The 56,759-nt window shown below is 58.1% G+C and carries 53 protein-coding genes, 2 tRNA genes, 3 pseudogenes and 1 riboswitch; of the genes and pseudogenes, 39 read left to right on the forward strand and 19 right to left on the reverse strand.

What is annotated here, in order from left to right:
• Positions 1-270: 270 nt before the first annotated feature.
• From VVR27_RS02170 to VVR27_RS02200, 7 genes are all read left to right on the forward strand, one after another.
• On the forward strand, positions 271-1,152 hold the full coding sequence (locus VVR27_RS02170; RefSeq protein WP_368546883.1) for a DsbA family protein: 882 nt from the start codon (positions 271-273) through the stop codon (positions 1,150-1,152).
• A gap of 143 nt (positions 1,153-1,295) precedes the next feature.
• Positions 1,296-2,285, forward strand: coding sequence for a nucleoside hydrolase (locus tag VVR27_RS02175; RefSeq protein ID WP_368546884.1), 990 nt, complete (start codon positions 1,296-1,298; stop codon positions 2,283-2,285).
• A gap of 142 nt (positions 2,286-2,427) precedes the next feature.
• On the forward strand, positions 2,428-3,174 hold the full coding sequence (locus tag VVR27_RS02180) for an ECF transporter S component (protein WP_251380563.1): 747 nt from the start codon (positions 2,428-2,430) through the stop codon (positions 3,172-3,174).
• Positions 3,167-3,925: a hypothetical protein gene (locus VVR27_RS02185; protein WP_368546885.1), complete on the forward strand. Its 759-nt coding sequence runs from the start codon at positions 3,167-3,169 to the stop codon at positions 3,923-3,925. The genes VVR27_RS02180 and VVR27_RS02185 overlap by 8 nt, the downstream gene beginning before the upstream one ends.
• The gene (locus VVR27_RS02190; protein WP_368546886.1) at positions 3,922-5,145 is read left to right on the forward strand and encodes an ATP-binding cassette domain-containing protein; all 1,224 of its coding nucleotides are present in this window, start codon (positions 3,922-3,924) and stop codon (positions 5,143-5,145) included. Before VVR27_RS02185 ends, VVR27_RS02190 begins: the two co-directional genes overlap by 4 nt.
• A gap of 50 nt (positions 5,146-5,195) precedes the next feature.
• Positions 5,196-5,269 (forward strand) — tRNA-Thr (locus tag VVR27_RS02195).
• Between the two features lie 483 nt (positions 5,270-5,752).
• Positions 5,753-6,703 carry a hypothetical protein gene (locus VVR27_RS02200; protein WP_368546887.1) on the forward strand — a complete coding sequence of 317 codons (951 nt, stop codon included), beginning with the start codon at positions 5,753-5,755 and terminating at the stop codon, positions 6,701-6,703.
• Positions 6,704-6,963: 260 nt separating this feature from the next.
• Here VVR27_RS02200 and VVR27_RS02205 read toward each other — a convergent pair whose 3' ends face one another.
• Positions 6,964-7,473 carry a hypothetical protein gene (locus tag VVR27_RS02205; protein WP_368546889.1) on the reverse strand — a complete coding sequence of 170 codons (510 nt, stop codon included), beginning with the start codon at positions 7,471-7,473 and terminating at the stop codon, positions 6,964-6,966.
• Positions 7,474-7,721: 248 nt separating this feature from the next.
• Positions 7,722-7,937, reverse strand: coding sequence for an alpha/beta hydrolase (locus tag VVR27_RS02210; protein WP_368546890.1), 216 nt, complete (start codon positions 7,935-7,937; stop codon positions 7,722-7,724).
• A 289-nt stretch (positions 7,938-8,226) separates the two neighbouring features.
• Here VVR27_RS02210 and VVR27_RS02215 point away from each other — a divergent pair, with 289 nt between their 5' ends.
• The 17 genes from VVR27_RS02215 (at position 8,227) to VVR27_RS02295 (ending at position 26,240) form a co-directional block, all read left to right on the forward strand.
• Positions 8,227-10,419, forward strand: coding sequence for an acyltransferase family protein (locus VVR27_RS02215; protein ID WP_368546891.1), 2,193 nt, complete (start codon positions 8,227-8,229; stop codon positions 10,417-10,419).
• Positions 10,420-10,645: 226 nt separating this feature from the next.
• Positions 10,646-11,686: an ABC transporter substrate-binding protein gene (locus VVR27_RS02220; protein ID WP_368546893.1), complete on the forward strand. Its 1,041-nt coding sequence runs from the start codon at positions 10,646-10,648 to the stop codon at positions 11,684-11,686.
• Positions 11,687-11,750: 64 nt separating this feature from the next.
• Positions 11,751-12,791, forward strand: coding sequence for a FecCD family ABC transporter permease (locus VVR27_RS02225; protein ID WP_368546894.1), 1,041 nt, complete (start codon positions 11,751-11,753; stop codon positions 12,789-12,791).
• Positions 12,791-13,837, forward strand: a complete 1,047-nt coding sequence (locus VVR27_RS02230) for a FecCD family ABC transporter permease (protein ID WP_368546895.1) — start codon at positions 12,791-12,793, stop codon at positions 13,835-13,837. The genes VVR27_RS02225 and VVR27_RS02230 overlap by 1 nt, the downstream gene beginning before the upstream one ends.
• A complete protein-coding gene (locus VVR27_RS02235) occupies positions 13,834-14,670 on the forward strand; it encodes an ABC transporter ATP-binding protein (RefSeq protein WP_368546896.1) in 837 nt (278 codons plus the stop codon). The genes VVR27_RS02230 and VVR27_RS02235 overlap by 4 nt, the downstream gene beginning before the upstream one ends.
• On the forward strand, positions 14,654-15,718 hold the full coding sequence (locus VVR27_RS02240; protein WP_368546897.1) for a siderophore-interacting protein: 1,065 nt from the start codon (positions 14,654-14,656) through the stop codon (positions 15,716-15,718). Before VVR27_RS02235 ends, VVR27_RS02240 begins: the two co-directional genes overlap by 17 nt.
• Positions 15,719-15,782: 64 nt before the next feature.
• Entirely contained in the window at positions 15,783-16,595 is an 813-nt protein-coding gene (locus tag VVR27_RS02245; RefSeq protein ID WP_368546898.1) for an SGNH/GDSL hydrolase family protein, read from the forward strand.
• 542 nt (positions 16,596-17,137) lie between these two features.
• Positions 17,138-17,374, forward strand: coding sequence for a 50S ribosomal protein L28 (gene rpmB / locus VVR27_RS02250; RefSeq protein WP_237204168.1), 237 nt, complete (start codon positions 17,138-17,140; stop codon positions 17,372-17,374).
• Positions 17,375-17,376: 2 nt separating this feature from the next.
• The gene (rpmG, locus tag VVR27_RS02255) at positions 17,377-17,547 is read left to right on the forward strand and encodes a 50S ribosomal protein L33 (protein ID WP_185173514.1); all 171 of its coding nucleotides are present in this window, start codon (positions 17,377-17,379) and stop codon (positions 17,545-17,547) included.
• A gap of 2 nt (positions 17,548-17,549) precedes the next feature.
• Positions 17,550-17,855 (forward strand): 30S ribosomal protein S14, encoded by a 306-nt coding sequence (gene rpsN, locus VVR27_RS02260; RefSeq protein ID WP_237204183.1) that lies wholly within the window; start codon positions 17,550-17,552, stop codon positions 17,853-17,855.
• Positions 17,856-17,940: 85 nt separating this feature from the next.
• Positions 17,941-18,228: an HU family DNA-binding protein gene (locus tag VVR27_RS02265; RefSeq protein WP_237204185.1), complete on the forward strand. Its 288-nt coding sequence runs from the start codon at positions 17,941-17,943 to the stop codon at positions 18,226-18,228.
• A 161-nt stretch (positions 18,229-18,389) separates the two neighbouring features.
• The gene (locus tag VVR27_RS02270; RefSeq protein WP_368546900.1) at positions 18,390-18,965 is read left to right on the forward strand and encodes a hypothetical protein; all 576 of its coding nucleotides are present in this window, start codon (positions 18,390-18,392) and stop codon (positions 18,963-18,965) included.
• Positions 18,966-18,996: 31 nt separating this feature from the next.
• A complete protein-coding gene (locus VVR27_RS02275; RefSeq protein ID WP_345447349.1) occupies positions 18,997-19,581 on the forward strand; it encodes a copper resistance CopC family protein in 585 nt (194 codons plus the stop codon).
• 196 nt (positions 19,582-19,777) lie between these two features.
• Positions 19,778-20,437, forward strand: a complete 660-nt coding sequence (locus VVR27_RS02280; RefSeq protein ID WP_368546902.1) for a copper chaperone PCu(A)C — start codon at positions 19,778-19,780, stop codon at positions 20,435-20,437.
• A 136-nt stretch (positions 20,438-20,573) separates the two neighbouring features.
• Complete coding sequence (locus VVR27_RS02285) at positions 20,574-21,881, forward strand: Dyp-type peroxidase (RefSeq protein ID WP_368546903.1); 1,308 nt, start codon at positions 20,574-20,576, stop codon at positions 21,879-21,881.
• A gap of 44 nt (positions 21,882-21,925) precedes the next feature.
• Entirely contained in the window at positions 21,926-24,106 is a 2,181-nt protein-coding gene (locus tag VVR27_RS02290) for a cytochrome c oxidase assembly protein (protein ID WP_368546904.1), read from the forward strand.
• A gap of 208 nt (positions 24,107-24,314) precedes the next feature.
• Positions 24,315-26,240: an NHL domain-containing thioredoxin family protein gene (locus VVR27_RS02295; RefSeq protein WP_368546905.1), complete on the forward strand. Its 1,926-nt coding sequence runs from the start codon at positions 24,315-24,317 to the stop codon at positions 26,238-26,240.
• Here the strand turns inward: VVR27_RS02295 and VVR27_RS02300 are convergent.
• Complete coding sequence (locus tag VVR27_RS02300; protein ID WP_368546906.1) at positions 26,237-27,217, reverse strand: hypothetical protein; 981 nt, start codon at positions 27,215-27,217, stop codon at positions 26,237-26,239. The two genes, VVR27_RS02295 and VVR27_RS02300, sit on opposite strands and share 4 nt — an antisense overlap.
• A 64-nt stretch (positions 27,218-27,281) precedes the next feature.
• Between VVR27_RS02300 and VVR27_RS02305 the strand changes: the two genes are divergently transcribed.
• A complete protein-coding gene (locus VVR27_RS02305) occupies positions 27,282-27,977 on the forward strand; it encodes a hypothetical protein (protein WP_368546907.1) in 696 nt (231 codons plus the stop codon).
• On the opposite strand, the gene VVR27_RS02310 is transcribed toward VVR27_RS02305, so the two are convergent.
• From VVR27_RS02310 to VVR27_RS02320, 3 genes are all read right to left on the reverse strand, one after another.
• Entirely contained in the window at positions 27,974-28,600 is a 627-nt protein-coding gene (locus VVR27_RS02310) for a class I SAM-dependent methyltransferase (RefSeq protein WP_368546908.1), read from the reverse strand. The two genes, VVR27_RS02305 and VVR27_RS02310, sit on opposite strands and share 4 nt — an antisense overlap.
• Positions 28,597-29,691, reverse strand: a complete 1,095-nt coding sequence (locus VVR27_RS02315) for a MauE/DoxX family redox-associated membrane protein (RefSeq protein WP_368546909.1) — start codon at positions 29,689-29,691, stop codon at positions 28,597-28,599. The genes VVR27_RS02310 and VVR27_RS02315 overlap by 4 nt, the downstream gene beginning before the upstream one ends.
• Before the next feature lie 127 nt (positions 29,692-29,818).
• Positions 29,819-29,892: transfer RNA gene (locus tag VVR27_RS02320), tRNA-Gly, on the reverse strand.
• Between the two features lie 95 nt (positions 29,893-29,987).
• Here VVR27_RS02320 and dcd point away from each other — a divergent pair.
• Together dcd and VVR27_RS02330 are read left to right on the forward strand one after the other, a co-directional pair.
• Complete coding sequence (gene dcd, locus VVR27_RS02325; protein WP_346873499.1) at positions 29,988-30,584, forward strand: dCTP deaminase; 597 nt, start codon at positions 29,988-29,990, stop codon at positions 30,582-30,584.
• On the forward strand, positions 30,584-31,753 hold the full coding sequence (locus VVR27_RS02330; protein ID WP_368546910.1) for a hypothetical protein: 1,170 nt from the start codon (positions 30,584-30,586) through the stop codon (positions 31,751-31,753). Before dcd ends, VVR27_RS02330 begins: the two co-directional genes overlap by 1 nt.
• Here VVR27_RS02330 and VVR27_RS02335 read toward each other — a convergent pair.
• Entirely contained in the window at positions 31,750-33,075 is a 1,326-nt protein-coding gene (locus VVR27_RS02335) for an MFS transporter (RefSeq protein ID WP_368546911.1), read from the reverse strand. The two genes, VVR27_RS02330 and VVR27_RS02335, sit on opposite strands and share 4 nt — an antisense overlap.
• Before the next feature lie 124 nt (positions 33,076-33,199).
• On the reverse strand, positions 33,200-33,469 hold the full coding sequence (locus tag VVR27_RS02340) for a DUF4235 domain-containing protein (protein WP_251380586.1): 270 nt from the start codon (positions 33,467-33,469) through the stop codon (positions 33,200-33,202).
• Positions 33,470-33,797: 328 nt separating this feature from the next.
• A riboswitch (TPP riboswitch) is annotated at positions 33,798-33,904 on the forward strand.
• A gap of 56 nt (positions 33,905-33,960) precedes the next feature.
• On the opposite strand from VVR27_RS02340, the gene VVR27_RS02345 reads away from it, so the two are divergent.
• The 4 genes from VVR27_RS02345 to VVR27_RS02360 all read left to right on the forward strand — a co-directional run bounded on the left by VVR27_RS02345 (position 33,961) and on the right by VVR27_RS02360 (position 38,079).
• On the forward strand, positions 33,961-34,569 hold the full coding sequence (locus VVR27_RS02345) for an ECF transporter S component (protein ID WP_346873495.1): 609 nt from the start codon (positions 33,961-33,963) through the stop codon (positions 34,567-34,569).
• Positions 34,569-36,161: an ABC transporter ATP-binding protein gene (locus VVR27_RS02350; RefSeq protein WP_409349919.1), complete on the forward strand. Its 1,593-nt coding sequence runs from the start codon at positions 34,569-34,571 to the stop codon at positions 36,159-36,161. Before VVR27_RS02345 ends, VVR27_RS02350 begins: the two co-directional genes overlap by 1 nt.
• Positions 36,151-36,960 carry an energy-coupling factor transporter transmembrane protein EcfT gene (locus tag VVR27_RS02355; protein ID WP_368546913.1) on the forward strand — a complete coding sequence of 270 codons (810 nt, stop codon included), beginning with the start codon at positions 36,151-36,153 and terminating at the stop codon, positions 36,958-36,960. The genes VVR27_RS02350 and VVR27_RS02355 overlap by 11 nt, the downstream gene beginning before the upstream one ends.
• Positions 36,961-37,194: 234 nt before the next feature.
• Positions 37,195-38,079, forward strand: coding sequence for an aminotransferase class IV (locus tag VVR27_RS02360; RefSeq protein WP_368546914.1), 885 nt, complete (start codon positions 37,195-37,197; stop codon positions 38,077-38,079).
• Here the strand turns inward: VVR27_RS02360 and VVR27_RS02365 are convergent.
• From VVR27_RS02365 to mobF, 6 genes and pseudogenes are all read right to left on the reverse strand, one after another.
• A complete protein-coding gene (locus VVR27_RS02365; protein ID WP_368546915.1) occupies positions 38,076-39,305 on the reverse strand; it encodes a multidrug effflux MFS transporter in 1,230 nt (409 codons plus the stop codon). The two genes, VVR27_RS02360 and VVR27_RS02365, sit on opposite strands and share 4 nt — an antisense overlap.
• 150 nt (positions 39,306-39,455) lie before the next feature.
• Positions 39,456-39,854 (reverse strand): low molecular weight phosphatase family protein, encoded by a 399-nt coding sequence (locus VVR27_RS02370; protein WP_368546916.1) that lies wholly within the window; start codon positions 39,852-39,854, stop codon positions 39,456-39,458.
• Positions 39,855-39,889: 35 nt separating this feature from the next.
• Positions 39,890-40,093, reverse strand: a pseudogene (locus VVR27_RS02375) (arsenic resistance protein); the annotation flags it as partial.
• Positions 40,094-40,171: 78 nt separating this feature from the next.
• Positions 40,172-40,837, reverse strand: a complete 666-nt coding sequence (locus VVR27_RS02380) for a hypothetical protein (protein WP_368546917.1) — start codon at positions 40,835-40,837, stop codon at positions 40,172-40,174.
• Positions 40,834-41,331 carry a hypothetical protein gene (locus tag VVR27_RS02385; RefSeq protein WP_368546918.1) on the reverse strand — a complete coding sequence of 166 codons (498 nt, stop codon included), beginning with the start codon at positions 41,329-41,331 and terminating at the stop codon, positions 40,834-40,836. Before VVR27_RS02385 ends, VVR27_RS02380 begins: the two co-directional genes overlap by 4 nt.
• Positions 41,332-41,383: 52 nt before the next feature.
• Complete coding sequence (mobF, locus tag VVR27_RS02390; protein WP_368546919.1) at positions 41,384-44,839, reverse strand: MobF family relaxase; 3,456 nt, start codon at positions 44,837-44,839, stop codon at positions 41,384-41,386.
• Positions 44,840-44,969: 130 nt separating this feature from the next.
• On the opposite strand from mobF, the gene VVR27_RS02395 reads away from it, so the two are divergent.
• The 4 genes from VVR27_RS02395 to VVR27_RS02410 all read left to right on the forward strand — a co-directional run bounded on the left by VVR27_RS02395 (position 44,970) and on the right by VVR27_RS02410 (position 48,068).
• On the forward strand, positions 44,970-45,557 hold the full coding sequence (locus VVR27_RS02395) for a TetR/AcrR family transcriptional regulator (RefSeq protein ID WP_259877604.1): 588 nt from the start codon (positions 44,970-44,972) through the stop codon (positions 45,555-45,557).
• Positions 45,558-45,659: 102 nt separating this feature from the next.
• The gene (locus VVR27_RS02400) at positions 45,660-46,760 is read left to right on the forward strand and encodes an MFS transporter (protein WP_396121566.1); all 1,101 of its coding nucleotides are present in this window, start codon (positions 45,660-45,662) and stop codon (positions 46,758-46,760) included.
• A gap of 195 nt (positions 46,761-46,955) precedes the next feature.
• The gene (locus tag VVR27_RS02405; protein ID WP_086991892.1) at positions 46,956-47,816 is read left to right on the forward strand and encodes an exopolyphosphatase; all 861 of its coding nucleotides are present in this window, start codon (positions 46,956-46,958) and stop codon (positions 47,814-47,816) included.
• Positions 47,817-47,846: 30 nt separating this feature from the next.
• Complete coding sequence (locus VVR27_RS02410; RefSeq protein WP_368546920.1) at positions 47,847-48,068, forward strand: hypothetical protein; 222 nt, start codon at positions 47,847-47,849, stop codon at positions 48,066-48,068.
• Between the two features lie 39 nt (positions 48,069-48,107).
• Here the strand turns inward: VVR27_RS02410 and VVR27_RS02415 are convergent, their stop codons facing one another.
• The gene (locus VVR27_RS02415; protein WP_368546921.1) at positions 48,108-49,673 is read right to left on the reverse strand and encodes a recombinase family protein; all 1,566 of its coding nucleotides are present in this window, start codon (positions 49,671-49,673) and stop codon (positions 48,108-48,110) included.
• Positions 49,674-49,732: 59 nt separating this feature from the next.
• A pseudogene (gene arsB / locus VVR27_RS02420) lies at positions 49,733-50,614 on the reverse strand (ACR3 family arsenite efflux transporter); the annotation flags it as partial.
• A 106-nt stretch (positions 50,615-50,720) separates the two neighbouring features.
• Between arsB and VVR27_RS02425 the strand changes: the two are divergent.
• Entirely contained in the window at positions 50,721-51,074 is a 354-nt protein-coding gene (locus VVR27_RS02425; RefSeq protein ID WP_368546922.1) for an ArsR/SmtB family transcription factor, read from the forward strand.
• 14 nt (positions 51,075-51,088) lie between these two features.
• Here the strand turns inward: VVR27_RS02425 and VVR27_RS02430 are convergent, their stop codons facing one another.
• Positions 51,089-51,661, reverse strand: a complete 573-nt coding sequence (locus VVR27_RS02430; RefSeq protein WP_368546923.1) for a hypothetical protein — start codon at positions 51,659-51,661, stop codon at positions 51,089-51,091.
• A gap of 136 nt (positions 51,662-51,797) precedes the next feature.
• Here VVR27_RS02430 and VVR27_RS02435 point away from each other — a divergent pair, with 136 nt between their 5' ends.
• Positions 51,798-54,446, forward strand: a complete 2,649-nt coding sequence (locus VVR27_RS02435; protein ID WP_368546924.1) for a DEAD/DEAH box helicase — start codon at positions 51,798-51,800, stop codon at positions 54,444-54,446.
• A 55-nt stretch (positions 54,447-54,501) separates the two neighbouring features.
• Here VVR27_RS02435 and VVR27_RS02440 read toward each other — a convergent pair whose 3' ends face one another.
• Positions 54,502-54,999, reverse strand: coding sequence for a low molecular weight protein-tyrosine-phosphatase (locus VVR27_RS02440; RefSeq protein ID WP_368546925.1), 498 nt, complete (start codon positions 54,997-54,999; stop codon positions 54,502-54,504).
• 624 nt (positions 55,000-55,623) lie between these two features.
• Entirely contained in the window at positions 55,624-55,806 is a 183-nt protein-coding gene (locus VVR27_RS02445; RefSeq protein ID WP_368546926.1) for a hypothetical protein, read from the reverse strand.
• Between the two features lie 192 nt (positions 55,807-55,998).
• Between VVR27_RS02445 and VVR27_RS02450 the strand changes: the two are divergent.
• Both VVR27_RS02450 and VVR27_RS02455 read left to right on the forward strand, forming a co-directional pair.
• Positions 55,999-56,316, forward strand: a pseudogene (locus VVR27_RS02450) (FAD-dependent oxidoreductase); the annotation flags it as partial.
• A 52-nt stretch (positions 56,317-56,368) separates the two neighbouring features.
• On the forward strand, positions 56,369-56,506 hold the full coding sequence (locus VVR27_RS02455) for a hypothetical protein (RefSeq protein ID WP_368547152.1): 138 nt from the start codon (positions 56,369-56,371) through the stop codon (positions 56,504-56,506).
• Positions 56,507-56,759 lie beyond the last annotated feature (253 nt).

A 56,759-nucleotide genomic window follows, 5' to 3' on the forward strand; every position in this document is an offset into this window, starting at 1 on the left:
CGAGGTAGCTCTTGTCCTTTGTGGGCAGGGGCTATTTTGTTTTAAGGGGGTGTGTTTTTGGGGTGTGTGGGTTGTGGGTGGTTTTTTCTTGGTGGGTAACCCCCTTTTTTGTTTTAAGTATGTCTCCTTAGAGACCACAGCAAGCTAGCTGACCCCGAACCCGATACTTTCCTGGGAAAGTAGGGATATGCGCTATTTAGCTCTAACTCTCTGGATAAACCACGGTAGGCTTGTTCTAAACTGTTTTCTTCAAGAAAGTGAGCACCTTTAGTGTCCAAGGGAAGTGTATCCTCAACTGACGCCCGTGAGCGCGCCCGCCAGCTGGCAGCGCAGCAGGCAAAGAAATCATCCAAGTCCTCTACTCGCTGGATTCAGCTAACCGTCCTTGCCGTGGTACTACTTATCGTTGGTATCATCGCGGTAGTAGTCGTTAACGGCAACAAAAACCAGATTGCTGAATCAGGACCCGTACCAGCGTCTGCTAACCAGTACGGTGGTATCGTCCTGACAGCTGATGGCATTAAACAAAACACCAGCACTGAAGAGACCCGCGACGTTAATAACCTAGGCACGTCAGAGAACAAATACACCAACGCAGAAGGCGTTGAAGTTGCTATGCCCCTAGGTGTTGCTACTGCTGAGGAAGCTGAGAATAACGGGGAACCGGTCCGCGTCACCGTCTTCCAGGATTACGACTGCGTGCATTGTGCACAGTTTGAGAGCCAGTACGGTGATGAGATCGAAGAACTGGTGAAGAGCGGAAAAATTACCCTGGAGGTACGCAACTTGACCTTCCTTGACGCCTCTAGCCCCAGCTTCTATTCAGCCCGCGCTAACAATGTTGCCTTTGCCGTAGCTGAGCAGGTCTCTAGTGAACAGTTCCTGGAATTCCAGAAGGAAATCTTTAGCTATCAGGGCACCGGCGGTCTTTCGAATGAAGAGCTCGTGGACATCGCTTCAAAGCACGGTGCTGATGTTCAGGACGCAGTCAATGACAACACCTGGCGTCCCTTCGTTAACGTTGTGACGATGGAATCATCCACTAACGGAATCTCCGGAACTCCCACTATCTTTGCAGATGGTGAGCAGTTCACCGCATCTGATTTCTCCTCCTGGATCAACCAGAAGATTGACGCTAAAGAATCTAACTAAAGCTCCTCACCACTCCCGTATTTGTTCAGGAACACTGGAATAATGCAATAAACTGGGAAACGTACTTGTAGGGACAGCTACAGGGTCGGCTATATGCCGGTCTATAGCTGTCCCTTTTTCTTTACCTTTTCAAGGAGAAGCTCTTGCCCCTTCGCCTTCTGATAGATTGCGACCCAGGTATTGACGATGCTCTAGCTCTTACCTATGCCTTTGCGCACCCAGAGGTAAGTGTAGAAGGCATCGTGGCCACCGGTGGAAATGTAAGCACTGAACAGGTAGGAAGGAATATTCGCGGACTCCTCCATCTGCTGGGCGCACCGCATATCCCCTGGGAGCTAGGGGCCATCAACCCTCTTGCCCAAGCTTTGATAACCACTGAGGAAACCCATGGACCTCTAGGAACCGGGTATGCCCTGCTACCCGGTCAGCAGGAGCCCACCGAAAAAGAACACGGCAGGGGAGCTGAACTGTGGGTAGAGACCGCTGCCCGTTACCCGGGTGAGCTGCACGGGATCGTCCTGGGACCAAGCACCAACCTTGCCCTGGCTCTAGAGCTAGACCCCACCCTGCCCAGCAAACTGGGCAGTCTACACATCATGGGTGGGGCTCTGAACCACCGCGGTAATACCATGCCCACCACAGAGTGGAACGTGCATTCAGACCCCGAAGCCCTCGCCAGCGTGCTGACCGCCTTCGATGGACCAGGTGCCACCTGCTCACCGGTGCTCTGCCCTCTAGACCACACCGAGAACAGCCTCATCACTCCGGAGCGTCGAGCCGCATTGACTGCTGGGGGAGGTGCGTTACTGGAGGCTCTAGACCTGGCTTTGCAGTTCTATATGGAATTTCATGAATCAGACGGGTTAGGCTTCATTGCTCACGTGCATGACCCCTTTGTCACTGCACTTGCCGTCAATACCGCGTTAGATAACGGACTGGTTCTGGCTCAGAGCCTGCCCGTGGCTCTAGACGTTGAGCTGACCGGCACCCTGACCCGCGGTCAGACCGTTGCCGACTGGCTAGGACGCTGGGGCAGAGAACCCAATGCAAAGGCATTGGTCGCTGCGGACGCTGAGACCTTCTTTGAGCACTTCATCGAAACCGTTAGAGCGCGGTACGCGGTGGCAAGTTAGCTAAAACTACCCTACAAAAAGAACGATTATTTATTAGGAAATCATGCACACGACATCTGGACAGAGGTTCTCGTCAGTAAACGCGAACCTCGGTAAAAGAAAGAAACAAGGCGCAACAGAACCCATGACCAAGGGGCAAAAAGTGCTTAGCACATTAGGTGCCTTTGCTATTGTGGCAACCTATCTCTTTGCTGTGCTAACCGCTGGTGGGGGCGCCAACTACACCGGCTACCTAGAAGACACGGCTCAAGCACAAGCAGCGCTATCAATGCCTCTCATGGTGGGCTACACGGCAGGAGTAGTTTTGCTACTCGTCGCAAATCTCTCCCGGTTACCCCTCTCCCTCATCGCTCTCATCCCCTTCGCGGCCGCTTTCAATATTATCCTCGGACAGATTATTGGATTCTCTGGGGTACCCCTTTATCTAGACTCTGTAGCTACCGTTCTCATAGGCCTACTGGCTGGACCGGCTGCGGGCGTCCTGACGGGAATTATCACCAACCTTGCCTGGGGGCTGAGCATCAATCCCACAGCAATCCCTTTTACAGCCGGGGCCGCAACTATTGGTCTTTTAGCTGGCCTAGCAGGGCGCTACGGCCTACACAAGAGACTGTGGGCGTTGCTGGTAGCAGGGCTCCTTACCGGGGTCATCGCCGGCTTGCTCGGTGCACCCATCGCAGCCTTCGTCTTTGGAGGTGGGCAGGGTGTGGGGACCGGATCCATCGTCGCAACTTTACAGGCAGCAGGTCAGTCTCTTCTGGGGGCTACCACTTTGCAGTCTCTCTTATCAGACCCCTTAGATAAAACTATTGCCTTCCTCTTAGCCTGGGTCTTACTCAGAGGACTGCCAGCGCGGGTGCTCCAACAGTTCCAGCGCACTCATGCATAGAACCGCGACCCGGGTGCACCCCAAAACCTGGTTTATTTTTGGGCTGAGCGGGCTGCTGCTTTCCTTTGCGCCCCTGCCCATAGGTGCCCGAGGAGTGCTACTGGTAGCTTTCGTGATGATCTTTGTGTTTGCAGGTGCTTTCACGCAGTTTCTACGCTTTAGCCTGGTGGGCCTGCTACCGGTTGCCCTGGTAGCTTGGACTATCCAAGCGGTTAGCTACAGGGGTCAGACTATCTACACCAGCTGGGAGCCGGTGCCCGGCATCCTTTTTAGCGTTACTGCTGAGGGGCTGGCATTTGGAGGGCAGATGGCATTACAGATTCTCTGCTTTGGAGCTAGTTGCTCCCTACTCTCGCTACTGATCAGCCCTTTAGGTCTTCGTAGTGCGCTGACGTCCTGGCATCTGCCGCCCCGGCTGGTGTACCTGCTGTGTGCATCTCTTAACGCTCCCAGGCAACTGGGGTTTTATGCAGACCTTGCGAAAGAAACGGGGCGGGCGAGGGGCCTGGCTGATTCAAAGCTAACGCACCGAATCTGGCTGCGAATGCGAACGGCCTCTGCGCTTTTTAATCTGGTGCTCCTGGACCAGGAGGTACGGGGAAGAAGCCTGGCTGATAGAGGTCTTGATCAAAAAGGGCCTCGAGTCTATCTAACCACTACCCCGGATAGCACCTGGCAGATTCTTATACGCTGGTCGGTGCTTGGGGCAAGCGCCCTACTCTCCTTAGCCAGTTATGGGGTGGCACTGTGACAGTCTTGTCCAGCAGCGACTTGCTGCACCTCGATAACCCGCGAGTTCGTGCGCTGGTGACCGGGCAGGACGGTAGCGGCAAGAGCCAAGCAGCCCAAGATTATGCTGATGCGCACGGGGGCATCTATATGCCCTGCGCTCCCTACGCGCATATGAGTGGGTTAGCCACCACGGTGGCAGATGAAATTGCCTTGGGGCTAGAACGACGGGTGGGTAGCGTTAACGAGCTAACCGTTGCCGTTCAAGCACTAGCTGCTGACTTAGGGATTGAAGAGCTGCTGGACGCTGACCCGCTCAAGCTATCGGGCGGGCAGACCCAGCTGGTCGCACTAGCCGGTCTCTTGAGTCTGGGTGCTCCTGCACTTGCTATCGATGAGCCCCTCCGCGGATTAGATCAGCGCATGCAGGAACGTGTGCTAAAAACTCTCTGTGCCTATAAAGGGCCGGTGCTGTGGGTGTCAGTTCGTCCCACAGCTCGTGAGAGAGAAAGTGCCAGCCATGTTCTTGACCTCGGCCAAGAAAAGAACAATTATCAGCCTTTGGCCCTGCAGCTTCCTGCGCGGCAGCCCATCACCCTAAGCGCTCAGGAACTGGGGGTTTCCCCTCTTATACCCGTGCGGCGTCGCCGACGAACCAAGCAAACGGCGCCGCCACTACAGCAAAATCTATCTCTTCAACTCAAGAGCGGCGAAACGCTGCTGGTAAGCGGGGCTAACGGTAGCGGTAAGAGCACCCTATTACGAACCCTTGCTGGACTGCAGACCCCAGCGTCCGGGGTGGTGCTAGCCGGTGAGAAAGAACCTGCCACGCTACCTGCTCCCCGGCGGGTGCGGTACGTGCAACTGGTGGCACAGAGCCCAGCCCACCATTTTCTATCCTCCACCGTGGCTGAAGAACTGAAGCTAGGTGCCGGAGCTGACTCATCTCAACAGGTTCGTGAAGGCTTGCTGACTGCTATCGGTCTGCGGGGGCAAGAGAACATACACCCACTTGACCTGCTACCTGCACAGCAGCGGCTACTGACCGTTGCGTCCGCGCTTGCCGGGGCAACGCCCTGCCTTTTACTCGATGAACCTACCGAACAGCTGGACGATCACGGTCTGCAATGCCTAATCAACCTTCTCCAAGCCCACCTGGGGGCTGGAGGTAGCCTCGTTATCGCAACACACGACCCGGCACTCTACACAGCTTTGCACGGTACCCACCTGCACCTTACCTAAACCGCCAAGATGCGAAGCCCCACCCAATCCGCTATGCTAGATAGGCACCCGCCTCCTTAGCTCAGCTGGCCAGAGCACCTGTCTTGTAAACAGGGGGTCACCGGTTCGAATCCGGTAGGGGGCTCTGAACGAAATCCGGTTGTCTCTAGGGTTTTCAAGGTTACTACGGTAATCAGAAGACCGAGAAGCAACCGGATTTTTCTGTCTTGCTAACAGATTTGCTAACAGCAGACACGGGTTCCTCCTTCCGGGATATTGAACATGTGGCTGACGAAACCTAGCATGCAACATATATTAAATCTTAATATAAGTGACTGTCCGCTCTACCACTGGTCATAGCCGGTTAACAACCCTGTTAATTTTTTTCATCACGGTACTCATTTGCTGGACCGGCCTGTGCATAACTGGCGTGAGTAACCCCTTGCCCTATCAGCTAACATCAAAGAATTCGTTGACTGATTATAAAGGAATGCGAGGGGCTTTCGGTTAAGTTGTGGTAATGGTTGATGAGGGTGGCTGTATTACTTACAACTCTGCTTGTCAATTATTTTTTCCTTCTTTCATGTCTTTGGAGATATACATCGTCTACCAACCATAAAATTTGTATATGAGTTTTGCAGCAACAGTTTATAAAGTTCTCATTGCTTCCCCGTCAGATGTCAGGGAGGCCCGAGGTGAAGTTGAGACAGCAATACACCAGTGGAATACGCATAATGCTGAGAATCATTCCGCGATCTTACTTCCATGGAGATGGGAAGACGGAGGCATACCTCTCTTGGGTGATAGTCCGCAGAACATCTTAAATGATCAGGGCGTTAAATCTGCTGACATCGTCATCGCGCTGTTCGGAACTAGACTTGGAGCTCCAACAACGAACTACGATTCAGGAACCGTTGAGGAGATTTTGGAATCACTAAAGAATGATAAGCGCGTGCACGTTTATTTTTCTGATCGATCTGTTGAGCTTAGTCAGATAGATATAAAACAACTCGTTTCTTTGCAGGCCTTCAAGGAGAGGTTGGGGGAGCTTGGGCTTTATGATAGCTTCGATTCACTGGAAAATTTAAACAAAAAAGTATTAAATGCAGTGAATAAAGATGTTTGGGACTTGCGAGAAACCTCAACTCAAAAATCATCTGATAGGAGAGCCCCAGAACAGGAGCCGAATGCTCATTTTTCTTTGGAGGGGGAGGGTGCAAATTTATCTGCAGCAACAAATGGTCTCGATAAAAATCAAGTAGAGTTTAGAGTTCAGCCCCGCAATGAACGAGAATTTAAAGGGACTGATAAGCGAGGGAAAGCGCAATACAGATTACGAAATTGGATCGAAGTAGAAAACATCGGCGGTAGAGATGCTGAGGACGTAACATTTGCGGCTCAAATTGATGAAGGGCGATTCATGAGGTTGATGGTTCCCGAAAATCCGATAACTATTCAGTCAGGAAGTAAAAGGGAGCTCCCTGTCCAGTATTCAGCTGCCGGAAAATCAGGGGCCAAAGTTACAATACAGTGGTCTTGTGATGGACAAATGGAAGAAAAAACTTTCAATGTTGAGTAGTAGATAACTTCATTTCATCTGTGAGAATTTTCTTTACTGATTCAAGGCTCCTCCAGTGCTACCTCGTCTAAACTCCCTAAGTTACCAACGAACATGCAAGGCCCGGGCTTTTGCCCCCTTGATCGTTGCACTCATCCTATACTTTGGCGGGGTAGGGGGAAGGGGATGTAAAAATCTAGCCTCAACGAATATGAAGTGAAGGTATTTTGCGCACTCTGCTTGGTGCCTTTGACTGCTAACTCATCGCATGGTTTAGGTTTTTACTTTTTAATTATTGGAGTGCTCCATGCTCTTTTGCCTTGTAACTCAGCTACATTCCAGTATTTGCCAGGGTGAACTCTAATTTTGTTTTGTACATTTGTTAATAGGGCGTCAGTCTTGCTCCTCGATTTCCGAGGCATCCGAGCAATAAAATCTGCGACAATAACCTGAAAAACCTCGATAGTTCTCAGTCTTCGATAACAGACTGTAATGAAGGTTCCCTCGATTACCGGCTGAACGCGAATCAACTGATGTGAGTTCCTCTGCATCGGCCATGGTATATGTGCAGCATCGTTCAGTACATGAACTTTACCTCCATGAAAGTTGTGTATATTTTCAACCCAAACTGGCCAATAATGGAGTCTCTTTAAGATGAGTGAGCCGTTAGATGCCCACTCCACAGTCCATGGATCTTCCCTGCCAATCTGTAGCCAATCAAGAATAGATATAATAAAGGCGACTAATGCGATGAACAAGGATGTTGCAGCAATGTAGTCAGATGTAGTCATAAACTTAGTCTTCCTTATCCAGAACTAGCTAGAGGTCGAGTAAACATGATTCCCCATGCCGCCACTCATCTAAATCAGTTTGAGCTCCTATCTCTAGCTCAAAAGGGTCTAACTTTTCTTCGTGCAGATACATCATGTCAATGTCGTATCTAGCCGTAGCTTATACCCTGGCTTCCTAGATGCTCATCCGGGCACCTTCAGCGTATTGATTAATTGGTTGCTTCGGTTCAGTGACCAGATTATGCAATCTATCTAGACTCTGCATCGTGTTTGTTGCAGTTGAAGATAACCGACCATTCTGTAGCAGAAATTGTTGACTCAACCTCAGCTATCCACTGCTGCCGATTTACATAGTTCCAATCAGAATGCTCAACTCTTGTAAAGCCTTGGTACGACCTCTCAAGATGAGATTGCCAATGATCTGCTCCAGAGTTCGTGTATCCGGGGCTACCAACATATTTCATACATCTCACTTTACTGAGCCAATTAGCAAGGAGACTATCTAAGGAAGATAATTGGTGGGGCAAAATATGATGGTGGGTTCATGTTTGTGCAAAAGAACGCACCTGCGTACCCGTTATTCCAAAATGCCTGCGTGGTAAACTAAATGCTGACCACGGGGAGGACGCAAGCACCCACCAGGTGCTAACGTGCTTACCCAAACAGCCTGATTTGCTCCAGCGAATCAGGTTTTTTCCATCACGGGATAAAAGTCGTGTTGCGGCTCACCACCCCATGCGGAAGGCAACACACATGTCAAAGCAATCAGTGCTCCACCCTTCAAACGAACGTTTTATTGAGCAACCCCGCTTCCGCCCCGAAATTCAGGGCCTTCGTTCGCTTGCTGTGCTACTGGTCGTTACCTACCACGTCTGGTTCGGACGAGTCTCAGGTGGCGTTGACGTCTTCCTCTTCATCTCAGCCTTCCTGCTTTCACTCTCGTCGCTAAGAAAAATACACGACGGCAAACCACTCCAGGTCATCAAATACTGGCTGCACGTTTTCCAGCGACTTCTACCAGCGGCCCTCACCGTCATCCTAGGCACCCTAGTAGCTGCCTACTTTATCGTTGCGCCCTCGCGCTGGAGCTCGCTACTGGCAGATGCCAAAGCTGCCGTCTTTTACTTCCTTAACTGGCGACTAGCCAACAACGCTGTGGACTACTACGCCCAGGACGCCACCACCAAGACACCCTTCCAGCACTTCTGGTCCCTCTCCATGCAGGGACAGATCTTTATTCTCTGGCCACTCCTCTTCACCCTTGTTGGTTTCTTAGTGTGGTACCTGCGGCTTAAAACAACCGGGGTGGCTCTGCTCATCTTCGGTAGCGTTTTCGTTGCCTCCCTCACCTTCTCCATTAAAGAAACCGCCACCAACCAAGCCTTCGCCTACTTTGACACCCGCACCCGCCTCTGGGAATTTGCTGCCGGTGCTCTTTTGGCGATTCTCCTTCTTAAGTGGCAAGCACCCCGCAAAGCCCGTGTCGTTATGGGTTGGGTAGGCATCGCGGGACTTGTCTCCGCCGGGTGGCTGTTACCTATCGAAACTGGATTCCCCGGTTACCTAGCCCTCTGGCCCCTGCTCTCGGGTGCCATGGTTATCGCTGCCGGGCAGACCGATTCAAAATTTGGGGCAGACCGCTTTCTCTCTGCTGCGCCCCTTCAAAAAATGGGCGCCATTTCCTACTGCCTCTACCTGGTGCACTGGCCAGCGCTAATCCTTTACACCACTGCTGTGGGTAAAGAGCAAGCTGGCTGGATAGACGGCAGCGTCATTATTCTTGGGTCGATTGCGCTGGCCTGGGTGCTGCACACCTGCGTCGAGAAGCCTATGAGAGCACTGGACAAGAAACCTCTCATGAATGCTCGCAAGAAGCAGGCAACTGACGCGCCTCAGCTGCCCTGGGCTAAGAAACCCTCTATGGCTTCAAAGCTAGCCGGTTACCGGAGACCAGCTGCTACTCTAGCCGTACTTTTGGCTCTGGCTTCCTTACCTCTGAGCGCTGCTCAAGCCTGGGTGAATAAGCAAGAAGAAGAAACAATGGCTCGCGCTGAAACCGCTGGTTCTGCGGCATACCCGGGGGCACTAGCGTCAGACCTTAACGCTCGCTACCGTGACCTCCCCGTCCCCTTAGCAGACCCAGTCTCTCAATTTGATGGACTCTCTGAGAACTGCACGGGCCAGTTCGCCGTTATTAACCCAGAGCTGGAACAATTCTGTTCCGCTCAAGCGTGGGGTGCAGAAGACGGCCCTTTGACCATCATCGTCGGTGACTCTCACGCCCAGCAAAGCATCTCAATGATGCGCCCCATCGCACAGGATAACCACATGACCTTGATGGCCTACCTGCTGGGTGGCTGCAAGTTCCCTACCACCTCAAGCTGGGCGGACTGTAATAACTTCAGTACCGCTATGATCGAAGAAATCCTTGCTCAGAACCCTGCTAACGTTGTGCTGATTTCATCGGTCAGCATGGATAACGACCCCAACGACGGCACCCCGCCGCGCTACGATGAGGCAGTTCAGCGTTTCACGGACGCAGGGATTAACGTTATTGGCATCCGCGACAATCCTCGCTACGAGTACAACATGTATATCTGTGGCCAGGAAAATATGCGTTCTCTCTATGACTGTGGCGCCAACCGTGCCGATAAAGTGGCGGGGCCATCACCAGATAACGACCTGATGGAAAATACCAACTATTTCTCTATTGATCTCACCGAACAGCTCTGCCCTCAGGGCTGGTGCCCTGCCATCATGGGCAATGTCTTTATCTACATCGATGACAACCACATCTCCAAAGCTTATGGGCAGACCCTTTCTCCCTTTGTACAGCAGCAACTTCAAGCCCAAGAATGGAACCCCTGGGGTGGTACTTCGCCTGAGGATTATGGCAACGAAGAGGATGCCTTCGCTGATGCTCTCACAGAAAATGGTGAACTATAAACCGGAGAAATCGGCGCGAATAGACAAGAAAAGCACCATGATTAGGAGCTTAGTCTAGGCAACCACTATTTCTTGAGGTCTGGAAAACTCGCTGGTAAGTATATGAATCAAGTACACCGTTTTGCGGATTAGCGCATAAAAACATATTGTTATTATGTTTAGGTATACCTAATTCGACTTCTAGCACTCCCTAATCGCTAGACCGCTCTACCAGGAGAATACAGAAATGGTTGTCATCTCACGCAGCGCCTTCCTCAAGGCAGCAGCCGCTACCGCAGCAGCAGGTCTACTCGCAGGTTGCACCACCGGCTCGGGAGACACCTCCAACAGCGACCCTTCCGGCGCAGCGGGGGAGAGTTACACCGTCAAGCATGCCTTCGGTGAAACCACCTTCGAGAGCGTACCCCAGCGTGTGGCCGTGGTGAATTACTGGAAGAACCCAGATGTCCTTCTTGACCTGGGCGTCGTACCGGTTGGTACCCCCACCGTGACCTACGGTGGCAACGCAGCAGGCTCAACCGATTGGTTTGATGCAAAACTTGCTGAACTCGGCGGTGAAACCCCCACCTTCTACGATGAAACAGACGGCCCCGATTACGAGACCCTAGCTCAGCTCAACCCCGATGCCATCTTCTCCGTCTATACCGACATGAGCCAGGAAGTCTACGATAAGCTCTCCGGCATTGCCCCCGTGGTGGCTATGCCCGAAGGCGTAGCTTCCTACGCGGCGTCCTGGGAACAGGTAGTAGAACAGGCAGGTGCCATGCTGCAAAAGCAGGATGAGGCCCAACAACTGATTGAAGCAACCCACAAGACCATTGAGGACGCCGCAGCGCAGTACTCGCAGCTCTCCGGTAAGACCTTTGCCGCCGGCATGTTCAGCCTTGAAGAGCAAACCTTCAGTGCTTACACTGCCACCGATTCCCGCTCACAATTCTTGACTTCTTTGGGGATGGAGATCAGCCCTTACATCACCCAGAACACTGCTGATGACTCAGGCTTCTTTATCGCTGTTTCCGGTGAAGTCATTGATCAGGTAGAGGCTGATGTTGTGTGGGCCTGGGGTACCTCAGCATCCGATGAAGCAGATATCACGGCAGATCCCCTCTTCTCTCAGATGCCCGCAGTGGCCGACGGTGGGCTAGTGGTTGAAACCGATAACGCTGTATCTATCGCTGTATCAGCGGCCTCACCTCTATCACTGAACTGGGTGCTTACCGAAACCCAGACCCTGCAGAAGCTTTCAGCAGCGGCTGACAAGAGCTAGACACAGCGCCGCCGCCAGGAGTCTTGCTCCCCTGGCCTAGCTCTGCCGTCTTTTCAGATTGCATATGACACCATTTCGTTTAGCCCAGCGCCATTCCGTACCAGCCTCCACCCAGAAACGAGCAGTAGTTCTGCTGGTCCTCTTGGTGGCTTTTGGCGCAGCAGCGGTTCTTTCCTTTGCGGTGGGTGCCCGCGCTATCAGCTTCAATACGGTCCTGGCCTACCTCACCGGGAGCGAAAATTTGGGGCAGACGGACGCCGCGGTCCTCTCCCAGCGCCTGGTACGCACCCTGTGGGCAGCGATGGTGGGGGCGGCTCTAGCCCTTGCCGGTGCCGGCATGCAGGGTGTGACCCGCAACCCCCTGGGGGATCCGGGTATTTTGGGTGTCAATGCCGGGGCGTCCTTCGCGGTCGTTGCTGGGATTACCTTCTTCTCAGTGCAGAGCACCAGCGCCTACGCAGCCTGGGCTTTTGTGGGCGCTGCCATCGCCTCGGTGCTGGTCTACAGTCTTGCCTCCCTGGGCAAGGGAGGGGCTACCCCCGTCAAGTTAGCCCTCATGGGTGCAGCTATCTCAGCTGGCCTCGGCTCGCTCACCACCGCCCTGATTCTGCAGAACCAGAACGCGCTAGATAGTCTACGCCGCTGGCAGGTAGGAACCGTTGCCGGTGCCCGCCTAGAAGACCTCACTCCGGGAGCCTTCCTCCTGCTCATCGGTGCTCTCATACTGATCAGCGGCGCCAAAACCATTAACAACTTTGCCCTCGGTGATGACGTAGCAGCCTCCCTGGGGGAAAACGTTGCGCTCAAACGCCTACTGATGGCGCTCGCCATCACCTTGCTCGTGGGAACCAGCGTGGCCCTGGCCGGCCCCATCGCTTTTATCGGACTGATGGCCCCCCACGCGGTGCGTGCCCTGGTAGGCTCCGACTACCGAGCTCTACTGCCCCTGTCCGCCCTCTTCGGTGCGGTGATACTCATCCTGGCCGATACCGTTGGACGCGTCATTCTACCCCCTCAGGAAGTCCAGGTAGGGGTAACTACGGTAATAGTTGGTGTGCCCGTCTTCATCTACCTGGTTCGCCGCGCAAAGGCGGTCAACCTCTAATGAGCGTTAGCCTGACCGGAAGAGAACACCTTACCCAGATCCGCCGTGCCGCCCGTAAACGCCCGCACCTGGTATTGGCCCTGCTGTCACTGACCCTGTTAGGGGCGCTCGCCGTGCGCGTTTTGCTGGGATCCTACACCGTGACCATCCCAGACTTTTTCACTCTTCTGAGCGGCGGCAACCTCGACCATGCCCGCGGAGCCCGCTATATTGTCATGGAGGATAAGCTACCCCGGGCGGTCCTAGGTGCCCTTGCAGGTCTTGCCTTTGGCGCCGCCGGTGCTATTTTCCAGCTACTGCTGCGCAACCCGTTGGCGTCCCCAGACATTATCGGCATCTCTACCGGTGCCTCGCTGGGCGCTGTTACCGCTATCGTTTTCTTTGGCCTCACAGGTTTCTCGGTCTCACTTTTTGCTATCGGTTTCGCGCTGGTGGTTGCCCTGCTCATTATGTTGCTCTCCGCTGGTGACACCGGCGCAGGTAACCGGTTCATCCTAATGGGCATTGGTATTTCTGCACTTGCCAGCTCAGTGATCAGCTACCTTATGAGCCGTATCTCCAGCAGTGACGCCCAAACGGCAACACTGTGGATGAGCGGTTCGCTCTCCAACGCCAACTGGAACCGTATCAGTATTCTGTCGCTAACCCTGCTCATCCTTCTGCCCACCGTGGCTCTTTTACACCGCTACCTGCACGCCCTTGCTGTGGGGGATGAACTGGCCCACGGGCTGGGCGTTCGAACCCATGCCGTGCGCTGGGGGTTCATCACCCTCGGCGTTCTTTTGGCCGCCGTTGCTACAGCAGCAACCGGGCCTATCGCCTTTGTTGCCTTTGTTTCTGGCCCTATAGCCCGCAGGCTCCAAGGCGGGCCGCACTCCCTAACAGCCAGCGCACTGGTAGGCGCCATCATCGTGGTGCTGGCGGACTTTGTCGGGGCCAACCTGATTCCCAGCGGTAATCTGCCGGTCGGTATTCTCACCGGCGCAGCCGGCGCCCCCCTGCTCATCTGGCTCCTTGCCCGGTCACAGAAAGAAGGCAAAGCATGAAAAAGGTAACCCCTCGCCAGCTGGCCATGAAGAACCTTGCCCTGGGCTATGGCAACCAGACCATCGTTCCTAACTTGAGCTTGGATATACCGACCGGTGAAATTACCGCCATTATTGGGCCTAACGGGTGCGGCAAATCAACCCTGCTGCGCGGTGTCTCCCGCCTGCTCAAACCCACCAAGGGCAGCATCACCCTAGATGGTAAACCGCTGACAACCTACGGGGGTAAGGAGTTCGCTCGCATAGTGGGGTTGCTACCCCAGAACCCAATCGCCCCTGACGGCGTCACCGTAGCCGACCTGGTATCCCGCGGACGCTACCCCTATCAAGGTCTCTTTCGCGGTAACTCTGCTGAAGATGACGCCGCGGTTGCCTGGGCACTTGAAGCAACCAACACCATGGAGCTAGCAGAACGCCAGGTCACCGAACTATCGGGCGGTCAGCGTCAGCGTGTCTGGATTGCGATGGCTCTAGCCCAGCAAACAGACATTCTGCTGCTCGATGAGCCCACTACCTACCTCGACCTAGCCCACCAGGTGGAGCTGCTCGATTTGCTAGCTGAACTTAACGAGGTCCGAGGAACCACCATGGTGATGGTGCTCCACGAACTTAACCTGGCAGCACGCGCCGCCCACCACCTCATCGCTATGAAAGATGGGGCGATTGCTGCTGCCGGTACCGCAGCTAACGTGATGACTGAGCAGAACCTAGAGAAAATCTTTGGACTTCGAGCCTCAGTAACTGACCCCCGCGCAGACGGCTCAACCGTTATCGTCCCTCATGCCCGCCGCCCAGTATCTAGCCACGGAGACTCTCATGTCAGAAACCACTAAAAAGCTCGTTCGCCGGCGCGAGGTTTCCCAGTCCATCAACCAGTACGGCGTCTTTCCCGTGACAGTGAGCGGTGTGCGCCGCCTGTCAGAACACTTTGTGAGGGTATCGCTGACCGGCCGCTCGCTGCACCACGCTGCCTCCGCTATCTCGGACGGGACGGGGCAGGTCTATGACGCCTACATCAAGCTCCTGGTACCACCAGCACATGCGAGCGGTCCCACCATGATTGAACTCGATGACACCTGGCGCCAGCGATGGATGGCTCAACCGGTGGAGGACCGCGGCCACATGCGCACCTACACAGTGCAAAATTCGCGTATGGTGCCGGCTGTTGGTATGGACGAAACTCCACTACTGGGCATGTTCCCCGCTGCAGAGGCAGACCTTAGTGTGCTTGAACGCCCGCTGCCCATCGGCGTCCAGCCTGAAATTGACATCGATTTTGTGTTGCATCAGGATGACGCCGGGCAGCTGGGCCCCGCAGCTGCCTGGGCGGCGTCCGCTCAGGCGGGGCAACAGGTATCTTTCCTTGCACCTTTGAGGGGTAGCGGCCTATGGAGCTCGTGGAACCCGGCGCCTTCCCATAACCTGCTGATGCTGACCGATGAAACCGCAGCACCCGCTACGCTTTCTATTCTGAGGACACTGCCCGCTCACGCCAGCGGCACAGTGCTCTGCGAAGTCCCCGGTCAGGGAGATAACCTTGCCGTGCTCTCAGATGTGCAGGAGGTGACCCGGCGCCTGCCTCAGCTAACCGTCAAGTTCCTGCCTCGGGAGCCTAACTCTGAGCGAGGTGAACGCCTTGCCCATGAGTTGCACAGTGTCTTCAACCTGACAGAGACCGAAACCTACCACTACACCGATACCACCGCCGCTGACGAAGTGGTGTGGGGATTGGCAGAGGAAAATGCCGAAACCTACGTCTTTATTGCCGGTGAATCCTCGGTCATCAAGACCCTGCGCCGCATGTGCGTCAATGAAGCCGGTATCGCTAAAGAAAATATCTCTTTCATGGGGTACTGGAAGTGTGGGCGAGCTGAAAGCTAAGCCTTTGCTGGGCGGGGGAGTAAAGTAGTCTTCGTACGTTTTCCCTCATTGAAAGACAAATTCCGTGCCTCTCTCACGATTAGAAGACAGCATCCGCTACGTTGCGCTGGGGGATTCCCTCAGCGAAGGGGTAGGAGATGACGCACCCGAGCGCCCCAACGGGGTGCGCGGCTGGACAGACCGAGTGGCAGAGCAGTTCATGCTGGCTGATAAAAATGCCCTTTACGCTAACCTGGCTATTCGCGGACGCCTATTGGCCCCCATTATTGAAGAGCAGGTGCCAGCTGCTCTTGAGCTGAAACCCAACCTGGTGAGCCTGGTAGGTGGGGGCAACGATACTTTGCGCCCCGGCTTTGATGTGGATGCCCTGATGGTGCGGTACGACGAAGGGTTTAAGGCTCTGCGAGACGAGGGTATCGAGGTTTTTACCCTGACGGGCTTTGACCCCGGCCCCAAGGGTTTCTTTAGCGGTAACCGGGCGCGTACCGCTCTTTTCAATGAGCTGTTGCGCGAAGTAGCTGATAACCGCGGCGTGACGGTAGTGGATTACTGGCGCGCGCATGAGTTGCTGGATTTTCGCTTTTGGGCACCGGATCGCCTGCATATGAACGCTGCGGGGCATACCGTAGTTGCCGGTAAAGTCTTAGAAACGCTGAGCGCCGAGAACATCAATATGGGTAAGCCCGTGGTGCCGGAGACTATCCGCAAAACCCGCATCCAAGAAGCCCGCGATAATGCAAAATGGGCCCGGGAATTTGTGGTGCCCTGGATCGGCCGACGCCTGCGCGGCACTAGTTCGGGGGACTCTATCAGCCCCAAATATCCAGAGCTGACCCGCTTTGACGCACTGCCGGAGGCAGGTGCAGAGGAAGCTTAACCGCTTCTTAAAAGGATTAAAAGCCTTAAGCTGTTAACATCACAGTTGGGATTACAGCCGTGTAATTTGCCCTTAGGCTCCGGCGGGGTGGGCGCAGGTGAGGGTGTGACTTTCCTTTAAAAACCGCGGATTAAAGCCGTTCTTGACTTGCGAAAAGTGGGATAGGCGGTAGAATTGACGGAAGGTTCATGCGCAGACCTGTGCCTGAAAATGTTAGCTTGCGAGATGCTCTTCGCTCCGAGTGAAGACGCTCTTCGCAAGCTTTTCCTTTGGCTCACAGGTTGCGTGGTATCCCGTAATTACCTAGAATTTAAGGCTGTTCGTAGTGGTGGCAACACCTCTCGTGCACCTAAGCTTCACCGTTTTTCCCGCGGCGGAGGCTCGGTTCGGTCTCTCACCCGAGCTTGAGTCTCAGACACTCTAGCCTTGGAGAATAACCCGGTGCTCTACCTATAGGTGACGGGACGCCCTTGCTGATCGCTGATTTTTCAGTGAACGCCAACTGCGTACCGTCATTTCGTCAACATTTGGAGGAGAAAACTATGGCAGCTGTCTGCCAGGTGACCGGAGCTGTTCCCGGCTTTGGACACAGCATCTCGCACTCGCATCGCCGCAACAAGCGTCGCTTCGACCCGAACGTGCAGAAGAAGAAGTACTTTGTACCTTCACTGCGCCGCAATGTAACCCTGAACGTCTCAGCTAAGGGCATCAAGGTTATTGATGCACGCGGTATCGACGCAGTAGTTGCTGACATTCTTGCACGCGGAGAGAAGATCTAATCATGGCATCAAAGGCTAAGGACGTCCGTCCTATCATCAAACTTAAGTCCACTGCGGGCACCGGCTTCACTTACGTAACCCGTAAGAACCGCCGTAACAACCCCGATCGTATGGTTCTCAAGAAGTACGATCCCGTTGTCCGCAAGCACGTTGACTTCCGAGAGGAGCGCTAAACATGGCGAAGAAATCCAAGATTGCTCGCAACGAACAGCGCAAGGTCATCGTTGCACGCTACGCTGAAAAGCGCCTGGAACTAAAGAAGACCCTGGTTGACGAAAACGCAACCGCTGAAGAGCGCGAAGCTGCACGTCTGGGTCTGCAGAAGCTTCCCCGCAACGCTTCACCCATCCGCGTTCGTAACCGCGACCAGATTGACGGCCGCCCCCGTGGCACCTTCCAGAAGTTCGGCATCTCACGTGTCCGCTTCCGCGAAATGGCACACCGTGGCGAGCTACCCGGTGTTACCAAGTCAAGCTGGTAATCTGTAGCTGATACGGTTAGCCTTGCTATTCAGGGCTAACCCTATAGGCCGCAAGAATTTTTGAAAGTCTCAGGAGGAGCATTTCATGGCTAAGAACCGTAGCGAACTCGTTGCAGAGGTTGCAGAAAAGGCTGGCACCAGCCAGGCAGCAGTGAACGGTGTACTGGATGCACTGTTCCAGGTCTTCGAAGCATCTGTTGCACAGGGCGAGAAGATCACCATCCCCGGTTGGATGGCAATTGAGCGTACCGACCGTGCAGCTCGTACCGGCCGCAACCCGCAGACCGGCGAAACCATTCAGATTCCCGCAGGTCACGGCGTTAAGCTGACTGCAGGTTCAAAGCTGAAGGCAGCAGTCTCCAACAAGAAGTAAATTCTTGCCAAGACTTCTAAGGGAGTCACCCCTCAAGGGGTGGCTCCCTTTTTCTTTAATCGCGCACTTACCGGCATAAGCCCTTGCCACCTACCCTCAGGGCTCTTGAGGGATCTATGAGATAATGAAGCGGTTGGATCCAAATACTTAAGGAGGGCGTCATGAGCAAAGCGCACCGGGTGCTTCGTGCCTGGACCGTTGCCCTCATGGCTACCGTTCTTGGGGCGACCAGCCATACCCTAGCGGGTGGCGAGTTGCCCCACCCCCTCATTTTTGGTCTTGCTACTTCACTGGCCGCCTGCCTTACCCTGCTAGCAACCGCATTCACCACCTCGCGAATGAGCTTAGCGACCGGTGTGCTGACCGGGCAAGGTCTCCTGCACGCCCTATACACGCACGGCTCCACAGTGCAGATAAGCGGGGAAGGGCACCACGCTCACCAACTGACAGTGGTAGCCCACAGTCAGCCCTACAGCTATGGCGCGGATATGTGGGTAGGCCACGCGCTTGCAGCGCTGGCGACCTACAGCGTACTCGCCTACGGGGAGCAACTTCTTGAAGCACTAGCTGCCCTAGTCCACGCCAGTATCAGGGGGCTGACTCCAGTACGAGAGACCAGATTCATCGTGACTCGGGTCAAAGCTCCGGCTCATTTCTTTGCTGTTGGGTCTCACCGTCTTTCCTTCCTGTTAGAAAGCAGAGTCACGCGAGGCCCACCAGCCCACCTTGCTTCGTAAAAGACCAGAACTTACTAGCAAGGACTCTCCTATGGCAGACGCCAAAAAGAACACTTTCTCAGCCCACGCTCGAGCAGCTACAGCCACCGGCTTGCTGGCACTCAGCCTGGGTTTCACCCCTGCGTACGCTCACGATGAGCTGGTGAGCACTAATCCCGCCGCAGATACCACCTTGGAACAAGCACCCAGCGAGCTGGAGCTGACCTATAGCGGTGACATCATGGACGTCGCCGGTGCCAATCAGGTTCGCGTGACCAACGCTGCCGGTGAGACGGTGACCGAGGGTGAACCAGAGGTTGACCGCACAGTCGTGACCCAAGATTTAGCGACGCAAGAAACAGGTGACACCTACACGGTCACCTGGCGTGTGGTTTCTTCAGACGGGCACCCCATTCAAGGAACCTTCACCTACACCGTAGGGGCAGGTGCGGCTCAGAGCACTGAGCCAGTAGCTTCGGAAGAGACAGAGGAGCAGCAAACACAGCCAGCTGAACCGCTCACGGTCGCGAGCCAGGGCATGTCCACCGGCGCCAAAGTGGCACTCTTCCTGGCCGCTGCTGCGGCGATGATGGGTGCGGCCTTCGTTATTCTGGCCAAAACAAAGAAGCGCAAGTAGCCCTTCCATTACCGGCTCCATACCACAGGCTGGAGCTTAGCTCGTCTACCTGCGGGCATCGTATCAAACATTAGGGGCTTGCCCAGAACGAACGGTGGATTCCTGACCACTGAAGCTGAGGATATCCGCGAAACCATCTGCTCTGGGCTAGCGAACAGTCGCTATCTGCCCCCCAAAAAAATTAGAAAGTAAAACCATGTTCTCTCACAAAATGGCTCGTATCTCGGCCCTTTCTGCTGTTGCGCTTCTAGCGCTGGCAGGGTGTGGCTCATCAACCGACACCTCATCGAACCAGCCCAGCAGTAGCGAAGCGTCCACCTCAGCTGCGGCTGAGACATCTGCTCTGACCGTTGAGGGTGCCTGGATTAAAGCTGCGACCGGCAACATGACTGGTGCCTTCGCCACGCTCACCAACACTGGGGATGAGCCCATCACCATCGAGGGTGCCAGCAGCGACGCAGCCGGCATGGTGCAGCTACACACCACCGAGATTGACCCCAACACCGGGACTAGCACAATGAAAGAAGTCAAGGAAGGCTTCACCATTGAACCGGGGGCTAGCTTTGAACTGGCACCGGGAGGTAACCACATCATGCTCATGGAGATGAAGTGTTCACTGGTTGCAGGTACCTCCAGCGTCATTACGCTCGATACCTCAATTGGTGCCGTTGAATTTGATGCTGAAGTGCGTGATTTCAGCGGTGCGAAAGAGGAATACGCACCGGGTGAAGCTAGTGCACCGGCCCACGAAACCATGTCAGAAGACCACTCGATGCACGGGGAAAGTGATCACTCTGCCCACGATGCAGAACAAGGTGATGAATCTGCTGAAGCCGTCCTGCCTCAGTGCGCTTAGATCAGCGCACCTGAATTCACCCACACAGCGTTGAGGTAGCACCCGCCCCGCAGCTGAAGACCAGTTGCGGGGCGCCCACCCGCTACCCATACAAGAAGCATAAGACGTAGGCTAACGCCGGGGGAGAAAGAGAACCATGACCGGTTCATTTGATGAAGACTTTGAGAATGCAACCGCCGATGTCGAGCAGGCACCAGCCCGGCCGGCGTCCAGCCGCCGAACTTTCGTAGCTGGAACGCTAGGAGCCGGTGCGGGAGTTGCCGCTACCCTAGGGATTCAATATGCTGCCGGGGCCTCGGAACGAGATAGCCCGACTCCCGCCCCACCGTTGCAAGAGGCCCGAGTGCCCTTCTACGGTCAGAGGCAGGCTGGTGTTGATACACCAGCCCCCTCCTACGCGCTTTTCATTGCCCTTGACCTCAACGGTGGGACGGACGCCGATGGCGTGCAGCGTTTGCTGCGCGTGCTCACTAGCGACGCCGCATCCCTCACCCAGGGCACTGCACCAGTGGTAGACCAGGAGCCTGAGCTAGCTACCGTACCTGCTCACCTCACCGTCACCTTCGGGTTTGGCGAGCGCATCTTCGATATCGTAAACCCCGCACAGAAGCCCACTTGGCTCCAACCACTGCCCGCCTTTGAAAAGATCGATCAGCTTCAAGATCAGTGGAACGATGGGGACTTGCTGCTGCAGCTCTGTAGCTCCGACCGTTTTACGCTGGCGCACGCCCAAAGAATGCTGCTGAAAACCGTGCGGTCAATGAGCCGGGTGCGCTGGGTGCAAGAAGGCTTCCGCCGCGCTTATGGCAGCGAGCCTGACGGGCAGACGATGCGCAACCTCTTTGGCCAGGTGGATGGCACCATCAATCCCTCAACCCAGGATGACAGCATGGACCGCTTTGTCTGGGGTAACCACGAAGAGCTGGAACCCTGGGAGCCTGGGGGAACCTCCTTGGTCATCCGCCGCATCCACATGAACCTCGATACCTGGGACCAATCAGACCGACCAGCTCGTGAGGACGCGGTGGGGCGCAACCTCACCAATGGGGCACCGCTCACAGGCACTCAGGAGCATGACCCCGCCGACCTTTCAGCAACCAACGAGCTGGGTTTCACCGTCATCGCTCCCTACGCCCACATTCGCCGCGCCAGCGCTCAGAGCCGAGTGGAACGCATCCTCCGCAGGGGATACAACTACGACCTGCCGGTGCAGAACGCCTCGGGGTTCTCTGAACACTTTGAAACCGATGGGGGAGTGAGCAACTCGGGTCTCATCTTTTGCTCCTACCAGGCAGACCCTCTGCTTCAGTTTCTCCCCATTCAAGAACGTCTGGCTGAGCTCGATATGCTCAATACCTGGACGGTCCCTATCGGCTCCGCGGTTTTTGCTCTTCCGGCAGGTTGCGAGCAGGGCGGCTTCATTGGCGAGAACCTCTTTACCTAAACTTTTACCGACCAACCAGGCTCACACCACCACGCAGGAATAATATGGCACAGCAAACAAGGGCGCACAAGACAGCCCCGCACCCCCGTCTCAACGGGCTAGGCACCCACTGGATTTGGGCCTTTCCCGCAGCTGCCTTTCTGAGCTTGCTAGCGAGTCTTACCCTCAGCGGTAGTGCAGCAGCTACAGACCTAGCCGACGCCGGCCCGCTCGTTCGGTGGGGTCTGCCGATTGCTGAGATGGTGCACAATTTCGCTATGGTTACCGCCATGGGTGCTCTGCTCTTTGCTGTTGCGATCGTCCCCCGCTTCCTTGACTCAGCCCGGGGTAAGAGCCGTGTGAACATGGCGCATGCAACCGACAAGAGCCAGCGCCTGAAAAACCTCACCCGCACAGAACACCCCGCCTTTATCGCCGTGATGAACCTGGCGGCAGCTGCATCAGCTACCTGGACCATCGCCGCAATTGCCGTGCTCATCTTCAGCTACGCCGACATATCGGGCCGAGCTATTGAGGCCAGCTCCTCCTACACCACGGAGCTCATCAGCTACATCACCACCATCTCGGCCGGCCAGCAGGAAGCCGCCACCATCATCGTGGCGGCCCTGGTCTCAACCCTTGTTTTTGCGGTGCGCTCGCTCACCGGTCTCTTGGTAACTTTGGGTATCTCTTTCATCGGTATCATCAACATGGCTCTGGGTGGGCACTCATCGGGCGGTAACGACCACATGGGGGCGGTCAACTCCTTGGGCTTGCATCTGCTCGGTGTGGTGCTCTGGACCGGCGGGCTGATTGCCCTTGTTTTTATTTCACGCACCATTTCAGGTAAGGACGCAGGCAGCGGCACCCTGCCCGAAAGCGCGCGAGGGGAACACACGGCGACCAACCGCAGAGTGCCTCTGGCGGTGAGTGTATTGCGCCGTTATTCCACCCTGGCGCTAGGTGGCTTCATCCTGGTCACGCTCTCCGGCATCATTAATGCCCTGGTGCGCATGAACACCCTCGCTGAGCTTTTTACTACCGTCTACGGCGCCCTAGTGCTGGCTAAAATTATGCTGACCTTACTATTGGGAGCCTTCGGCGCCGTCCACCGCCTACGCCTCATACCCATGATGCAGTCGGGGCAGATAGGTGCAGCTAAGGGCCTGTGGTATGCCATTGCCTGTGAGCTGCTACTGATGGGTGCCACCAGCGGTCTTGCGGTAACGCTTTCCCGCACAGCCCCACCTGCACCAGAAACTCTTGACGCCGGCGCTGAACCGGTACGCATCATCACCTGGTATGACATGCCACCCGAACCCGGCATCGCCGAGTGGTTCACCCAGTGGCGCTTTGACTGGTTCTGGGTCGCTTTCATCGCTTTCGTTGGGTTTACCTACCTCTGGGCCTTTATCAAGGTAAAACGAGCCGGTGGTAGCTGGCCTATCTTCCGCCTGCTGTCCTGGTACTTCGGCCTGTTGGTGCTGCTCTACATCACCAGCGGTGCTCTCACCGTCTACGCCCGCGTCATGTTCTCGGCGCACATGGTGGAGCACATGCTTTTGACCATGGTCTGCCCCATCTTCTTGGTATTGGGTGCCCCTATCACCTTGATTCTGCGTGCTCTTGAGCCACGGCAGGACGGCACCCGCGGCCCCCGCGAGTGGATTCTTCGACTGGTGCATTCGGGCTGGTCCAAGGTGATTACCCACCCTATTTTTGCAGCCGTAAACTTTGCCGGCTCCATCGTGGTGGTCTACTTTACCCCGCTCTTTGGCATCATGTTGCGCTACCACATTGGCCATGAGCTCATGCTGATTCATTTCTTGGTCACCGGCTACATCTTCAGCCTGGTGCTCATCGGTATCGACCCTATCCCGCATCGCCCTGCCTACCCCATGCGCCTGATGATGCTCATCGCCACGCTGGGCTACCACGCCTTCGTTGGTATTGCGATTATGCAGATGGACGCCCTGCTGCAGGCGTCCTGGTTCGGTAATGTGGGCCGCCCCTACGGGCTCTCAGCTATTGAAGACCAGCAGCTAGGTGGTGCCTTGATGTGGGGTATCGGTGAAATCCCCACCATGGTGATTGCTGTGGCGGTTGCGGTGCAGTGGTCTATGCAGGACAAGAAACTGCAGAAGCGGGTAGATCGTCAGGCTGACCGGGACGGAGATGCTGAGCTACATGCCTACAATGACATGTTTGCTGAGCTTGCTGAACGAGATCAGAAAGCTGGCCGCTAACGGGCCAAAGTGTTGCTCTGCACCTTGGGTAAGCCGTCTTAGCTGAACTGAGCTCATCCTAACTGTTACGTTTCTATGACGCACAGTTGAGGTTTGTGAACCGAAAAGCGCCAAAAATTGCAACAAATGACCGGGCGGGGGAGGCTTGTTAGGCTAAGAAGAAAAGTACACCCGCGTGCCACCGGTGCGCCCACGAAAGGTAAAAATCATGGCAGATCATTCAGCCGCACGCCAGACCAAAGTGCGCGCGTCCGAACTGGTGGGCAGGGGCTGGCTGAACACCGGAGGTAAAGAGCTATCGCTGGAGTCCCTGCGCGGAAAAATTGTCATCCTGGATTTCTGGACCTTCTGCTGCATGAACTGCCTGCACGTGCTCGATGAGCTGCGCCCGCTGGAAGAAGAGTTTGAAGATGTTCTAGTGACCGTGGGGGTTCACTCACCGAAGTTTGAACACGAAGCTGACCCAGTCGCCCTTGAAGCTGCTGTAGACCGCTACGACATCACCCACCCGGTGCTCGATGACCCCAACCTCGAGACCTGGAACGCTTACACTGCCCGCGCCTGGCCCACTCTGGTCGTCCTTGACCCAGAAGGCTACATTGTTGCCCACCTCTCCGGTGAAGGCCATGTTCAGGGGCTGACCTCACTGGTTCGTGAACTGGTAGAAGAACACGAGGCTAAAGGCACCTTGCACCGCGGGGATGGCCCCTATGTGCCCCGCCCCAAACCTCAGGGTACTTTCGCTTTCCCCGGCAAGGCGCTGGAACTACCCACTGACTTTGCCGATGGCAGGACCACTTACCTGGTGACCGATACCGCCCGTCACCGACTGGTGCAGGTTGAAGCCGACTTTGAGACCGTCGTAGCGACCTTTGGTGGCCCCGAAAAGGGCTACCTTGATGGCTCTGCTGAGCAGGCCCGCTTCAACGAGCCCCAGGGCATTGCTCTGGTGCCCACAGATCTACGCGAGACGCTGGGGGTCGATGTTCTCGTCGCTGACTCCGTTAATCACCGTCTGCGCGGGCTAAACCTGAGAACCGGCCAGGTCACCACTCTGGCAGGTAGCGGAGTGCAGCGCTTGATTGACGGTGAGACCGCCCGCACCGACCCCAACCACATTGAACCCGGCGCTGACCCACTCACCGTGGCCCTCTCGTCCCCCTGGGACCTGGTCTACTCCCGCGAGGCAGCCGCCTTTTTGGTTGCTATGGCAGGCACCCATCAAATCTTTAGCTTTGACCCGATGACCGGGCAGCTGGCTGTTTTCGCCGGTACCGGTGCTGAGGGCCTGAAAGACGGCGCGGTGGCAGACTCCTGGTTCGCTCAGTCCTCCGGGCTCATCGAAGCAAAGGACGGTTCCATCTGGGTCGCCGACTCAGAGACCAGCGCCCTGCGCCGCATCGTCTTTGAGGCCGAGGAAGCCCGTGTAGAAACCGCCGTTGGCATCGGCCTTTTTGACTTCGGCTTTGTGGACGGCAACCGCCAAGAAGCCCGTTTGCAACACTGCCTGGGGCTAACTGAACTGCCCGATGGTTCTATTGCTATTGCCGATACCTACAACGGTGCTATCCGCCGTCTCGACCCTGCCACCGGGGCACTGGGCACCCTTGCACGCGGACTGGCCGAACCCAGTGATGTGCTGGTTGAAACGACAGAGGACGGGGGTGCCCGCCTGATTGTGGTTGAAGCCAATGCCCACCAACTGGTGCGCGTCTCCATTCCCGATGCCATGCAGCATGTGGACGAGGGCGCTAGCCAGGTAACACGAAAGGCCACCGAACTAGCCGGCGGCAGTCTGACCTTTACCGCCCGCTTCGCGGCCCCCAAGGGGCAGAAACTGGACACCCGCTGGGGCGACCCAACCCAGCTGAAAATCTCATCCACCCCCGAGAACTTCATCCTCTCGGGCGCCGGAACCGCCCAGGGGCTCACCCGCCAGCTGGAACTCAACCCAGAAATCACCAGCGCGGTACTCCACATTACTGCTCGCGCTGCTGCCTGTGACGGTGAACCCGGCGGGGAAATCCCCGACCACGCGGCCTGCCACCTCTACCAGCAGGACTGGGGGCTACCCGTTGTCATCACTGAAAGTGGGGAACAGGAGCTAGTGCTTGACCTGCGCGGGGTGAACTAGGTCGCTGGGGTAAAGGTCACCGTCTCATCGGCGGTAACCAGTGACCCTGCTACCTCAAAAATTACCTCTTGGTTGACCTGCTCTTTCTTGCCGGTGTAGAGGTCAAGGGCAGTGAAAGAAATTTCTGCCTTACCCTGGCTTTCGCTCAGCGACCAGGCACCGTTGGCTAGATTAATCTCAGGCTCGGGGTATTCAGTGATCAGCCAGGTTAAATCCCCGGCAACGCGACCGTTGAAGGCATATTCAAATGGGCAGCCGGTGGGGTAGAGCGAATTTTGGGCTGCACACGTATCAAGGTAAGTCTTCACTTGCTGGCGCACCGAAGCCACAGCGGTAGGGGAGGGCTCCAAATCCAAGGTGAGGGCGGGGGCCTCGCCGGGTGCCGTGATGAGAGTGCTATCTGATACCGAGGAATACAGAGCAGACTCATAGGTCACCTGATAGACCCCTGGAAAGGTCACCGCAAAGTCCTGCGAACCACCCTTAACCGCCACCTTCTGGCCGTTGAGCGTGGCAGCTGACAGTGCCTTAGCGTCCACATGGACTGTGGGGAGTGTGCCCTGATCAATAGCCCACTGGTCAAAAACACCCCAGTGAGAACCGACCTTATGCAAGTTGAACTCGCTGCTGTGCCGCTGATCATTCACCTGATAAGAGACCGTAACCGTGGCCCTCTCGCCACCATCTCTAACGACCGTATCGGTGGTCTGTAGCTGGTGAACTCCCTCCAGCGAGGCACGCAAAGCATGACCGTCCAGCATCGAGGCATCAGCCTCGGGCACCTGCGCCCCCAAGATACCCAGCGCCTTAGAGCCATCGCCCTCGCGCACCGCAGCAAAATAGGCGCGCACCTGGCCCTCGGGGCCATAAACCAGCCTATTAATAAGAGCTAGGGACGCTAAGGCAATAATGACAGCGGTGAGCACACCTGCCAGCCACATAGCCAGAACTCGGTCAACAGTAGAAGTAAAACGCACCCCTTAAATGTAGCTCACCCGCTATCGCGACCTCCACGCCATGACAAGCCGCTAGAGTAGAGCCATGGCAGAAAACGCACACGAAGTCCCCGCCAAATATGGGCAGGTTACCAACATCTACCACCCCCGGATCGGTTCCTACCATCGCCGCATCATCGCTGGCCTCCCCAGCGCAGTGCTAGCGCTGGCCTGCCTCTGGTTCATGCTGGCAAAACGTCCCACACCACTGGTTATGGTGCTCCTGGCACTCATAGCGGTTGGGGCAGTTATTACGCTCTACTCCATGCTCAAACCCCACATTGTGGTACAAACCCCAACTCATATCCTGCGTGGGCGCCTCTTCGGCTGGCACGCTGTCCCCCTTGCAGACATCGACCACACCGTTATCGCAGAACGCCTCACCCCCAAACAGGCTGCCGGTAAAGAACTCACCGGAGTAGCAGCCGTGCGCTATAAGGGCGTACCGGCTCTCTGGGCAGTCAACACTAAAAAGAAGCCAGTTTTCCGCCTCGATGGCCGCATCTGGGATGCCAAAACTCTGCGCACCATCGCCTCCACCCTCGCCCCGCAGACCACCGTCTACCCCAGCATCAACGTCACCCAAATGAACAAACAGTGGCCGGGGCTCATCACCTTTAACGAACTGCACCCCGGCTGGAAATCCGCCACCGTCGGCGCGGTTGCAGGTATCTTCCTGCTAGCGCTGGCTGTAGCTGCCCTCCTACCGGACGAAACACTACAGCAACTGCATATTCTCTAAACCCTGCTCAGCACTGCCACCAAGAAGGTCGAGGTTTCGGTGAAAGTGTGAAGTTCCCAAGTGGAGAAAGTGCTATCTAGCTTGAGACCGGACGCCGCGGCGTCCTCAAAGAAATGAGCGAACTCGTAGCCGCGCCCCGCACCAAAACCAATGACCGCCCGGCCCGTTGGGGCCAGTACAGCCGATAATTCCTCCAATACCTCGCGGCGAGTAGAGGGCGCCAAGAAGGTCATCACATTGCCGGCTGAGAAGACCATATCAAAGCCTTCTTCACCGAGCTGGCTGTCCTTGCTATACCCTAAGGACTCGCGTAGATCCGCCAAATCTGAGACTACCCAGTGCGCCGAGGGGCAGACCCGCTGCGCCTCTTCAATGAGTTCCGGGTCAAGGTCCACACCGGTCACCCGGTGACCTTTTTCGTGCAGATGCGCACCCAAGCGGCCCATGCCGCACCCAGCATCTAAAATCTTGGCATTACGAGGTGCCATCGCGTCAATTGTTCGGGCTTCCCCCCAAATATCTTTGCCCTGCTCTTCCATCGCCCTAAAACGCTGGATATACCACTGCGCGTGAGCTGGGTTCTGCTCCTTGGTAATCTGCCAGGCTGATTTCTCGCGGCTCATGCCTCACCATCCGTTTCTTTGATAGCTTCTTCTTGTACTAGTGTAGCTTTTGCTGTCTCAGCGCTCGCATGCTCCATCTCGCCGATGATGTCTTCCACAAAACGCGTGACATCGTCACTGCCGTAGACAGGGCCGCCAGCCAAAAGTTCGTCGGTGCCCAGAGCGACCGCTGAGGGGGTAGCACCGCCAAAGAGCATGCCTGTTTTCGACTCGGGGTCAACAAATGGTTGCATATCAGCAGGTAAATCCATCTGTTGTAGGTAACTTTCGCTGCTGACCACCGGGTGCACACCTAGCATGGGCAGACGTTGGTGCCAATCTGCCAGTTGTTCAATAACGGGCTGGCAACTGCCGCAGGTGGGAGACACAAAAATGAGCAGGCGTGCCTGAGTGGCTGAGAGGTACCGCAGATTGACTTCAGCACCCTCGTTAGATTTTTCACCTTTTTTCGCGGGGTAGCGGAGGGACGCGAAGGGTATCGGGCTGCGCAGGTAATCTTCTGCCTCGTTCCCGGGTAGCGGCTGAGATTCTGCCGGTTGGTCAGTGACCGGTTGTTCAACCGCCTGAACCGTCTGCTCAGAACGGTAGATGGACCACAGCACCAGGGCCGCTAGCCCCGCACCAATTAGCCAGAGCCATCCGTCCGCGTCGGTCGCCAGCAGCATGGTGAGTGCTGACCCGCGGGTAACGATGGCCCCAATGAGAGCCCCAAAGGACGCCATCAGCAGGGCGGTATTGCGAATGAGGGTAAACATTGAAACCGGCGCGGTTGAGGCGCTACCAAAGCAGTTACATGTAGCCGTGTTGCCCTGCACTACTGCGCGGGCAATAGCAGCCCAGTAGCCGATAAAGAGCACTACAGCGGCGATCGCTGCCAGAACCTGCCAGATACCGGGCAAGATGAGTAGGCCAGCGGCAAGGGCAAGCTCAGCCCACGGCAAGATTTTTGCAATGGGTTTTACCGGTAGCCACTGGTCCAACTTGAGATTAACTATGGCGGTGACGGTGCTGGTGGGTTCTTTGATTTTTGCCACGCCACTAACGGCCAGTGTCACGATAATGATGAGTGTGCATAAGACAAGGGGAGTCATAGCGTTTGCGAGGGTGCTTTCTGCGTGGGGAGCAACTACCTCTTTAGTTTACTGCCGCCGCTCTGACCCACCCTGTTAGGGGCAGAAAAAGAAAACCTGCCAGGTGGGTACCCGGCAGGTTTGAAATTGGAGCGGCTGACGGGAATCGAACCCGCGTATCAGGCTTGGGAAGCGTGCGCTCTACCATTGAGCTACAGCCGCGCGTGGCGTCCGCATAAAGCGGAGCTACAGGAATACTCTAGCCATGCTCGGGGTGTGCGTCAAAATGTGACGACAAAATGCGATATTTTGGGAGGGTGTTATTTTCTGATCAGGACATCCGCAAAGAAATCGAAACCGGGCGTATCGCTCTAGAGCCGTTTGACGATTCAATGGTTCAGCCTGCCAGTGTGGACGTGCGCATTGACCGCTTCTTCCGTCTGTTCGATAATCACAAGTACCCCTTCATTGACCCCTCTCAGCCACAGGAAGACCTGACCCGGCTGGTGGAGGTCGCCTCTGATGAACCCTTTATTCTGCACCCCGGTGAGTTCGTTTTGGGTGCCACCTATGAGAAGGTAACCCTGCCAGCTGATGTGGCGGCCCGCCTCGAAGGTAAGTCTTCCCTCGGACGTCTGGGGCTTCTCACCCACTCAACCGCCGGGTTTATTGACCCCGGTTTTTCAGGTCACGTAACCCTTGAGCTGTCCAATATGGCAACCCTGCCCATTATGTTGTGGCCCGGCTCGAAGGTGGGCCAGCTCTGCTTCTTCAAACTGACCAGCGAGACTGAACACCCCTACGGTTCGGGGGCTTACGGCAACCGCTACCAGGGCCAGCGCGGCCCCACAGCCTCCCGCAGCTACCTTAACTTTCATCGCACCACCATTCCTGCCGGCAACACCGAGAACTGATGCGTGGTCTACTGGTTAGTCCTGCCGGGGTAACCATCCTTCTAGCTTTTGAAGATGACAATCCTCAGCTCTGGGTTGATACTCAGCGAGCATGGGCTGCACTAGCCCCCGAGGTCATTGAGGATGCCGGAGCCCGGATTGCTGACGGTGAGCGGGTCACCGTGCTCAGCAGCCGCTCTGCTGATGAGATAACTCAGCAGTGGGGGGATATCGCAGACTTAACCGTGGTCAACTCATCTGATCCGGCCGTTGCGGCTGAGCGTCTTACCGTTGACGTCACCCTTCACCTCCTGCGCGAATATGCCGGTACCGCTCATCTACTGCACGCTGCGGTGTTGGGGGATGCGTCCAGCCACCGCGCACTAGCTCTGGTGGCGCCGTCCGGTACGGGGAAAACCACCGCTGCCCGTTTTTTGGGTGAGCACGTCACCTATCTGACCGACGAAACTGCTGTGGTGATGCCCGATAGGTCAATCCGCCCCTACCCCAAACCCCTCTCTATTATTGAGGACGCTCAGCAGCCCAAGGTGCAGTACAACCCCGCTGACCTTGGGTTACGGGTGGTAGCAGCGAATGATTATTCTTTTCACCTCCACCGTATAGTGGTGTTGAACCGGGTGAAGGACAAGAAGATTGTTCCCTCAATTGAACCTCTACCCTTAGCGGAGGCCTTGTTAACCATCTCAGAGCAGTCATCGGGCCTCATGATAACCGAGCGAGGACTAGAGGAGTTGGCCGGTCTGCTGGTAGAGACCGGTGGGGCAGTCAAACTGACCTACTCAGAAATCACCGACGCACTGCCGCTCATCCTGAGTCTTTTGCACCAGGATCAAGACCAACTGCCAGAATCAGAAGCTACTTTCACCTACCTGCCAGCAGCTAACTTCCTGGTCAACAGCGATACCCCGGATCTTTACCAGCGCTCGGAGGGTTCAACCGGCCTGGTCTGCCAAGACCGCTATCTAGTGGCTCAGGGCAACTCTCTATCAGAGGTATCCATCTATGCCTGGGATTGCTGGGAGATGTTGGCTCAGCCACTGCCTAAAACAGAAATCCACGCGCGTCTACAGGAGCTCTACGGGCCAATTCCCGAGCGCGGCTTTGAGGAATCTTTGCTGCAACTAGAACGGGCAGGGCTTCTGCTACCCGTAATGGCCTCCCAGCTCTAGAGCATTGACTCCCGGGCATCTACTCGCTGCGGATCCTTGATGGGCAGCAAGAGAAGCAAACCTACAAAAAGCACGATAACGATACCCAAAATGCCCCAAAGCTCAGCGCCGAACCAAGTGACAAAGAGGCCGAAGAGAGCGGGTGAGAGGAAGCTGGCGGCCCTTCCGGTTGTGGAGTAAAGGCCGTAGAGCTCGCCCTCGTTGCCCTCATTAACCAGCCTGCCCAGGTAGGAACGTGCGGCGGATTGTGCCGGACCAACGAAGGCACAGAGGGTAAGCCCGCAGATCCAGAACATGGTGCTACTGGGGAAGAAGAGCAGAGACAGAGCGGCCGCGATGAGGGCAACCAGGGAGAAAACGATGACTCGTTTGGGGCCAAAGCGGTCGTCCATACGCCCGCCGAGCAGTGCACCCACACCGGCAACGATATTGCCAAAGATGGCGAAGACAATAACCTGATTGGTGCTGAAACCAAAGGAGTTCGCGGCCAGGATACCACCAAAAGTAAAGATGCCGTTAAGACCGTCACGGAAGACCGCTGAGGAAAGCAGGAAGTAGAGGGTGGTAGGGGCTTCGCGGTAGAGACGACGGATGGTGGCGAAGAGGTCCCGATAGGAGTCAAGGATGCTCTTCTGAGGCTCTACACTGCGGGGGGCGGGAGAGATTTTGCGTACTGCCAGCATGAGAGGCAAAGAGAAGGCAATAGCCCAGATAGCCGAGAAAACCGCGACGGCGCGCAGATTGTAGGCACCGTCCTCGGGAATGCCCAGAATACCCGGGGAAACGAAACCGACCAGGACGATTGCTAGGGCAAGAATGCCGCCAAAGTAGCCTGCTGCCCAGCCTGTGCCGCTAACCTTGCCGATGGTCTGCTGGGTTGAAATAGCGGGTAGCAGCGCGTTGTAGTTGACCACCGCAAATTCATTGACCAAGTTGCCTAGGGACAGCAGAACAACACCCAAGATGAGATAGTCAGGGGAGGGCGCTACGAAGAAGCAGAAGGCCATAATGACCGCCAGTAGCACGCTATTGACTCCCAGCCACAGACCTCGTTTTCCCGAGGCATCCGCCCGCTGGCCCGAGATGGGGGCAAGCAGGGCGATGAGTACACCGGCAATGGTGAGACCTACCGAGAGAACCGCGGCGGGGTGCCCTTCTTCTCCAAAGCTAGAGCTGGTTAGATAGACCGCGAACACGAAGGTCGTCATGATGGCGTTAAAGCTAGCGTTTCCAACGTCCCAGAGCGTCCAAGCGGCAATTGTTTTTTTGGATGCCGGCGCTGGGGTGGAGTGGTTATCAGCGGCTGAAACAGGTGAGGTCATAGACACATGCTAGTTGGTTTGGGCGCAGACGATGGATATATTAGCGCTACCCTTTCGTGAAAAAATGGAAAACAGATACAAAAAACGGCAGGCCCTAAAGCCTGCCGTTCCTGGTAGCTATTTTTTAGATCTCAGCCTGATCGGTGGTCTTGTCACCGGACTTAGCTTCAAGCTGGTACTGGGCGCGGGTCACCGCAACCTTAATAATGGTGCCTACCAGACCGGTAATTAGCGACCAGAGGATGATGTCGCGCCAGCGCTCGTCCTCATCGGGGTTATTTTCGGGAGGCTGGTTGCCGGTGATTTTGGTCCAGGTTGCGCTGAGCACCTTGTTTGCCAGGGCAACGCCACCGAGTGAAGCAGCAGTGCCAGCAATCTTGATGAGAGGATTCATAGTTCAGACCTTTCAGTCAGTGAAATAGGGGGCGAAACGCCGTTCCGAACCAACACTATCAGTAGCCTGTGCTCTTTGCCGACTATTGGGCGAGAATCAGTAGAAGCGTGATGATGGGTTCGCCTCCCTTCAGGGGGTTCGGAGTTGGCATGAGTTGCCGCGAGCGCTCAGCGCGAATTATCAGAGGGTCAGCTGGCGGGACGAAAGCCCCCGGCTGCGCTTGACAATAAGTAACCCAGAGCGAGGCACCGATGCAGGGGAGCTTTCGTTGGCTCGCCCTAGTGGTTATACTGGTGGAGTTCTACACTTGAACTGCCCGCGTAGTTGCGGGTATCGACAGGGGAGCGCCACCATCGGCGCTGAGAGTGCGCTAGGCGCAGACCCTCGAACCTGATCCGGTTAGTACCTGCGATAGGGAGTCGAGTTCTCGGAAACAGGTGCCACCCGGTGCCTGGGTCCCCCCTTCCTACATGTATAGGAAGGTTATTTTTATGGCTGAAAAGCGTTCTACCGCGTGGCGGGTTAATGAGATTGTGATTGCTTCGGTGATTGCTGTGGCTTGCTCGTTAGTTTTTGCTCTCTGGAACCTGGGGGTTTACCCCGTGACCCAGACGCTGTTAGCGGCAACTGCGCCGCAGTTACTACCGCTGATTGGTGGTGGCTGGCTGATTGCGGGCACTTTGGGGGCTTACCTGATTCGTAAGCCCGGTGCGGCACTGTACTGTGAGCTGCTGGCTGCCCTGATTTCTGTTTTTATTGGGCCGGGCTCTTTTGGTCTACCTATTCTCATTTCTGGTTTGATTCAGGGCGCGGCTGCTGAGCTGGTCTTTGCTATCTTTCTTTACCGTGCCTGGAACCTGCCGGTCATGCTGTTGGCCGGCGCCGCGTCCGGCTTTGCCATGGGGGTGAACGAGGTCATTATTTACTATGCGGGCCAGTTCAGCGCGGTTAACCAGGTGATCTATGTAGCTAGCGGCGCCCTATCTGGTCTGGTAATTGCGGGTCTATTGATGTGGCTTTTGGGGAGGGCGTTGGAGGCTACCGGGGTGTTGGACTCCCTGGCTTCAGGCCGGTCGCGCCGAGGTTCTTCTGCCCGATAATGTCTAGTCTCCGAACAAGGTCCCGGCCGAGTGCTGCCATCGTGGCAGAGAACTTCGGCTGGCACTACGCGGGCCGGGACCAGCCTGCTTTCAATAATCTGACTTTTGAGATCCCGGCGGGGCAGAAAGTCCTGCTGCTCGGGCATTCCGGTGCCGGTAAAACAACCCTCTTGCACGCTATGGGCGGGGTAGCTCAGGACGCTGACGGGCAATCTGCCAGTGGTTCGCTGACGGTGGGTGGCGCACATGCCCTAACTGAGCAGGTGCCGGCTGGGCTCATGCAGCAGGACCCGGAAAGCTCCATTGTGTTAGCCCGGGTGGGTGATGACGTTGCTTTCGGGCCGGAAAACCTGGGCGTTGTGCGGGAAGAAATTTGGCAGCGGGTAGACGCCGCTCTAGCGGCAGTGGGTCTTGACCACCTGCCGCTGGATCACCCTACAGACCAGCTTTCGGGTGGCCAGAAACAGCGTCTGGGGTTAGCGGGTATTCTTGCCATGCAACCCGGAGCCCTCTTGCTGGATGAACCCACCGCCAATCTCGACCCTGCCGGGGTGCTTGAAGTGAGGGACGCCGTCATCGCGGCACAGGCTACTACTGGTTCCACCCTGGTGGTTATTGAGCACCGGGTGGGTATCTGGGCCGAATACATGGACCGGGTCATTATCTTGGGCGCTCAAGGGATTACCCATGATGGCACACCCGATCAGGTCTTTCGCGAGGCGAAAGAGGAACTTATTGACGCCGGGGTATGGGTGCCAGGCTTCACCCCCCAACTACCGCAGCCGGCGTCCAAACCCGGTAAGCAGTTGCTGACGAGCAAAGACCTGGTCACCACCCGCCTTTTGCCTCGGAAGCGAGATATTCGCCGCCGCGCACGAGCGCTTAAAGATAGCACCCCGGTGCCCTACCCTCTGGACCTGCCTGCGGTAGGGCATGTGCCCTTTGTGAGTGTTCTTGCCGGTGAACACCTGGCAATCACAGGTGCCAACGGCAGCGGAAAATCGACCCTGGCGCTGACCCTCGCTGGCCTCCTCTGCCCTGCAGACGGGGTGGTGGCAGCCGCCGGTGCGCTGAGGGCTAGCACCTTGCAGGAGAAACAGGAACCTGGTTGGGACCCTGCTCGCTGGGAACCCCAGCAACTTATTACCCGCATAGGTTATGTTTTCCAAGAACCAGAGCACCAGTTCCTCACTGCCAGTGTGCGTGCTGAACTGGAATACGGCCCTCGACAGGTCGCAAAACTGAACCGATTGCCTCTCGCTGAGACCGAGCTGGACGCCCTGGTGAGCGATTTGCTGACCCGCCTGCGTTTAGAAGATGTAGCTGACGCTAACCCCTTTACTCTCTCGGGGGGAGAAAAACGCAGGCTGTCCGTGGCAACGGCTCTTGCCACAGCCCCTCGCTTGCTTATTCTTGATGAACCCACCTTTGGTCAGGACGCCGGCACCTGGGCTGAGCTGGTTGTTCTCATGAATGAACAGTTAAGCTCCGGTACCGCCATTATTTCCGTCACCCATGACCGGGACTTCATTGCTGCACTGGGCGGCAGAACCCTGCGTCTGGGGCCAGGAGGACAGACAGATGAGCACTAATCCTTTTGAACGCTCGGCTCTGCAGGATTCCTGGTTGGGTCGACGCAACGCCGGCATCAAATTTGGGGCGGCTTTAGTGTGCAGCGTGCTCATCATTCTGGTGATTGACCCGCTCACTGTTTTCCTCATTTTGGGCCTAGAGATTCTTGGCCTGCTGGTCGCTCGCTTCAATGCCTTCACCCTGCTCATCCGGTTCTGGCCCATCCTGGTAGCTTCGCTGGTCGGCGGCTGGGCTACCGCCCTCTTGGCCGAGAAAAATGGGGAAGTGGTTCTTGATTTAGGCTTCAATTACCTCACCACCCACTCGGTAGAGGTCGGTGTGGCTATGGTACTGCGCTCCCTGGCGCTTGCCCTGCCGTCACTGATGTTTTTCACCACGGTGGACCCTACGGACTGGGGGGACTCTCTCGCGCAAACCTGGCGTCTACCTGCACGTTTTGTGCTGGCTGCCCTAGCTGCTCTGCGACTGGTGGGCCTTATGCTCGCCGAATGGAACACCCTTTCCATGACCCGCCGAGCCAGGGGAGTCACCGGTAGTTCCAGTGCAGCCGGTCTAGTGCAGAGTATCAGAGCCAGTGGAGGGCAGACCTTTGCCCTGCTGGTTCAGGCCCTTCGCCGGGGCAGTCGCCTTGCTATCACTATGGAGGCGCGCGGTTTTGGGAACCGGCAGCGTACCTGGGCACGACCGGATCGGTTTACCCCAGGCGACCTCGTTTTCACTGTCTGCGCCTTAGCTATCCCCCTGGTTGCCTACGCGGCATCCTTCTCCGCCGGATCCCTGCAACTGCTGTGGCAGTAGTCTCTTGTCCCTACTTGTGGGGGTGAATTTAAGTAATTCCTGACTGTAAAAAATAGGTAGTTTAGGAGTATAGGCTCACATCAATCCATAGCTTGCCTTGAGTCTACGGATTGAGAGAGCTCTCGCGCCCCTCAGTGGTACTCGCACAACAGACGATGCCCCGTCACTGTGTATTCCCAGACGCAGCGGTGGGGCATCAGTGGATCTTCAGGTGCCCGCAGGTAACCTTGGGGTATGACTCAAACAACCGTAGTAATGCTCAGCACCGAGCACCCTGCCGGTGCCCTCGTAGACGCCACCGCCCCTCTCATTCACATTGAAGACCAGGGCTTAACTCGTGGCGATGGTGTCTTCGAAACAATGCTGTCCGCCAACCGTAGCGTACGAAAACTTGGTGCCCACCTAGCGCGGCTCACTGGTTCAGCTAGGCTCCTTGACTTACCCATGCCTAGGGAAGAGAATCTGCGCACCGCCATCGATCTAGCCTTGGGCGCAGCTGAAGCTGGCCCGCAGACTGTGCTGGGTGAAGAGCATACCGTGAAAATCATTATCTCCCGCGGCACCGTAGCGGGTGGCCCCCACTCATGGGTTACTGTTACCCCCAGCCCCGCCGGAATCCTCGCACAACGTGAACAGGGGGTGCGCGCCATGCTGCTACCCCGCGGCCATGATCCGGCGGAGGATTCCGCTTACCCATGGCTACTAGCCGGTGCTAAGACTCTCTCTTACGCCGTCAATATGTCGGTGCTGCGCTACGTGAAACAGCACGGGGCCGATGACGCCATTTGGGTGACCGAAGACCGCCGAATTCTCGAGGGTGCGACCTCGTCCGTCATCGTGGCTAAAACAGAGGGGGAGAAGAAGGTTCTCTACACCCCTGAACCCTCCCATGGCATTCTGCCCGGCACCACCCAGGGCGTCATCTTTGAAGGTGCCCGCACCGCCGGGTGGGAGCTGGGCTACGGTCCGCTCTACCCCCATGACCTGCTTGAGGCGGACGCCGTGTGGCTGGCCTCGTCTGTGCGTCTGCTGGCCCCGGTCACCCATCTCAACGGCACACCTTTGGCTACCGATTCGCAGCTGACTGAAAAGTTCTTGGGCTACCTAGCGCGCAGCTAGCGTGCCGAGGTGGCGTAGTCGCTTTCCGCCTTGGGCGTGGTCAGGAGAGCGAGGGCTGCCAGCAGGGCAAAGCTGCTGATGGTTAGTGCTAAGGGCATGTAGGCGCCGCCTCCGCCGAGGGAAACCAGCGGGGAGGCGAGACCGCCCATCACCGACTGGGTCAGGCCCAGCATGGCCGAAGCTGACCCTGCAATATGGCGGGCTTCGCCCAGGGCAAGGGAAGAAGCGTTACCAAAAATCATGCCTACCGAGCAGGTCAACGCGAAGAGCAGAACCAGGGTGGGCACTAATTGGGGTCCCATGATGAAGTGAATCAAAATCAGCAGGCTCACCGTGACTAGTGAGCTGACACCGATAGTCAATAGCTTGCGCAGCGCCACCCTGCCGACCAGCGCCGTCATGACTGAAGAAGCCAGCACGATACCTACCGAGTTCACCCCAAAGACGTAGGTGAACTGAGTTTCGCTGAGTCCCAGTACGTTTTGTAGCAGGTAGGGGGAACCTGAAACATAGCCAAAGAGGGCGCCAAAGGCCAGCGCCATGGTCAGCATGAAACCCATGTAGCGGCGAATTTTCACTACTTCAGCGATGCCGGCGTAGGCCGACAAGAGACTACCGGTGCGGCGCCGCTCTACCGGTAGAGATTCCTTGATGAAGATGGTCACCAGCACCATGGACAGCGCGATCATAACGGTAATGACCTTAAAGACATCGCGCCAATCACCGTGTGCCAGCACAATGCCGCCAATCAGGGGTGCGGCAACAGGGGCGATACCGTTAATCATCATCATGATGCCCATGAGGCGGGCAGTTTGCAGACCGCTGGTGGAGTCAGCCACCACTGCGCGCGCCAGTACCAGCCCAATAGCGCCGGTGAAGCCCATAATAAAACGGGCAACAATAAAGAACTCAACGGTGGGCGCAAAGACGCAGGCAAGGGTTGCAAGTGCGCAGAGAACGATGCCAACCAGAAGAGGTCGCCGGCGTCCTGTTTTGTCTGATAGCGGGCCGACCACAAACTGACCTGCACCCATACCCAGCATGAAGGCAGTTAGCGTCAGCTGAGCCATGGAAGCAGTGGTGTTGAGGTCTGCGGAAATCGACGGGAGTGCCGCTAGATACATATCGATGGCTAGCGGCCCAACGGCGGTCAGGGACGCTAGTGTAAAAACAGCGATTTTAGAAAGACCGGGTGGTGCTTGGTGGGAGGTGTGTGAAGATTCCATGATGCCCTTTCGTGCCTGCAAAACTCCCTTATTCTACGGGGCGGGGCGAGGCCGTCGTAATAGAAAATTTAAAAGAAAAATGTGTTCTTGCAGACCAGCACCATGCCTTCTGGGAAGAAGGTGGGCAACTAAGTAGCGTGAAGATAGAACCTATACGAGCGATTCAGCAAGCTGATTGACCCGGCTCTCAATATCATCCAAGATGAGGTTCATGCGCTCAACTCCTTCAATGCCTTGATGGGATGGCTCTACTGTGTCCCACCGCTCGATACGTACGCCGGCGGGAGCGTCAAGCTGAGCTTCTTTACCCACAACAACAATCGCTGTACAGTTTTCTAAACTTTGCGGGTCAATTGCTTTGGGGAACTCGCCGTGGGTTGAGTAGCCCCTTGCTTCTAAGGCCTGAACAGATTCGGTGTTGAGGGCTCTGCCTGGTTCGGTGCCGCCGGAAAGGACTTTTATGCGGTCTCCTGCAACCTTACGCATCACTGATGCAGCCATCTGCGATTTTCCGCCGTTCTTTACGCATACAAATAGCACTGTTTTCATGGGATTCTCCTTAAGTGGAAAGGTATAAATAGTGATTAATCTAGGAAGTACCTTTGGCGTGCCCACAGGGCCACATAGACTAGCGCTACGAGCACGGGCACCTCAATCAGGGGGCCAACCACACCGGCAAGTGCCTGTCCGCTGGTTACACCAAAGGTGCCAATAGCTACTGCGATGGCTAGCTCGAAATTATTGCCTGCTGCTGTAAAGGCTAGGGTGGTGGTTTTGGCGTAGGCGCGGTGCCCCAAACGCACTCACCTATGTTCGTGCGCGTGCGCGCGGTTCCACTCTACCGCTTTGGGCGGGGAGTGTTCTTGTTACAGGCTGCGTCCTGTCCCGTGGGTGTCTGACCCTGGGCGGTGCTGCCAGGGGTCTTGGAACGGGTGGAAGCCATCATCGACGCTCGGTTCCCGGCGACGCTTCGCGGGGTCGGTCGCCGGGGCATCACGGCGGGCATGCGCGCGGGTGGCGACTTCCTCGGCGATGTAGCGGTGGCGCGGCAGGAGTTGCCCGGTCGGGTAGGTGGCGGTGAGCAGGTCGATGCACTCTTGGGCGGTGGTGTAGCCGAGCCGGTTGAACAGCAGCGCCGCGTCGTCCAGGTCGCGCTCGTCGCGGGAGGCGTGCAGTTTCATCGCCAGCAGGTACCCTGGTGAGGGCACCTGCACCAGCAGCGACTCGGACTCGAACACGGTACGGGGGTGCTCGTCCGCACCGGGCAGGAACCCTTTAGCGGCGTCGTTCAGCCAGTCCGGTTCGAGCCCGTGCGGGCCGCTCATCTCCTCCGCGACCCGCCTGACCTCGGGTACGGGAACGAACAGGGCGTCAACGTCGCGGGTGAGCCGATCCTGGTCGTAGGCGAGGGCCATCGCCGCCCCGCCGACCACGAACAACTGCGCAGATGCTCCCGCTGCTGCGAGTCGGTCGGACAACTCACCGAACAGGGCGCGTACCCCGTCCGCGTCGAGCTGCCCGGCCTGGGTCATGCCCTCGCCAGCGAACGGGAGGTGATGAGAATCCCACGCCGCCGAAACGCCTCCGGGCTTTCCCGGTCGGCCTCGGCATGGAAGATCACCGGAACTGCCGGGTACCAGCCGCTCGTGTGACGCGAGGGATCGGATGCCCAAGTGGGCGTAAGCCACCCGTCACGCTCGGCAAGGTAGTCGGCAAGCGCGGCGAACGCGGCATCGACTTCGACCGAGCCAGTACGGGGCGGCTCGTCGGCGAACACCCCGGCGGCGAGGTCGGGGCCACCGCGACGCAGAACGGAGGTGTAGTCGTCCAGCGTTTGGAGGATGCCGAACCGCCAGCACGCATCCAGGGGCTCACCGGCGGCAAGCATCGTGCGGCAGGCGGCAGCGTTCTGCGCGGCGGTGTGCCGCACCCCCACGCTCGGGTTCGGCGCGGTCGCCGGTGTCGTGCGGGCAGCATCGAGCAGCGCGCCGACCGATAGCACTTCGCCTTGGAACACCACGACCATCGCCTCCTTCTTGTTCTCTATTCTCTCAGACCCGCACTCGGAAGTCTCGGACCTACAGCCCTCGTGCTGGCCCCTCGCGGCGCGGCCCGCTGCGGTGGGGGTCGTGCTCGAACGGGTCACGGAGCTGCCGCGCCCGCTCCGCTGCTCGTCGCCGGGCGCGCTCCTGCTCGACGCGCTTGGCCTCGACGCGTGCGGCGACTTCGGTGATCGGGAGACTGCGCAGATCGTCGGCCTCAGCACGGGCGACGGCGGCCTGGGTGCGGGCGTCGTGTGCATTGCGGTGCGGGTTGGTGATGCGCATACCGAGCTGGTCGCGGCGGACTCGCTCGGCCCCGTACTCGCTGACCAGCAACGCCATGCGCTCCTGCTCGTGACGTTCCCGCATCGCTACACGGTCGGCGGTGGCGGCTTCGACGGTCTGCGCGGCGTCGGTCACGCGAGGGTCGGCCTCGGCACGGCTCTTGGCGACCCTGCTTGCCCACTCGGGGAGACGGTCAGTGCTGGTCGGGGTGGTGCCCCATTCGGTGCTGACCTGTCCGCGCAGCGCCTGAGTGTGTCCGGCCGCGGTGCGGTGCTCGGTGCGGGCTTTGCGCCTGCCGAACCGCGCCAAGGTGGCGAGCCGGACGCGGGCTGCGGCTTCGTCCTCGACGGCGGTCAGGTATGCGGCACCATCATGTTGGGCCTGCATCGTCAACGGCCCGGCGACTTCGGAGCGCGCTTGCTGGGCGGCTTCTTCGGCCTTGCGGAGCACAGCGGCGCTCTCGTCGCCCTCGGCCCGGTGCGCGGCACGCTGCGCGTCGAGGCGTGCGGCGATCCGCTCCCACCGCTCCGCCTGCCGCTGGGCGCGCTCGGCCTCCTGGTCGAGACGAGCGAGTTCATCGGTGACCAGCCTCGCCGGGCCATCGCTGATGAGGCCCTGCACGGCTTCGATGGCTTGGGCGGTGGCGTGGTCGAGGCCCCGGTCTGCGAGGTCACGTTCCATCGCCTCGATGAACTGCGCCCGCGCGTCTGCCAAGTCCGCCGCGACCATATGCAGCCGGTTCATCTCGCGACCTCGGGTCATCCCGACATAGACCCCTGCCGCACTCGTCGCCTCGGTCAGCACCATGTGCGAAGCGTCGACGGTTGCGCCTTGGACGCCGTACGCGGTCGCCGCGTAGGACAGGTGCGCATGCTCGCCCACATACTCAGCGGGCAGGGCGACCGTGCGAGGGTTCTTGCGGCCGCTGCCGACCTCGCGGACGTAGACGGTGCCCTCGTCGGTGACGTGCTGGACGACCCACTGCTGCCGGTTCGCCACACCCAAAGTGGTGTCGTTCTTCCGGGTCTGGATCAGGTCACCGGCCCCGATGGGGAGACCCTCGCTACCTGTCGCTGTCACCGCGTCACCGACCTCGCCTCGCTCGATCCGGCCGGTGCGGATGCGCTCGTTCAACGCCGCCGCCTCGTCGTTCGTGGCGACCATGATCGCCTCCCCGCCGCGAACGTGGGTGGTGATGTTCTCGCGGGCCAGCTCGTCGTCGGCGTGCAGGGTGACGAGCCCCAGCGCGGCGAGCCGGTCAAACACCTCACCGGGGCTCTCACGGTCGCGCACCCGAAGCGTCAGAGCCGCGTACTCAGCGTCACGGAAGCGGTGCAGTTCGGTCATGTCGTAGGTGCGCCCGCGAATCTGCGCGGCCATGTCGAGCACCCCGCCCCGTCCGACAGCGGGGAGTTGAGCGCGGTCGCCGACGAGCGCGACCGTCGCCCCAGCCTCGGCGGTCACTGTGAGGAGGGCACGAGCGGTGTCTTGGTCGAGCATCCCCGCCTCCTCCACGATCACGCGCATGCCCCGCGCGAGCCGTGCGTCCTCGGATGGGCCGGTGTAGGTGCGCCCGTTCTCGGGGTCGGTATCGCCGGGGGTGAGGCGTGTCCATACGTCGTCGCTGTTCCACCGCCACCCGTGCGAGTGCACGAGCGCCGCGACGCTCGTTGCGGGCACCCCGAGTTCTTCCTCAGCGACTTGCGCTGCCCGCAACGTTGGCGCGACCACGCGCGACGCTCGACCCTGATCGGCAGCGACGGTGATCGCGGTGCGCAGCATGGTCGTCTTCCCGCTGCCCGCAGCTCCCTCCACGATCACCAGCGGGTCGGTCGAGGCAACCGCCGCCGCAGCGACGGTCTGCCCCTCATCCAGTTCGGCGGCTCGTCCGGCTCGGGTCACGTCGGGATGCTCCGGCTCCCGGTCCGGCGTTGCGGCGGTGAGTTGGTCGCGCAGCGCGGTCTCGGCAGCAACCACGCTCAGGCTGGTCAAGTGCGCAACATGCTCCGGGTGAGCCGCGCCTGGCGGGAGGACGGACAAGCAATCCGAGACGGCAAGCTCGGTCGCCACGGCGATGAACTCCCGCAGCTCGGCGGGCGTTGCCTGCACGCCGTGCTCGGTGGTGATGCGGGTGACGTGCTCCTGGACAGCGTGCCGTGTCCACGTCGAGGATGCGGCGGCGTTGCGGTCGAGTGCCCGCGAGGCAACCTGCTGCACGGCGAGGCCATCCACCGACACCTCCCGTTGCACGGGTCGTCGCTGCTGTAGGGCGGGGTCGTATCCGGCTTCGCGGAGTTCCTGCACCCACCATTGCTCGTCTTTGAGGTCGGCGGGCTTCTTCCCGGGTCGCTGGTGTGTCCAGGCGATGCCCTGCAACCTTGCCGTCATCACCGGGCCAAGCTCCTCGCCAGGATGCTGCGCTTCCCACTCGGCTTCGAGACGGTCAAGGTTGCGCCTGATCTGTGCCGACCGCTTCGACATCACCCCGTTGAACGCCTCCAACTCCCTGACTTCGCCGCTGGCCGAATCGAGGGTCAGGCCGTGCTCTGCGAGCGTGCGTGCGAGCTGCGGGTGGGCGGCGATGACCGCTGTGCCGAGGGCGCGGATCGCGCCCTGCTGCTTGAACAACGCCGCAGTGTCCAGTGCCCGCCACTTCCCAGCGGCGAAGACCCTTGTGCCGATCTGCATGTGGATATGCCGGTGCGGGTCACCGGCCCGGCTGGTCTTGTGACCGATGCCGACGACCTGCATCTGCTCGATGGGCACGACCTCCCGCGCGTGACGCGGCCCGACGCGAGTGACGGAGTGTTGGCCGAGCCACCGCCGTATCTCCGCAAGGGCGTCCTGCTGGGCGGCGTCGAGCGCGTCGGAGACCTCGGGGTGGAGCGCGGCGGCGACCGATAGGGACTTGGGTGCATTGATCGTCATCTCCGCGAACAGCGGCGACCCCTTCGTGCCCTCAGCCGCCGCGCGCGGCGTGCCCATCGACTCGCCTGTGATCGGCTCTGTCCAGTCCACCCATCTCTCGTACTCGTCGGCCGTCAGGGATCGAATGGCGGTGACCTCACCCGCTCTGTCGAGCGTCGCGTACTCGGCGACGGCGTTGTCAGCGCCGAGGTAGTACTCGTCCGCGCGGGATCGGTCGGCCTCGGCATAGCGGCGCGCGGCGGCACCGGTGCCGCGGAACAGGATCACGCCGCCCTTCATCTGGGCCTCCCACATGAGTCGTCTCATGAGGGAGGTGCGCACGCCCCACCCACGGTGGCATACGTGCATAACTTCTCGTCGGTGGAGAAGGGATTGCGAGAATCAGTTACATACGGGCTATCCTGTATGTATGAGACGTTCGGTTGAGGACGCGGAGAGAACGCGTCTGTCGCTGTGTGAGGCGGCGTTGATGGCCTTCGAAGAGAAGGGGTGGAGGGGGGCAACGTTCGAGGCGATCTCGGAACGGGCGGGTGTGACCCGTGGCGCGCTGCACCATCACTTCCGCGACAAGGCCACGCTGCTGCGCGATGCGCTCGCGTGGGGATGGGGCGAGTACGCAGATCGCGTATTCCCCGCAGACCCTGCCCAGGACGTGTCCGCTGGACTGTCGAGTCTGCTCGCGGAGTACATGCGCTTGTTGAGCGTTGATCCGCTGTTCCGCGCGTTGGCGTTCTCGACGGTGCTGGTCGCACCCCAGGCCTTCGACGACACCTCCGAGAAGGGGGCGGGTCTGGATGACTGGCACACCCGCCTGACCGAGCTCATCGCCACCGACATCTCAGCGTCGAGCACGCTGCCACCCGCGCAGACCGCGGGCCTCGTGCTCGTCCTGCTTCAAGGGCTCACCGTGACCGCGGTGACCCGACCACAAGACCTTCCACAACCCCCACACCGTGAAGCCGCGGTTACCGCGCTGGTTCGGGGGTTGCTCTCCTAGAAAGACCATTCGTTCCCCATGACAACTCCACACACTGCCCCCACCGGGGGCACGACTCCCACGCGCGCACTGGTCGTATCGTCCGCTGCGTTATTCACGGACATGCTCGTGCACGGCCTCGCCGTCCCCGTGCTGCCGCTGTTGCCCTCCGTCGTCGCTGCAGGGCCAGAAGCAACCGGCATCCTCTTCTCCTCGTACGCGGCGGCAATGATCGTTGCGACACTGTTCGCCGGTCGCATCGTTGACCGGTACGGGCCACGCACACCCCTGCTGATCGGCCTGGTCGGGCTCGCCGCGGCGACGCTGTTGTTCGCCACGGGAGGCCCATACTGGCTGCTGCTCGTCGCTCGCCTCGCTCAGGGGATCGCGGGCGGCATGTCCTGGGTCGCCGCGCTCTCGCTGATCGCGGCAACCACACCGATGGAGAAACGCGGGCAGTCGATGGGTATCGCACTGTCGACCATCACCCTTGGTGTGCTCATCGGCCCGCCGTTGGCGGGGTTCCTGGTCGAGCACTTGGGCACCGCTTCCCCGTTCCTGTTCGCCGCCGCCGTCGCCCTCGCGGACGGGGTACTGCGGATCGTGTTCGTCAAGGACTCACCCCGGGTCACCGACGACACCGCGGGACCACTCGCGGTACTCAAAGTGCCGGGGTCACTCTCCATCGTTCTCGCCGTCGTGGTCGGCGCGGCTGTGCTCTCCGGCATCGAGCCCGTTCTGCCCGTGCATCTCGGCGCGAGCGCGCTGACGGTCGGGTTGCTCTTCGGACTCGCCGCTCTCGCCTCGATCATCGCCAACCCCATCGTCGGCCGACTCGTCGCGACCACATCACCGCGGATGCTCGTCGGTGCCGGGATCGCCGCGGTCGCCGCGGCACTCTTGGTGACCGGGTTCGCGACCGAACTGTGGCAGACCTGCATCGGCATGGCCCTCCTTGGGGTCTCCTCGGCGCTGCTGCTGGCACCGGCCACGACACTCATCAGCGAACAGGGGTACAAGTCGAACCCGCCCACACTCGGCGGCTCGTTCGCGCTCTACAACCTCGCCTACGCCGCAGGGCTCGCAGGCGGGCCCCTTTTGACCGGCATTAGTACCGGGCAATGGGGATTCACCACAGCGATGCTTGTGACCGCCGCTGTGCTCGCAGTGATCGGCGGAGCTTCGCTCGCGCGCCTCCCACGAGCAGCCCGACAAACCGAATAGTCACGTTCCCCGATGATCGGGCGAAACCAACGTGGGCACCTCGCCCGCAGACGGTTCCGCCCGGTCACGGGTCGCGTGCCCGCCCTGAGAGGTGGTAAAACAGTACGCCTGCCGACGAACAGCAGGTGCGGGGCAAACCGATGCGCGCCCTGATCTGGGTGCCAGTGGCGCACCTCCCTTTTGGGAGGCGTCACCGTGGACGAACACACCTCACCCGCTGCCAGCGATGCTGCGGGAACGACTGGCTCGGCCAGCAGCAGTTTCGAGAGCCCAGAAGGTCTACGCTCCCTACTCACCCGGCTACACGGCGCCGGGCCGGGCGCGTGGCGGGGTGACCGTGAAGCAGCTGAACTCATGCGCTACACAGCGACCAAGTACCAGCCGCTCGCACGTAAGCACGGGCTAGATGCCTGGGAGGTGGCGTCCGCTGCGTTCGAGGTGATGCTCGCGCCTTCGACGCGCAACGCGGGCCACCCGTGGGCTGTGGTGACCCGTGCTGTGCAGATCACCTGTCACGCGGAGACTCGCGCCTCTGGGATGCTGACATCAGCCAGCAAAGTGCGCCACACCGCCAGGATCATCGGGTTCCACGATGCAGTGCGGTTCGCCGAGCGGGAGCGCCTGGCCGACTATCACCCCGCGTTCACACACTACGACGGCGACCCGGACGAGAGCGAGCATGAGGCGCGAGTGGCCGCTCTGCTGTCTGCCACGGTCGCACTATTCGAGTCGGCGGGCTGGGATGCTGCACTGGTCGCCGAGTGCGTCGAGCATGTGGCTTACCGGCTTGCCGACCTCTCCTCCCGGCAGCGCGGGGTCGAGGTGCTGCGCCGTGACCGCGGGATCCCGACGCTGCTCGAGATACCGCCCCGGTCGTGGTCTGCGCTGTTGCGGATCGTGCTCGGGCACCCCGACCCAAAGCACATGGGTACTCCGATAGGTGATGGGGTGCTGCTGCGATTACTGAACGGCGAAACACTGGACGCTCTGCGCGACGACGAGGCACTGATGAAGATGATCCGCGCCGCCAACCCCGACAAAGGCACCGTGCCTTAACTTGGGGGTGGGGCTTCCGCACCTAACGGTATGAGCACTCGTACTGTTACCCCCGCTGCTACCTCCACCGCTTCTTCTTCGTCATCTGACACCACGCTTGGCGCACGGCTCGCTGCTGCCTCCCGCTGCGCGCAGGGTCTCGCCACCATGGTGGACGATCCTGTTGTGTTGGCCGAACTGCGCGGGCTCTGCGCCACACCTCGCCCCATGCGCGCGCCCGTCGCCGAGAAACGCGAAGGCCCCGCACCCTGAACGGCTCAGAGCTGCGGGGCCGGTCACGAATCGCCGGGGTTACGCGCGCCAGACGAATTCGACCCGGCGCGCGAGCACTGCCGCCCGGTGCGCATCGCGGCGCACATGGAACGCCTCGGTGCTCTCGTTGCGGCGCTTAGGCACAGCTGTCATCATGTCAGCGGGGTGAGCGTGCACCAATACCGCTTGCAAGATCAGACTCGCCGCCTGGTACTGCCACATTGGGGTACGCCCTTCCCACTCAGCAGCGACCGTGCTGACATCAATATTCAACCCGGAGTGCTCGGGTGCGGTCGCGGTGTACTCGCGGCGGGTGGCTTCGATCCGTTCCGCGATCCGTGCGCGTTGCCGCACCCACATGGCTTTGTCAATCAGCCCGTCATAATAGTCATCATCGAGCCGCGCCAGACGCTCCCGATCTTGGTCGAGCGTCGCCGCGAGCCCAACCCGTGCCGCAAGGTCACTGCCAGAGGTTCGGCGCACCTTGGGGTGGAGGGTGATCTGCTCGAACGTCGCCAGCACCGCTTCCTCGACGAGCTTGGCGATTTCAGCAGAGCGAATCGAACGGGTGCACCCGCCCGGGGTCGGCTGTAAGCACTGGTACACGCCGCCCCGGTGAATCATCGACGTTCCGCACAGTGAGCAGCGAATTAGCCCCGAGAACGGGTACATCCGCACCGCCGCACCCGTACCGGGTTGGTGAAAGTTCCTGGCTTTCATGCGTGCGTCAAGGACATCGGAGACTTGCTGCCAGGTGTCCTCATCCACAATCGCGGGCCACGCCGCCTGCACTTGCATCTTCGACGTCTTCGCGCGACTTCCGTCCGGCATCACAGGCCGGTACTCGCGCACTCCCTTGTTGGAGGGGTTGTAGAGCACCATCTTGAGTGTCCGATCCGACCACGCACACCCGTGAGTGGTGAGGATGCCTTGTGCGTTCCAGTCCTTGCGAATGCGATACAGGGATTCACCGGCCAGCACCCGCTGGTACGCCTCGACCACCAGCGGCCCGGTCACGGGATCGATCACGAGCGCGCCTGCCTCTGCCCGGTATCCGAATGGCACCCTGCCGCCGTGCCAGGCTCCTTCGATGGCCTGCTGCTTCGCCGCCCTCGCCACACGTCGGGCGGTGTCAGCGGACGACTTGTTCGCCATCGCCACCAGCACCCTGGCCATCGCCACATCAGAGTCCGTGTCCAGCCGGAGCGAGCCTGTCACGGAACGCACGGTGAACCCGCCCAGCACCTTCGCATCAATGAGGTCTTCCAAATCGCGCGGGTCGCGCACCGCGCGATCCAAGTCGTAGGCGACCATCACCTGCGCGTGCCCGTCGGTGAGGTGTTTCAACATGGTGCGAAACTGCGGGCGGATCACCCGCCGCACCCGCTCACCCGACGGGAGCGTGATCGTGCGCTGCTTGAACGCCGACGTGTCATTCTCACGAAACACCGCTGCGACTTCCCACCCGTGGGCTTCTGCATAGGCACGACAGTCGGCTTCCTGCCGATCTACGCCCCGTTCGCTGCCCTCTGGGTCGTCGCTGATTCTGACGTACACCACCGCCTGCAACGCATCCGTGCTCTGTTTCTGCTCGTTGTGGCCCATCTCTCGGCCCCACCTTCCTACTCGTGTGAGAGGTAGGTGCGTTTACAGAACCTCGGCTACCCGAGGTTAAGGGCCTTGCCGATAATCATGCCTGCTGTGAAGATCACGAGGAAATAGACCAGCAAAGGCAGAGCAATACGAGCGACATCCCAGGGCCGCTCAAGAATGGTTTTCCCTTGTAATGCGAAGAGCAGAGTAATAGTGAACAACAGCCCATAGAGTGCCCAGGGGCTAATTATGGGAAGGAATTTTTCCTCGTACCAGGTTCTGCCTCGCACCCTTTCTCCCCAGACACGGGTTAGATAACCTGCGATTAAGGGTATACCAAGAAAAACTAAGACAGAGAGGGTGATAGTCCACAGTGAAAAGTGAGCACTGGTCACGGGCAAGCCCAACCAGGCCGGCAGAATCTGTAGGTAGAACCATCCCATCAGGCTGAAGGTGAGTACCTGAAAAACAGAGTTGATAAAGACGAGGACGGCTGCTGACTCACGGTCGCCGCAGGCTAGGTCATTCCAGATCATGACCATGGCAATACAGCGAGCCAGACCAACGATGATGAGCCCCGTTCGGTACTCCGGGAGGTCGGGCAAAAAAACCCAGGCTAGTGTAAACATAAAAGCCGGAGCCAGCAACCAGTTAATGACGAGGCTGGTGATGAGTAATTTTTTGTCGGTCAGTACTGAGCTGGTCTGGTTGTATCGCACTTTTGCGAGCACGGGGTACATCATCACTAGCAGACCAACTGCAATCGGTAGCGAAACCTGGCCAATTTTTAGTGCTTCCAGACTCTCGTTCAGGTGGGGAACCGTTTTGCCAAGAACCAACCCCAGCCCCATGGCGCCGATAATCCAGAGGGGTAGAAATCTGTCTAATGTTGAGAGCTTTGCTATGACAGGTTGCTCAGGCGGTGCGGTAGACGGGAGATCTTTAGAGGGCATTGAAACTCCATGGGGAATTGAGGGTGTAAACATCCATATATCGATATGTATCAATATAGGAATGGTATCTGTATTGATAAATGTCAATATATGAAAAGATGGGTTTATGGAAAAATCACCAGTCACTGTGCCCGCGGAGGGTTGTGTGTCTGCCGGGCGCAGAACTCTGCCGAATCAAATAGCCCAAGAGCAGGCTAAACTTCTTAAAGCGCTGGCTGACCCCAACCGACTCCTGCTTTTATTCTTGATACCCCCGCCACCTCAGACAATCTGTGTCTGTGACCTGACGGGCGCACTTGAGCTTAGCCAACCGACAGTCTCGCACCATCTCAAAGTACTGTCCGACAGTGGATTCATTAGCCGACAGAAGAAGGGAACCTGGGTGCACTATTCTTTGGTGGAAGAAAAGCTGAAGAAGACCTCCGTACAGTTATCTAAACTCGCTGAGGGCACTAGCTAAACGGAAGTGGATGCTCATGGCGTTTGATAAAGGTGCGTCGGGGTGGCATAAACCTGTGCGTTAGCGGTGATAATGGCGTCCTCCTGAGCGGCCCACATATCCCAGTAAGGACGGTAGGTTTCCCCGTCCCGTCTCAGCGCCCGCTGCTTGCGCTCGCTATCAGAGAGCTCGACCCAGATACCTAAATGGTGGGCACCGCAGAGGGTGCCAACCCCCTCAACCAGCAGGACGCCGCAATCAGCCTTGGTCGTGGCAGTAAAAGGGTGCGGGCCGGTTGGTTGACCGGCCGCCCAATCCCAGCCGTACCAGAGGCCAGGAGTCTGCCCTGCAACTATTTCAGCGCTGAGAGCCTGCCAACGGCTAACAGCTGGAGCAAGACCTTCCCAGCCCTGGTAGGTGTCATCCAGCCGGAAAACCCCTACCGGCAACCGCTGTGAGAGTAATGCTGATAACTGGGAGGTCAAACTGGTTTTGCCAGCTCCGCTGCGTCCATCCAGGGCAACAACTAAGGGTGTCTGCCCTTGGTGGTGTTCTACTGCCTCGGTGATAAAGACCGCCAGTTCTTGGGGATTGCTAAATTCAGCCACGATGATGCTCTTCTCATTGTCCGTGATTGACCTCAGATGAACTTACCGCGCCACTACCCCAAAAGAAAGCCACTTGCAGGGCCTGCCGTTCTATAGTTGAACCAAAACTACCAACCCCCGACCAAAGATGCCTGCCATGACCGAAGAACTGACCCGCCGGGGCGAGCAGCTACTCGCAACTGCCGAAGAGAGCCGCCTGCTGCTGGGCCTGCTCAGCCAGCCTGCTGCCCTGGGTTTTAATCTGCCCCAGGGCTATGCCGGTTCCCTCTATCGCCTTGCCCCGCTTGACCCCCAGAACCTGGTCGGAGCAGAGAACTGGCTGGCACTGACCTGGTGGAAGCGCCGGTCCCCGTCAGACTTTGATGCCTTACGCGCCGTGGCGCAAGCTGATGCCCAGGTGCCTGCCATGCTACAAGCGATTCGTAATGGTCAAGGTGGTGTGCTCACCCGTTTCTTTAGTGGTGCTAAAAAACAGGCAGCAGCGGCGGCCAGTGCTGACCTGACTGCCAGGCTCGAATCGGTGGGGCAGGCACTGGTGCACGTCCAGGGGTTACTGGCAGAAGCAGCATCCGGCGTTCCCACCCTGCCCCAAGCCTTTGAAACTAATGTCCTGGGCTTGCAGGACGCCGCGGCAGTGGCCCTGGCACGCTTTGCCGGGGAACGCTGGGAGCAGGTGACCTGGGAGAAGTTGCCCGCAGCCCAGGTGGCTGCTTACCAGCAGGTGCTCGGTGCTCTCAACACCCCAGAACGTGCCCAACTCATGAGCGGTATGGGCGCTGACATGGAGGCGTTGAAAACCGAACGTGCCCGCCTCACCCTGCGCGATATCCCCGTTGACAAACTGCGGGAGCTCACCAGCAAAACCGTACGCACCGCGCCGCTGGCGGACGCCGGAATCGGCACCGTTGACCGAGTGCTGGACCACACTCCACAGGATCTCACCCGCTTCCCGGGTATTGGCGAAACCACCGCCGCCCAGCTACACGCCGCCGCCCAGCGCCTGCTGGCAGAAGCAGTAGGGCAAGAAAAAGAAACCCTGGGCGAATACCGCACCCCAGCAGCCGAACGCATGCTCATCGGCGTAGACCGCCTCCAAGTGATTGACGCTGCCATCCCGCAAGCAGAACTGCGCGAACGACTTGCTGGCTACGCCCCGCTGCTCAACCAGGGCACCCCCATCGGTGACTTCTACGTGGCATTAGGGGAGGACCGCACAGACTACGACCAGCTGCTCGAAGACCTCACCTGGTGCCAGGCCAACGGGGCCATCAGCGTCCCCCCAGCCACCTGGCTCACCGCAGACGAAGCCTGGCTACGCTACCTGGCCGACCCCTCCACCTACCAGGCACTGCTGGCACACTACCTGGGCAACGAAAACCATGGCGATGACTACCTGCCCGCCGAAATCAACGAGCGAATCCGCAAGTACCCCATCAAACTTGAGGGCTTGGCAGCCACGCTGCGCGGCTACCAAAACTACGGTGCCAAGTTCATGCTGGCGCAGAAAAAAGTCATCCTGGGCGATGAGATGGGCTTGGGTAAAACCATGCAGTCCATCGCCGCCCTCACCCATCTATACCACCAGGGAAAAACCCACTTTGTGGTAATCTGTCCCGCTTCTGTGGTCATTAATTGGGCACGCGAACTGCAAAAATTCTCCCAGCTCACTCCCTACACCGCCTACGGTGATGCCCGTGAAAGCGACGTAGCTGAGTGGAAGAAGACCGGCGGCGTCCTCATTGCCACCTACGACGGGGCGCGCCTCTACGCCGATGACAGCTGGCCCATCGACGCCCTCATCGCCGATGAAGCGCACCTGATCAAGAACCCCGGCGCCCAGCGCTCGCAGGCAGTTGCCGCTCTAGTGCGCCGTGCTGAATACGCCGTCCTACTTTCAGGCACCCCCATGGAAAACCGGGTCAGCGAGTTCGTTACCCTGGTGGACTACCTGCAACCTGCCCTGGTGGCTGAGAGCGGCATGGAGACCCTGCTGGCCAGCGAATTCCGCACCCGCATCGCTCCTGCCTACCTACGCCGCAATCAAAGGGACGTGCTCTCAGAACTGCCCGATATGACAGAGCACCGTGACTGGGTGGAACTGACGGGCCTGGACACCGAGGCATACCGCGGCGCCGTTACCGAGGGCAACTTCGCCCTCATGCGCAGGGTGGCGTGGGCTTCGGAAGACTCTGCCAAGCTCACCCGACTGCTTGAACTGGTCGATGAAGCCGAGGCTGCTGGGCGTAAGGTGCTAGTTTTCTCCTTCTTCCTCAGCGTCTTAGAACGTCTGCAGAAAGCCTTGGGGGAGCGCAGTATCGGCCTTATCACCGGTAGCGTTGAACCGGCAGAACGGCAGGGAATCGTCGATCAACTAGGCGAGGCTGCCCCCGGCTCCGTTCTGCTGGCGCAGATTACTGCCGCCGGAGCTGGGCTGAATATTCAGAGCGCCTCTGTCGTTATTCTCTGTGAACCCCAGTTTAAGCCCACCATCGAATCCCAGGCGATTGCTCGAGCCCACCGCATGGGGCAGTTGCACACGGTGGACGTTTTCCGTCTGCTGGGCGTCGATACCGTGGACGAGCGTATGCTAGAAATCTTGGGCCGCAAGTCTCAGCTCTTTGATGAATATGCCCGCATCTCTGCCGCCAAAGAATCAGCCTCAGAATCAGTGGATATTTCGGACGCTAAGTTGGCCACCCAAATTATTGCCGACGAGCGCCGTCGCCTAGGTTTAGACCTCGAAGCCGCTGTTCAGGACGTCCAAGGGATTGACGAGACCGCTTAGACCGTGGTGAGCTCCAGCTGAGGTGGGCGGAGCTCGCTGCGGGAGAAAGCAGACGTTACTGGCTTTCTAGTGCTTCTTCAATGTAGGACAGGACGCCAGGTACCGCTGCGCGAATCATCTCAAATGTTTCGTAGAAATCTTCTTGGTTTCCGTACCAAGGGTCATAAATACCTAGGTCTTCTAGCGGTAGATGCGCTACAGCGGGGTCAAACTCTCGCATGAGCCGAACCTTTGCTGCCGCTATCTCATTCGGTGCCAGCCGTTTGAGGGCGTGGTGGTGGTTAGTGTCCATCGCAAGAATGAGGTTGAAGCGGTCAAAATCTTGGCTATTAAACTGCTGGGCGCGGTGGGTTGTGGTGTCGATACCTAGCTCATCCAGCACCTTTTGAGCGCGGCGGTCTATGGGGTTTCCTCGCTCTTCGTTGGAGATGCCACTTGAAGCTACTTCGAGGGGTAGATTGGCGCGCGTGGCGGCATCCTTGAGCAGAAACTCACCGGTGGGTGAGCGGCAAATATTGCCGGTGCAGACTGTCATGACTTTATACATATTCATATATTTTCATGCGGAGGATGAGCTTGTATATCGTGCACAGAAACCTTAGAAACCTGTGTGTAAAAGTATCTTCTCAGGCGGAAAACTGTGCCCAAACTGTGTATAGTCTTAACAAGTACACACACTTGATGGTGTTCAGGCGGTCACGCCGGGTCATACAGCAGTGAACTAGAGGAACACCATACGCTCAGTTTCTTGAGTTTCTTTCGAGATGACATAAGCCCCGCGCCCCACACAGGTGCGGGGCTTTTGCGTTGCCTACATACGCGGCGCTCGGGCGTCCCGACTCTGGTTTCAAGCGATGCTGTGGTAAGTAGAAATACGGCATAAGGTGGGGCTGACAATGATGTCTCACCGAAACCAGATATGACGACAGAGCCTCACAGGACCCCCAGCCACTATTAACCTAAAGAAAAATCTGGCCAGCGGTAAATTCTCTACGCCCAAAACTATGGCACCCAACCGACCCCAGCTGAGGCTGACCAAAAACTTTGTGGATGAGCTGCTCTTCGTTGCAGATAAGCACGGGACTAAAAATATGATACCCCCGTACTTTCTCTCTTGAACCGGAGAAAAAACTCTGGTCAAAGAAAGAACGTGCGGGGGTATGTGCATAGCAGGACTTTAGCGCCCGAAAAGACGGCTAAAGAACCCGCCGGAGCGCTGGGCGGCGGCCTTTTCAGCGTCGGTGTGCTTGCCGTTGCACCACTGGCTCGCAGGTACGGACGCCTTAACAGTGGCGATGTGCTGGCCGCAGCCAGCCCAGGTGGTTTTTGAGCAGACTTTACAAGTGGCGGGGCGACACATGGTTTTCTCCTTAGATGTGTTGGTCTAGTTACAACAACATTATACCCCCAGGGGTATAATGGCAAGGAAGGTTTAAATTGCTACTGGTCCACCTCGGTTGAAGAACGGGTGTTCCTTGGAGCGTTAATGAAAGGTTAAACGAAGAACCGGAATCAGAAAGCTGTTGTCATTGTTGGAGGTGTGGCAGGCGGAATGTCTGCCGCTACCCGCCTGCGCCGTCATGATGAATCAATGCGCATCATCGTGCTGGAGAAAAGTGGATACGTGAGTTTTGCCAACTGCGGCCTTCCCTATTATCTGGGTGGCGTTATTGAGGAGCGAAACAGCTTACTCTTGCAAACCCCTGAATCGCTGGCGCAGCGTTTTGAGCTCGATGTGCGCGTGAATAGTGAGGTCTTGTCCATCGATAGGGCTCTTCAAACCATTGACGTTAAAACCGTTGCCGGTACTGAAACTCTGAATTATGACGAGCTTATCCTCTCACCGGGTGCTACCCCCTTTGTGCCCCCTTGCCAGGTGTTGAGCAGGCGCTGGTCTTGCCGTTTCAGAGAGGGGTGGAATTCTGGTCGATGACCACATGCGTACTAGCAATCCTCATATCTATGCGGTGGGAGATACCGTGGAAAAGGGTACCGTGCAATCCATACCCACCCCTCAGATCATGCTGGCTACTACCCGGGCACTTCGGGCATGTCTCTGAAACTGTTGGTTGATTCAGCTACTGATGAAATACTGGCCGCCCCATCATCGTTCATTGTCGGGTTGGTTTGCGCGGTTATTTAGCCGCGCGCATTTTGAACCAGTGTGGATATCAAGTGCGAAATCTTGATGGAGAGCGGAAAACCTAGAATTACGCCCAACAGCAATTATTAGTTTCTATTGAGCTGCGCAAAAAAGTTGAGCGTATTTCACTCAAGTCTGTTGACAGAGTTGCTCAAAGGGTGCAAACTGTT

This window comes from Rothia sp. LK2492 (assembly GCF_040946345.1).
Taxonomy (GTDB): Bacteria; Actinomycetota; Actinomycetes; order Actinomycetales; family Micrococcaceae; genus Rothia; species Rothia endophytica.

What these genes read in the sequence shown, in the direction of transcription:
- VVR27_RS02185 (WP_368546885.1), top strand. Translation starts at nt 3,167, where the DNA reads ATGCATAGAACCGCGACCCGGGTGCACCCCAAAACCTGGTTTATTTTT.
- VVR27_RS02200 (WP_368546887.1), top strand. Translation starts at nt 5,753, where the DNA reads ATGAGTTTTGCAGCAACAGTTTATAAAGTTCTCATTGCTTCCCCGTCA.
- VVR27_RS02205 (WP_368546889.1), bottom strand. Translation starts at nt 7,473, where the DNA reads ATGACTACATCTGACTACATTGCTGCAACATCCTTGTTCATCGCATTA.
- VVR27_RS02210 (WP_368546890.1), bottom strand. Translation starts at nt 7,937, where the DNA reads ATGAAATATGTTGGTAGCCCCGGATACACGAACTCTGGAGCAGATCAT.
- VVR27_RS02215 (WP_368546891.1), top strand. Translation starts at nt 8,227, where the DNA reads ATGTCAAAGCAATCAGTGCTCCACCCTTCAAACGAACGTTTTATTGAG.
- VVR27_RS02220 (WP_368546893.1), top strand. Translation starts at nt 10,646, where the DNA reads ATGGTTGTCATCTCACGCAGCGCCTTCCTCAAGGCAGCAGCCGCTACC.
- VVR27_RS02225 (WP_368546894.1), top strand. Translation starts at nt 11,751, where the DNA reads ATGACACCATTTCGTTTAGCCCAGCGCCATTCCGTACCAGCCTCCACC.
- VVR27_RS02230 (WP_368546895.1), top strand. Translation starts at nt 12,791, where the DNA reads ATGAGCGTTAGCCTGACCGGAAGAGAACACCTTACCCAGATCCGCCGT.
- VVR27_RS02235 (WP_368546896.1), top strand. Translation starts at nt 13,834, where the DNA reads ATGAAAAAGGTAACCCCTCGCCAGCTGGCCATGAAGAACCTTGCCCTG.
- VVR27_RS02240 (WP_368546897.1), top strand. Translation starts at nt 14,654, where the DNA reads ATGTCAGAAACCACTAAAAAGCTCGTTCGCCGGCGCGAGGTTTCCCAG.
- rpmB (WP_237204168.1), top strand. Translation starts at nt 17,138, where the DNA reads ATGGCAGCTGTCTGCCAGGTGACCGGAGCTGTTCCCGGCTTTGGACAC.
- rpmG (WP_185173514.1), top strand. Translation starts at nt 17,377, where the DNA reads ATGGCATCAAAGGCTAAGGACGTCCGTCCTATCATCAAACTTAAGTCC.
- rpsN (WP_237204183.1), top strand. Translation starts at nt 17,550, where the DNA reads ATGGCGAAGAAATCCAAGATTGCTCGCAACGAACAGCGCAAGGTCATC.
- VVR27_RS02265 (WP_237204185.1), top strand. Translation starts at nt 17,941, where the DNA reads ATGGCTAAGAACCGTAGCGAACTCGTTGCAGAGGTTGCAGAAAAGGCT.
- VVR27_RS02270 (WP_368546900.1), top strand. Translation starts at nt 18,390, where the DNA reads ATGAGCAAAGCGCACCGGGTGCTTCGTGCCTGGACCGTTGCCCTCATG.
- VVR27_RS02275 (WP_345447349.1), top strand. Translation starts at nt 18,997, where the DNA reads ATGGCAGACGCCAAAAAGAACACTTTCTCAGCCCACGCTCGAGCAGCT.
- VVR27_RS02280 (WP_368546902.1), top strand. Translation starts at nt 19,778, where the DNA reads ATGTTCTCTCACAAAATGGCTCGTATCTCGGCCCTTTCTGCTGTTGCG.
- VVR27_RS02285 (WP_368546903.1), top strand. Translation starts at nt 20,574, where the DNA reads ATGACCGGTTCATTTGATGAAGACTTTGAGAATGCAACCGCCGATGTC.
- VVR27_RS02290 (WP_368546904.1), top strand. Translation starts at nt 21,926, where the DNA reads ATGGCACAGCAAACAAGGGCGCACAAGACAGCCCCGCACCCCCGTCTC.
- VVR27_RS02295 (WP_368546905.1), top strand. Translation starts at nt 24,315, where the DNA reads ATGGCAGATCATTCAGCCGCACGCCAGACCAAAGTGCGCGCGTCCGAA.
- VVR27_RS02305 (WP_368546907.1), top strand. Translation starts at nt 27,282, where the DNA reads ATGGCAGAAAACGCACACGAAGTCCCCGCCAAATATGGGCAGGTTACC.
- VVR27_RS02310 (WP_368546908.1), bottom strand. Translation starts at nt 28,600, where the DNA reads ATGAGCCGCGAGAAATCAGCCTGGCAGATTACCAAGGAGCAGAACCCA.
- VVR27_RS02315 (WP_368546909.1), bottom strand. Translation starts at nt 29,691, where the DNA reads ATGACTCCCCTTGTCTTATGCACACTCATCATTATCGTGACACTGGCC.
- VVR27_RS02330 (WP_368546910.1), top strand. Translation starts at nt 30,584, where the DNA reads ATGCGTGGTCTACTGGTTAGTCCTGCCGGGGTAACCATCCTTCTAGCT.
- VVR27_RS02335 (WP_368546911.1), bottom strand. Translation starts at nt 33,075, where the DNA reads ATGACCTCACCTGTTTCAGCCGCTGATAACCACTCCACCCCAGCGCCG.
- VVR27_RS02340 (WP_251380586.1), bottom strand. Translation starts at nt 33,469, where the DNA reads ATGAATCCTCTCATCAAGATTGCTGGCACTGCTGCTTCACTCGGTGGC.
- VVR27_RS02345 (WP_346873495.1), top strand. Translation starts at nt 33,961, where the DNA reads ATGGCTGAAAAGCGTTCTACCGCGTGGCGGGTTAATGAGATTGTGATT.
- VVR27_RS02350 (WP_409349919.1), top strand. Translation starts at nt 34,569, where the DNA reads ATGTCTAGTCTCCGAACAAGGTCCCGGCCGAGTGCTGCCATCGTGGCA.
- VVR27_RS02355 (WP_368546913.1), top strand. Translation starts at nt 36,151, where the DNA reads ATGAGCACTAATCCTTTTGAACGCTCGGCTCTGCAGGATTCCTGGTTG.
- VVR27_RS02360 (WP_368546914.1), top strand. Translation starts at nt 37,195, where the DNA reads ATGACTCAAACAACCGTAGTAATGCTCAGCACCGAGCACCCTGCCGGT.
- VVR27_RS02365 (WP_368546915.1), bottom strand. Translation starts at nt 39,305, where the DNA reads ATGGAATCTTCACACACCTCCCACCAAGCACCACCCGGTCTTTCTAAA.
- VVR27_RS02370 (WP_368546916.1), bottom strand. Translation starts at nt 39,854, where the DNA reads ATGAAAACAGTGCTATTTGTATGCGTAAAGAACGGCGGAAAATCGCAG.
- VVR27_RS02380 (WP_368546917.1), bottom strand. Translation starts at nt 40,837, where the DNA reads ATGACCCAGGCCGGGCAGCTCGACGCGGACGGGGTACGCGCCCTGTTC.
- VVR27_RS02385 (WP_368546918.1), bottom strand. Translation starts at nt 41,331, where the DNA reads ATGGTCGTGGTGTTCCAAGGCGAAGTGCTATCGGTCGGCGCGCTGCTC.
- mobF (WP_368546919.1), bottom strand. Translation starts at nt 44,839, where the DNA reads ATGAAGGGCGGCGTGATCCTGTTCCGCGGCACCGGTGCCGCCGCGCGC.
- VVR27_RS02395 (WP_259877604.1), top strand. Translation starts at nt 44,970, where the DNA reads ATGAGACGTTCGGTTGAGGACGCGGAGAGAACGCGTCTGTCGCTGTGT.
- VVR27_RS02400 (WP_396121566.1), top strand. Translation starts at nt 45,660, where the DNA reads ATGCTCGTGCACGGCCTCGCCGTCCCCGTGCTGCCGCTGTTGCCCTCC.
- VVR27_RS02410 (WP_368546920.1), top strand. Translation starts at nt 47,847, where the DNA reads ATGAGCACTCGTACTGTTACCCCCGCTGCTACCTCCACCGCTTCTTCT.
- VVR27_RS02415 (WP_368546921.1), bottom strand. Translation starts at nt 49,673, where the DNA reads ATGGGCCACAACGAGCAGAAACAGAGCACGGATGCGTTGCAGGCGGTG.
- VVR27_RS02425 (WP_368546922.1), top strand. Translation starts at nt 50,721, where the DNA reads ATGGAAAAATCACCAGTCACTGTGCCCGCGGAGGGTTGTGTGTCTGCC.
- VVR27_RS02435 (WP_368546924.1), top strand. Translation starts at nt 51,798, where the DNA reads ATGACCGAAGAACTGACCCGCCGGGGCGAGCAGCTACTCGCAACTGCC.
- VVR27_RS02440 (WP_368546925.1), bottom strand. Translation starts at nt 54,999, where the DNA reads ATGAATATGTATAAAGTCATGACAGTCTGCACCGGCAATATTTGCCGC.
- VVR27_RS02445 (WP_368546926.1), bottom strand. Translation starts at nt 55,806, where the DNA reads ATGTGTCGCCCCGCCACTTGTAAAGTCTGCTCAAAAACCACCTGGGCT.